The following is a 57,104-nucleotide window of genomic DNA, read 5'->3' as shown; positions in this document are numbered from 1 at the left end:
AGAAGTGAAACGCTTTGAAGAAGCAATTCATGTTTCAAAGCAAGAACTTGAAGCAATTAAAGAGCATGCGCTAAAAGAACTTGGCCAAGATAAAGCGGATATTTTTTCTGCACACCTTCTTGTGTTAAGTGATCCAGAGCTGCTCAACCCAGTGAAGGATAAAATCACATCGGATAAAGTAAATGCTGAATTTGCTTTAAAAGAAACAGCAACAATGTTTGTTACAATGTTTGAAGCAATGGACAATGAATACATGAAGGAGCGTGCAGCGGATATTCGCGACGTTACAAAACGTGTCACTGGTCATTTGCTAGGCGTTGACATTCCAAACCCAAGTATGATTTCTGAAGAAGTCATTATCATTGCTGAAGATTTAACACCTTCTGATACAGCTCAGCTGAACAGACAATTCGTCAAAGGTTTTGCGACAGATATCGGTGGTCGTACTTCTCACTCAGCGATTATGGCAAGATCAATGGAAATTCCAGCAGTTGTTGGGACAAAAGAAGCAACAAAAACGGTGAAAAACAATGATCTGATCATTGTTGATGGTATTAGCGGAGACGTCATCATTCAGCCTTCTGAAGATGAAGTGAAAGCGTATCAAAAAAAGCATGAAGACTACTTAGCTCAAAAAGCGGAATGGGCGAAACTTGTTGACCAGCCAACGGTCACAAAAGACGGCGTTCACGTAGAGTTAGCTGCGAATATTGGAACACCTGAAGATGTGAAAGGTGTACTTGAAAATGGCGGCGAAGCAGTTGGATTGTACCGTACAGAATTTTTATACATGGGCAGAGATCAGCTCCCAACAGAAGAAGAGCAGTTCGATGCGTATAAAACCGTTTTAGAGAAGATGGAAGGCAAAGCTGTGGTTGTCCGCACACTAGATATTGGTGGCGATAAAGAACTTCCTTACTTGCAGCTTCCAAAAGAAATGAACCCGTTCCTTGGCTATAGAGCGATCCGCCTTTGCCTTGAAGAGCAGGAGATTTTCAGAACACAGTTACGCGCGTTACTTCGTGCAAGTACATACGGAAACTTGAAAATCATGTTCCCTATGATCGCGACGTTATCAGAATTTAGAGAAGCAAAAGCTATTTTACTTGAAGAAAAAGAAGCATTGGTTGCTGCTGGTACAGAAGTATCTGATTCCATTGAAATCGGAATGATGGTAGAAATTCCATCAACAGCTGTTATCGCAGATCAATTTGCAAAAGAAGTAGATTTCTTCAGTATTGGAACAAATGATTTGATTCAATACACAATGGCTGCTGATCGAATGAACGAACGAGTGTCTTATCTTTACCAGCCATACAATCCAGCTATTTTACGCCTCATAACGCTTGTGATTGAAGCAGCGCATAAAGAAGGTAAATGGGTTGGCATGTGCGGTGAGATGGCAGGAGATGAAATCGCAATCCCGCTCCTACTTGGATTAGGATTAGATGAATTTTCAATGAGCGCAACATCGATTCTTCCAGCAAGAACGCAGTTAAGCAAGCTTTCTAAGGAAGAAGCTGCATCATTTAAAGAGCATATCTTATCACTGAGTACAACTGAAGAAGTGGTTGATTTCGTGAAAAAAACGTTTCAACATAACTAGGTGATGTAAACCAGACAGGTCAAACTGTCTGGTTTTTTTGTCGAATTTTATCATAATCAGTCATATCGCTTGCAGAGAAGGGCATCCTAACATAAAAAATGGAGGTGACCAGTTTGTCTTTCTCTGACTATAAGCCAGGTGATCAAGTATATGTCATTTATCGAAATCCACATGCAGCCAATGTTGCACAAATTAAAGAAGCGGAAATCGTTTCACACCCTTACAATGAACAAGAGCTTGCGCTATTTCTACTTGAAACATATCACCCATTAGCCCCTGATGATGCCGTATTTCCAACATACGAAGAAGCAGAAGCCCTTTATCAAGATCTATTTGAATAAGGGAGATTTTAGAAAGGATAGAAGCCATCCTGAGAGGTTAAAGTAACGGTATGAACCTATAAGGTAAGGATGTGCTAAATATGATCAAACCGTTCGTTCCCCAGCTTGTGTATATTGAACCTCGGGCGCTAGAGTACCCATTAGGACAAGAGCTGAAAGAAAAGTTTGAAGGTATGGGAATTGAAATTAGAGAAACAACCTCACACAACCAAGTGAGAAATATTCCGGGGAAAAATGATTTGCAAAAGTACCGTAATGCAAAGTCGACGCTCGTTATCGGCGTGAGAAAAACCTTAAAATTTGATACATCTAAACCATCTGCAGAGTATGCCATTCCGTTTGCGACAGGATGCATGGGGCATTGCCATTATTGCTACCTGCAAACGACGATGGGGAGTAAGCCGTATATTCGTACGTACGTCAATGTAGAAGAGATCTTAGATCAGGCTGAACAGTACATGAACGAGCGTGCACCTGATATCACGCGATTTGAAGCTTCATGTACATCCGATATCGTAGGAATTGACCATTTGACTCACACACTCAAACGAGCGATTGAATACTTTGGTCAAACCGATCTTGGCAAACTACGCTTTGTTACGAAATTTCATCATGTAGACCATTTGTTAGACGCAAAACACAATGGGCGAACAAGATTCCGCTTTAGTATCAATGCCGATTATGTCATTAAATATTTCGAACCCGGAACATCACCACTCGATCAGCGGATTGAAGCGGCTGTAAAGGTAGCAAAAGCAGGCTATCCACTTGGCTTTATTATTGCCCCTATTTACATTCATGAAGGGTGGCAAGAGGGCTATAAAGTCCTATTTGAAAAACTCGATGCAGCTCTCCCTGAAGAAGTGAGACAAGATATCACCTTTGAAATGATTCAGCACCGTTTTACAAAACCGGCGAAGCGTGTCATCCAAAAAAACTATCCGAAAACAAAACTAGAACTAGATGAAGAAAAGAGAAGATATAAGTGGGGTAGATATGGAATTGGAAAATATATCTATCAAAAAGATGAAGAACAAGAACTTAGACAGACATTAGAATCATATATCGAACAGTACTTTCCGTCTGCAAAAATTGAATATTTTACTTAAAACAAGTCATTATGGCTTGTTTTTTCTATTTAAATTTTCTTACAACTATTGAATGCGGTACCAATTTTGCCGATATACACATTAAGATGCGAAAGTAGGATGTAGGGGTGATGAGATGTTTAAGAAACTTCAAGTGAGAATAGCTGTTTTCATCTCAGTTATTTTAATTTTAACCGTTGTCGCAGTTCAAGTGGGTTCCAATTTAGTATTAAGACCATTGATTGAACGAGATGCGAAAACAACGACAGCAGCAACGGCAGAAAGCATGAGAGACATCATAGCACTAAAGCTTGAGAATTACGGTGATACGATTAACAAATTGGCAACAAGTACACTTACTGAAGATTTTGCACAGAAACAAACAAAGCAGACATTGGCATTTGAAAACGATGAATTAAAAGGATTGCAGGAGCAGGATGAACTCATCTCGCTTGCCTATATAGGAACAAGTGATGGTAAAATGTTCGCTTTCCCGGAGTCCGATTTTGGTGAAGGGTATGATCCGTCTAAACGAGACTGGTATATTCAAGCAGCTGAAAAGCCTGACGAAGTCCTATGGACAGATCCGTACATTGATAAAGCAACAAATGAAATGGTCGTTTCAGCCACGAAGGCGATCGTACGAAACGGGAAAGTAGTCGGTGTCGCTGGACTTGACTTGAAACTGGCTTCCATTCAGTCTTATATAAAAGAACAAAAGATTCCTTATATGGGAACGGCTTTCTTAGTTGACGGCACAGGGACCATTTTGGCACATCCAACAGAGCAAGGAAAAAATATCTCAAAAGTCGCTTCTGTGAAAAAAGCGATCGACAACTCGGGTATTGATGATGACAAACAGCTGACCGTCATCTCAAAAATTAAAGAGGCAAACTGGACGATCGGTGTGAGCTTCGAGAAAAAGAAACTTCTTTGGATCACTGAACAAATGAATCAGACAAGTATCATTATTTCTGTCATTGCCATTATACTTGCCATGATTCTAAGCTACTTATTGGCTAGAAGCATTACAACACCAATTAAACGCCTCATCGAGCATGTTCGTAAAGTGTCTGAAGGCGATTTAACCAGCTCGCTTGAGTCGAAGTCTCAGGATGAGATAGGTTTCCTGACGAAAAGCTTTAATCAAATGACTGAAGGCATCAGGGATTTAATTGAAAAAGTGAAAGAGTCTTCAGATCAGGTTGTGAAATCAACGGATGAAGTGACACAAATTTCAAACGAGACCTTGCTATCTAGTGAACAGATTGCAACGGCTATTCAAGAGGTCGCTGTAGGAGCGACGAAACAAGCATCAGAAGCGGAAACCATTAATGAAAAATCAGAGCATTTGTATGAAAAAGTTCGTCATATGGGTGAGCTTGCCACGCAAATGCAAACCAATTCAAAATCATCGGAAGATGCAAGCTATAGAGGACTTGATGCTCTTGGTCTGCTCGTCCAAAAATCAACACAAGCGAATGAAGAATCGAAGAAGGTAGAGCAAATGCTGCTTGACCTTGAGCATAAAACAAAAAATATTGAAAACGTCGTAACAGCGATTTCTGAAATCTCAGATCAAACGAATTTACTCGCACTGAATGCAAGTATTGAAGCAGCGAGAGCAGGAGAAAGCGGAAGAGGATTTGCTGTTGTTGCAGAAGAAGTCAGAAAGCTGGCTGAACAATCTGCGGAATCAACGAAACATATTAGTGAAACCGTAAAACTCATTCAAGATGAATCGAAAAAGGCAGCTGAAGCGATGACAGCAGCAAGCAAAATGAATGAAGAACAAGGTGATGCCATCAATTCAACAGGAGAGGCACTCAGCAGTATCACAATGGAAATGCAGGCACTTGTCGGCTCCATTGACAGCATTCATACACAAATCAATGAAATGACTGAAGAACAGCAGAAAATGAATGATTCCATTCAAAGTATTGCGGCCATTTCACAAGAATCCGCCGCTTCAGCTGAGGAAGTACATGCTTCCACAGACGAACAAGTACAAGCTTTAGAAAGAACGAAAACATCAACAGAAATGTTGAACGAATCAAGTCAGGCACTGCGTCAGGCAGTCAATCGGTTTAAACTATAATCTTGCAGAAAAGAACCTTGCCATGTGAGCAAGGTTCTTTTTGTATGATAAAATATGAACAGAGGAGGGTGCCAACATGCATGTTAATCTATCTGGCAAAAAAGCATTGGTCGCAGCAAGCAGTCAAGGTATCGGTAAAGCCATTGCCTTTCATCTTGCAAAAGAGGGAGCAGATGTGATGCTCTCGGGAAGACATGAGCAAACGCTGCAAGAAGCGGTCAAAGAATTATCCCCGCTTGTAAAAGGGAAGCTGACGTATCAAGTATGTGATGTATCTGACGCCGAGCAAATTAAAGCGCTTGTCGTCGCAGCAGCAGGTGATGAAAAACGTCTTGATATACTCGTGAACAATACAGGCGGTCCTCAAACAGGAACACTTGAAACCTTAACAGATGAAGATTGGATGGAATCATTTCAGCTTCATTTACTCAGCTATATTCGGTTATTAAAAGAAGCCTTGCCGTATTTAAAAAAACAAGGTGCACGCGTGTTAAATATTGCATCTATGTCGGTCAAAGAACCGATCCCAGGCTTGATGCTGTCGAATACATTTAGACCGGCCATTACCGGCTGGACAAAAACAGCTGCTCAGGAGCTTGCCAAAGATGGCATTTTGATCAATACCTTAGCCCCTGGGAAAATTGAAACAGAGCGCGTGAAACAGTTAGACAAACACCGTGCACAAGAGGAGCAACAATCGGTTGAAGAGATCAAAGCACAAGCTGAACGTATGATTCCGCTGGGCCGTTACGGGCAGCCAGAGGAATTTGCAGCATATGCGGCTTTTCTTTTATCTGAAGCCAATACATATATGACAGGTCAAACCCTCATCATTGATGGTGGATTGACAAAGTCTCTATAAGGAGGAATTCTTGATGGCACAAATCAAAACAGTTGGTTTTATTGGAATCGGTGTAATGGGGCGTAGTATGGCAGGGCATTTAATGAATGCTGGCTACGAAGTTCTCGTTTATACAAGAACAAAAGCAAAGGCAGACACATTGATTCAAAAAGGTGCTCTTTGGAAATCGACCGTAAAGGAGATCGCAAAGGAGGCAGATGCCGTCATCACAATGGTCGGGTATCCATCAGATGTAGAAGAAGTCTATTTAGGAGAAGATGGACTCGTGGCACATGCTGCGCCTGGTACACACCTCATTGATATGACCACATCGAAACCTCAGCTGGCAAAAGAAATTGAAGCGAAAGCGAAGGAAAAAGGACTATTTGCATTAGATGCGCCGGTCTCTGGCGGAGACGTTGGAGCCCAAAATGGCACGCTGGCCATTATGATTGGTGGAGAAAAAGCAGCCTATGAAGCGTGCCTGCCGCTATTTCAGCAAATGGGAGAAAATATACAATATCAAGGACCTGCAGGAAGTGGTCAGCATACAAAAATGTGTAACCAAATCGCTATCGCAGCAGGGATGGTAGGTGTGGCAGAGGCAATGGCTTATGCGGAAAAATCAGGACTTGATCCAGAGCAGGTACTTAAAAGCATCACAACAGGAGCAGCTGGCAGTTGGTCTTTGTCAAACCTTGCACCAAGAATGCTGAAAGGTGATTTCGAGCCAGGATTTTATGTGAAGCATTTTATTAAGGATATGGGCATTGCACTTGAAGAAGCAGAGCTGATGGGAGAAGAGATGCCAGGCCTTTCACTAGCGAAGTCATTATATGAAAAGCTCAGTGAACAGGGCGAAGAAAACAGCGGAACACAAAGCATCTATAAATTATGGGTGAAATAAAAAAACTGCCCCGCCTAGGTGGAACAGTTTGTAGCGTGTAAACAAGCCCTCACATGGCTGAAAAAAGAAAACAAACTAAAAACCTGTCCCGAAAAGAGACAGGTTTTTTTGATCTTATTTTCCGATGAATTGCTGCGTCCAGTAGTTACCAGATTTTACATAACCTACACCGATATGTGTATAGTTTTTGTTTAAAATGTTCGCTCTGTGACCTTCACTGTTCATCCAAGCTGTTACTACTTCTTGAGGTGATCTTTGACCTTGCGCAATGTTTTCACCTGCTGTTTTGTACGTGATACCAAATTGCTTCATTTGATCAAATGGAGATCCGTAAGTTGGGCTTGTATGAGAGAAATAGTTTTTATCTTTCATATCTTGTGATTTAGCGCGAGCAGATTTGCTTAATTTAGAATCAACAGAAAGAGCTTTTAAGCCTTGTTTTGCACGCTCTTTATTTGTCAGCTCAACCACTTCTTGTTCAAATGCATTTAAGCTGCTGTCTGCTTTTGTTGCAGTTGTGTCTTTTTGATCAGATTTTGAGCTGTTGTTCGTTGTGTTTTCTTTTGCTGGTGTGCTTGGTTTAGAAGTAGCTGGTTTTTTCACTGATTCTTGTTTTTGCTCATTTTTTGCTTTGTTTACTTCTTTCACCACTTTTGTACCAGTAACAGGTTGACCACTTTTGATCAGCTTGTTTAATAGAGCTTCGATCTCTTTTTGATTTGAAGTGCTTAGCTTGTTTACATCTGAAGAGATATGTAATTTTGCAGCTAATGTATGAAGATCAATGGCTTGATGCTGTACGTTTATGACTTGTTTCAGGTTAAGCTCTTTCGCATCAGCTGAATGCCCTCCAGTGAACGTGATCAATGCAGCAGCTGTCAGCGCTGAAAAAATGAATGATTTCTTTATCATTTTGTAACTCCTCCTAAAATCTTTGTTTTGTTTTCTCACAGAAAATCATAACATGGACTTTTTGTTATAAACGTACCAGCATCCTCCATTGACAACGCCCATTTGTCATTTTTGTTAAAGTCATAGAAAGAATCTCCTCATATCAATGAATGGAGAATCTTTCTATTTAAAGAAAACGACATAAACATACCAATATTTTAAAGTGTTAGTATATTTTTTTGCAGAATAGGGATTGACAGCTTTTTTTCACTTGTTTCGCTGTAACAACTATTACAAAAGTGTTACAATAATGAGTGGTAATTGTAAAAGATTGAAAGGATGAGAGGAGCTACATAAGTGGGAGAGAAACAGCATCAAGGTGCTGCCGAGCAGAAAAAAATGAAGCGCCGGAACGCATGGAGAATTAATCTCTTTTTCTTCGCTGTATTTAGTTTATTTGCTGGACTTGTCATCAAGCTCGGCGTGCTGCAAATCGTCAATGGTGAGGATTATAAAAAGCAAGCCAACCGAACTGAGGTCAAAACAGCATCATACCCGTCTCCAAGAGGAAAAATGTATGACGCGAGAGGAAGAGTCGTTGTTGATAACGAAAGTGTACCTGCCATCGTTTATACATCAGAAAGCGGTGTGAAAGCGGAGGATAAGATTAAAGTAGCAAGAAAACTTGCGACTTATATAAAAATGGATACAGATTTTTTGAGAGAGCGTGACATTCGAGATTTTTGGCTGGCAAGCCATCCGGAAGAAGCGGATAAGCTCATTTCAAAAACAGAGCAAAAGAATCTTAAATCAAAAGATGTCTATCCACTTCAAGTAGAGCGTGTGCCTAAGAAAGAAGTCAAGGCGATCGAAAAAGATGCAGAGGAAAAAGCAGTTGCAGCGATCTATCGCAGGTTTACAGGCGGATATGCCTTTGAACCTCAAATCGTGAAAGCGATGGACCCGAACGAAGAGAAAAAAGGGGACGAAAAAGTTGCGCTGCTTGATGAAACAAAAGAATCAAAACAGACATCATCCGTAAGTTTGACATACGAAGAGATCTCACTTGTATCAGAGCATCTTGATGAACTGCCTGGTGTAAATGTCATCAATGACTGGACAAGGAAATATCCGTATGAAAAAACCCTTTATAATGTTCTTGGCGGTGTCACCACCCCAGAGCAAGGCATTATAAAAGAGCGTGAAGATTACTATATGGCAAGAGGTTACTCGAGAAATGACCGAGTAGGAAAAAGTTATTTAGAATATCAATATGAGGATTTTCTCAATCCAGAAAAAGCAACTGTTCAATATACACAGGTCGGCGGAAAACTGCTTGATGAAATCAAGCGGACAGAAGGACGAAGAGGACTTGACCTTGCACTCACATTTGATATGGAGCTGCAAAAGGAAGTCGACAAAATCGTTGAATCAGAGCTAAGATCCGCTAGTGCAAGAAACTATATGATGGACCGTGCCTTTGTTGTGATGATGGACCCAAACACAGGTGATGTTCTCGCGATGTCAGGGAAGAAAATGGACGGCAGAGACGTCACAGATTATGCGATCGGAACATTTACGACACAGTATGAAATGGGCTCTGTTGTCAAAGGAGCTACTGTCCTCTCTGGTTATCAAGATGGCATGTCACACAACCAATCCTATACGGATACACCGCTGTATTTTGCGGGAAGTGGAAAACCGAAGAGGTCTTACAAAGATCTTGGATGGGTTAACGACCTTCAGGCACTCCAAAAAAGTTCCAACGTTTACATGTTCCAAGTGGCGATGAGAATGGCAGGAATCACCTACCAAAAGAATGGCCCGTTACCGGCAAGACCTGAACACTTACAAAAAATGAGAAACTACTATGCGCAATTCGGACTTGGCGTAAAAACAGGGATCGACTTGCCGCAGGAATCAAGCGGAATGCAGACGCATCCTAAGACAGTCGGCGGACTCTTGCTTGATGAAGCGATTGGCCAGTATGACACGTATACACCGCTTCAAGTCGCACAATACATGTCGACCATCGCAAATGGAGGTAACCGTATTCAGCCAAGAGTGGTGAAAAGTGTTCACTTTCCAACGAATAAGGAAGAAGTAGGCCCTGTTGTGAAGAAATATGAGCCAAAGGTGCTGAACACCATTAACAACTCGAAAGCAGATATCGACCGCGTCAAAATGGGACTAAAAATGGTCACATCAACAGGCGGGACTGCCGCTGGCCGGTTCGGTCAGCATGATGTCGCAGGGAAAACGGGTACAGCCCAAACCTTCTACTATGGTGCCAACCGGAGCTGGTGGGGGAATGCCACGTACAATTTAACCTTTGGAGGATATTATCCTTCTTCCAATCCGAAAGTGGCATTTAGTGTCGTCACACCGTATGTATCAGATAAAGATCCTGTCATTAAAACCATTCCAAGTAAAATTGTTGATAAGTACGTTGAATTACAAAAGAAATATGAAAAGCAATAAACAGCAGGGAGCACAGCAAGAGAAAGTGCTCCCTTTTTGCTGAAAATATGGACGTTTCACACGAGATTGGGAGGAAAATACGGTTTTTCTAGCGAATCCTTTTTATACATCAAACTAAGGACAACCCTAAAAAAATTAAAGGAGGGTCGGACGACGATGGAACAAAAAATGAAAGATTCGAATCAGCTGTACTCGAATATTGATTTACATGCCGTTCTTTCTTCTAATGGCCGCTTTCTCTACATTTCTTCCAATTGTAAGCAGCTTTTGCTCTATGAACAAAAGGATTTACTAGGGTGTTTTTTGAAAGACTTTGTTCATACCGAAGATCAATTTCTCGTCGAAAGTTATTTCTATAATCAGCACATGCTAGAGATTTGCCACTTTAGACTGCTTAGAAGTGATCTTACAGCTGTATGGGTAGAAGCAAGCATTGATTTTGTTGCTTGTGATGGGTTAGACAACGATTTGAGTAGAGAAATGATCCTGAAAATGAGGGTAATGAATACAGAGCCTCAAAAAGCAGTATTTCAACCAACAGAAGTGTCAGAACAGTCGTTAGGCAGTCTACCGGCTTTCCAAGATGTCAGTGAAGCTGAAAATCTGATTGCCATGCTGCCAAATCCGTTATGTATTACGGCACTTGGGAAAATTGTGTATGCCAACGATGCGATGCTGCAATTAATGGGTGTATGTACAAAAGATGAAATGATCGGCAAGTCTGCGTTTGATTTTATTGCCGAGGAGTACCATGACATTGTGAGAAGCCGAATCAAAAGACTGCAGCAAGGCCTTCCAGTCGGAATGATTGAACAAATATGGAAAAGGAAAGACGGGAGCATGATTCATATTGAAGTGAAGTCATCTCCGGCAATTTATCAAAATCAACGGGCAGAACTTTTACTATTAGTGGACATCTCTTCCCGTAAAAAATTTCAAACCGTTCTTCAAAAAAGTAGAGAGCGGTATCAGCTGCTTATCCAAAATTCCATTGATACCATCGCCGTCATCCACGATCATAAATGGGTATTTATGAATGAATCAGGTATTAAATTATTTGAAGCCGAACATTACGATAAATTAATCGGAAAAGATATCTTTCATCAAATCCATTCATGTGATCAGCAAAAAGTCAAAAAGAGCATATCACGTATTATCGAAAGAGCATCAGATTCTGAGATTGTGACGATGAGCTGCCATACGTTTAAACACCGGTTGATTTATACAGAAATGGTTTGTATCCCTACCACATTTTTTGGTGAAACAGCCGTTCAAATTATTTTAAGAGATATATCTGAACGAAAACAAACAGAAGAACTCATGCTGCGCTCTGAAAAATTATCAATCGCAGGTCAATTGGCAGCAGGCATTGCACATGAAATAAGGAATCCACTGACGGCGATTAAGGGCTTTTTACAGCTCATTAAACCAAAAACAAAAGACCGTGATCAATATTTTGAAATTGTCTTCTCTGAGCTGAGCCGGATTGAAATCATCTTAAGTGAGCTACTAATGCTTGCAAAGCCGCAGCAAACGGCATCCATGCAGACGCTTGATTTGAAAAAAATCATTAGCGAAGTCACCGCTCTGCTAGAAACACAGGCCAACTTAAATGGAATTTTGATGAACACAAGTGATATTGAGGAGGATCTCCTGATGAATGGGGATCAAAACCAGCTGAAGCAGGTGTTTATCAATTTAATCAAAAATGCCGTCGAATCCATGCCAGACGGAGGGAAGGTAGACATTACCGCCAAAGCCGAAAAAGAAGGGATACTTGTCACGATTAGAGATGAAGGAATTGGTATTCCTGAATCGGTCATGAAGCGGATCGGTGAACCTTTTTTAACGACAAAAGAAAAGGGAACAGGGCTTGGGCTCATGGTGACATTTAATATTTTAGAAAATCACAACGGAACCATCCGGGTAGATAGCCACCCAGAGAAAGGGACTGTGTTTCACATCATGTTTCCCGCAAAATAAAAACAACGGCAAGAGAGCCGTTGTTTCATCCGTCTGTTGATTGTATGGAACGCTTTTCAAGAACAAATTGTTCGAGACGGTCAAGTCCTTCTTTTAACGTTTCAAGTGAATATGCATAGGAAAGGCGCACATATCCTTCTCCGAGTGAAGAGAAAGCAGAACCAGGTACGACCGCAAGTTTTGTACTTTCTAACAACTCCATGCAAAAATCAAATGAACTCATCCCAAACGATTCAATGGAAGGGAAAATATAAAAAGCGCCGGAAGGCTTAATGACCGGAAGCCCCATAGAAATGAGTCGATCATATACATAGTCGAGTCTTTTCTTATATTGCTCTCTCATGATCAGTGCATCATCCACACCATTTGTCACTGCTTCAAGTGCCGCCTTTTGTGAGATAGCCGAGGCACAAGACACGTTATATTGATGTACTTTTAATACATGTTTAGCAATAGGAGCGGAAGCAAATAAAAAGCCGATTCTCCATCCGGTCATGCTATGAGATTTTGACAGTCCATTGATGACAATCGTCTGTTCCTTTAAGAAAGAAGCAATGGAATGATGTGGACGATCAAATGTCAGCTCACTATAAATTTCATCAGATAGAATAAAAATATCCTTTCCTTCAAGAAGCTGTGCAATTTCTTTCAATTCTTCTTCTAATAGCGTGACCCCAGTTGGATTTGAAGGGTATGGAAGGACAACACACTTTGTCTTTTCCGTTAATGCATCTTCAATCAGCTTGGCGTTTAATTTAAAACCGGCATTTGTTGTGTCAATATGCACGGGCACCGCACCGCACATCCGAATGATCGGTTCATAGCCAGGGTACACAGGGCCGGGCAGGATGACCTCATCGCCTTCAGTCAAAATGGTTCGAAACGCAGCATCAATTGCTTGACTCGCACCTGTTGTCACAATGATTTCTGTCTCTGCATCATAATCAAGATGGACTTTCTTTTTGATGTACTGCTGGATCGCTTGTCTTAGCTCTAAAAATCCAGCATTATGAGTATACGAGGTGAAATTCTCGTCAATGGCTGTTTTGGCAGCTGTTTTGACATGATGCGGCGTATAAAAATCGGGCTGACCTATGGTCAATGAAACGACATCCTCATATGAAGATACGAGATTTGAAAATGTTCGAATGCCTGAAATTTCAATATCCTTTACTCTTGGATTCAGCAAATGCTCCATTTCTCATCACCTTAAAAATTTATGTTTTTATCCTATTTTACCATTCACTGCATAAATGTCACCTGCGGAAAGGCTTCGGATATCGTTATATGTAGTCTATTCTCCTATCCATCACAGCATGAGTGATATATGAAGAAAGAGCAACATTTATTATAGCGTAACCTGCTCGGAAAATACAGCGCTGCTTAAGATGATTAGAATAAGGCAAAACGGTATAAACTGAAAGAACGAGAGAATCAAGTCATGGGAATTGCTTTCACAGGCATACGATCTCCAGAAGGAGGACGATAATAGATGGATCAATCAGCAAAGACATCGAAAATAGCCTTTTTATCCGTCATGAGTAATACGTTTGTTGTGGTCCTTAAAATCATTGTAGGGGTGTTAACTGGATCTGTTGCGGTTTTATCAGAAGCCATTCACTCTTTTCTCGATTTAATGGCCTCTTTTATTGCATTTATCTCTGTTCGTATTTCAAGAAAGCCGGCAGATTCAAAACATCCTTATGGACATGGGAAAGTTGAGAATATTTCTGGAACGATTGAAACTTTGTTGATTTTTGTTGCTGGGATTTGGATCATTTATGAATGTGTTCATAAATTAATGCATCCAGAGCCTGTTAAACTGCCGGTACTTGGTATTGTGGTCATGCTGATCGGCGCACTTATCAATTTTGTTGTGTCAAGAGTTGTGAACAAAGAGGCAGAGCGAGTACATTCTGTTGCCATGAAATCGAATGCACTGCATCTTTTAACAGATGTGTTTACGTCACTAGGGGTTGCCATTAGTTTATTGCTTGTTGCATTAACGGACTGGTATTTCCTCGATCCGATTATTGGAATGGTGCTAGCGCTCTATATTATGCGTGAAGCATTTAAACTCATGAAGGAAGCCTTCCCGCCGCTTGTCGACGCCCGGTTAACCCCGGAAGAAGAACAAGCGATAGAGGCCATCATTCAAACATTCAGCCAAGAATTCATTGAATATCATGACTTTCGAACAAGACGATCCGGTGCTGAAGAATATATTGATTTTCATTTGATTGTTCATGGAAAAACAACCATTGAAGATGTTCACCAATTATGTGATCGAATTGAAGAGAACATTCAGCAGGCGTTTCCGCATGCACAAATCTTTATTCATGTAGAACCTGAAAGTGAAAGAAGCACACAAACGTAAAAAGGCGATACCACCTCTTTGAAGGTTGTATCGCCTTTTTTTACGCTTCATCTATGAAATGAAATCAATATCCATAAGCAGTATCGTAATCTTCATACCAAGAGATATAAGCAGCATCTTCATTTGATAAACCATGTTTCATATCTAAAAAATCAGCTTCGCAAATATCTTCAATCACAGTCATTTCGTTGTTCTTTAATAGTACGACAGTTCCCATCATGAACACCTTTCTTTAAAAAATCCTTGACTATTGTACCATGTGAAACGTGATTGTCAACAGAAGAATCGAAATGAGAGGAAAATATCACAAAATGTTAAAAATCAGGCGTTGAAAGAACTAGATGTGCCATAATTTTCGTGAATTTTCAGTATTTATTCACATAAATCATCATTGAAAAATGATCTAAAATTCATGTAAAAATGTAAAGCTCCATTGATCTTGCGATATTCATAAGATATAATAACGAATGATTATAAGAAATTTATAGAAAACATACATAATAAAGGAGAAATAGGATGGAAACAAACATGTCAGAAGCACCTATTCAAGAAGAAAAACATCCTGAACTAGCTGGAGTAGGTTACCGTTTTCTTGCTCATCTTTTAGACGGTGTCATTATTAGTGTACCATTTTCAATCATTGTATTTATTCTCGCAACACTCTTTTTTGTCTCAAGCCCTGAGGCGGCATTTTTAATGTATGATGATAGCTATTACTATTCTTCAACGGTGATCACGGATGAAGAATGGGCAGTCATTGTGGGCCTTCTCTTTTTCTATGGCGTAACGACCTTAATCGGTATCGCGGTGACTTGGCTGTATTATGCGATCATGGAATCATCAAAGTTGCAAGGAACTCTTGGCAAGATGGCTCTTGGCATCAAAGTGACAAAAGTAACGGGTGGAAAAATAACATTCGGGCGCGCGACAGGCCGCTTTTTTGCAAAAGGCTTTTTGTCTCCAATCTTATTCATTGGCTACATCATTGCGTTTTTCACAGAAAAAAAACAAGCACTTCACGACTTGATTGCAAGTACCATTGTCGTAAAGAAATAATGAAAAGAAGCACCTCTGCTAAATAGTACGGGGTGCTTTTTGTATAGATTGCTTGTATGGAAGAGGGAAACGTCACATAAAGTAGAATGATAGTGAAAATAAAGCAGAGAAGGGAGTCAATCTATTGAAAAGAGGGAAAATGACCGTTCAGAAAAAAGGGGCAAGCTTCGGGCTCTTTTTCACCGCACCTGTTTTGGCCTGGGCATTGTATGATTTTGCAAATACGATATTTTCATCGAATATGATCACCATTTTCTTCCCATTTTACTTGCAGGAGACGATAGGCGACAGTGCGAGGATGGATCAAATCGCCAGCACATTTATTTCTTATGCGAACGCACTTGCAAGCTTTTTCCTCGTCATTTTTACGCCTTTATATGGTGTGCTGATTGATCGTACAGGGAAAAAGAAGCGGTATATCACAGTGTTTACCCTGATTTGTATTGCCTGTACCTTTATGATGGGGATCTTTGCTGGGATTGATTTCTCAAGCGAATGGTTTGGTCTTCCTGTCTCCTTATTGGTGGTGGTTACCTTGTTCGTCATCGCCAAATTTTTCTATCACTCTAGTCTTGTTTTTTATGACACCATTTTGCCCGATCTTGGGACAAAGGATGAAATCCCCCTCATTTCTGGATTCGGTATTGCTGTCGGCTATTTAGGTACACTTGTCGGCCTTTCTGTTTATTTACTTGTAGGAAATGACCAGTTTCATGAAGCATTCATTCCGACAGCCCTTTTATTCTTTCTCTTTTTTCTGCCCTTTCTCTTTATTATAAAAGATCCTCAACCTCTCCCGCAGCAAGAGAAAAAGGCGTCTTTTTTCAGCGGGTATAAAGAGATTATTCGTACATTTAAAGAGATGAAGCAGTACAAACCGGCCTTTATTTTTATGATCGCTTTCTTTTTTATGAATGATGCGTTGCAGACAGCGATTGCGATGATGGCTGTTTATGCAAAAATTATCATTGGTTTTACGGCAGGTCAATTTATTTTGCTTTATCTTGTGTCCACGATTTCAAGTATCATTGGCTCGTTTCTATTCGGATATGTCACAAAGGCCATCGGGGCAAAGCGCTCGATTACAGTCGTGTATGTCATTTTAATTGTGGCGCTCATTCTAGCTGTGACAGCGACAACGGAATGGGTCTTCTGGGTAGCAGGCAGTTTATTTGGAATTTCACTTGGCGCGAGCTGGGGATCATCACGAATCCTCATTATTGAGCTGACGCCTAAAGAAAAACGAGGACAATTTTTTGGTCTCTTTGCGTTTTCGGGAAAGGTGTCTTCAATCGTCGGTCCCATCATTTATGGCTCCGTCACACTTCTATTTGCAGCACATGGGAATCTCGCAAGCCGTCTTGCATTAGGGTCTTTGCTCATCCTTGCAGCCATAGGACTTGTGATTCATCAATTCGTGCGAGAGAAAGCGTAAAGAAACGTCAACTTTTTACCCATGCTGCCGATATAAAAAGTACAATCTTATATTGAAGAATAGAGGGATTTCCGTGGCTTTAAACAAACAAGAAATTTTACTTGACTCTGGTACTAATGAATTGGAAATTGTGAAGTTTGAAATTGGTTCAAATCAATTCGGCATTAACGTCATGAAAGTAAGAGAAATTATTCAGCCAGTTGAGGTGACAGTTGTACCGCACTCTCACCAAGATGTAGAAGGGATGATTAGTTTACGAGGCGAGATTTTACCAGTCATCAATCTATTTTCCTTTTTTAATGTCGAGTCAGATCAGTCAGAACAAGAGAAATACATTGTGACTGAATTCAACCAACGGAAATTTGTGTTCCATACAGGAACGGTATCACAAATTCACCGCGTCAGCTGGGAAGAGATTGAAAAACCAACTGCACTCAATCAAGGAATGGACCGTCATTTAACAGGGATCATCAAGCTTGACGAGAAAATGATTTTCCTTCCAGATTACGAAAAAATCATCTATGATATTGAATCCGCATCTGGTGTAGACACATATCATATGTTTGACGGTGAGAAAGACGAGAGAAGAACAGGGAAGAAGCTGTATGTTGTTGAAGATTCTCCGCTTCTTATGCGCTTATTAACAAATGAATTAACCGAGGCAGGCTATAAAAACATTGTGACCTTTGAAGATGGAAAACAAGCATATGACCATGTCATGGATCTTGTCAGTAAAGGCATTAGTGTGACAGAAGAAATTGATATGATTATTACAGATATAGAAATGCCAAAAATGGATGGACATCGATTAACAAAACTGCTGAAGGACAATCCTTTAACACAGTCCATTCCAATTCTCATTTTCTCTTCATTAATTACGGACGATCTGCGTCATAAAGGGGAAACCATCGGTGCAGATGATCAAATTAGTAAACCAGAAATTCATCAGTTGATTGAAAAAGTAGATCATTTTATTATCTAAAGAAAAAACCACTCGCTTTGAGTGGTTTTTCAGCGTGTAGACAAACCCTCGCATTCTTTGTCAGTCCTGCGCTCTGGTGCTCACGAATGCCAAATTCGCTCCGCACAAGTAGCTGTCCTTCCTAGACTGCAAAGGTTTTCTATCACGCTGAAAAGAAGACAAAGAGCTAAAATAAACAACATTTTAGCCCTTTGTCCATAATCTGAAAAACCACTCGCTTTGAGTGGTTTTTCTGTTTAAAAATAACTTTCTCCGAGCCGTTTGAAGACGGGTTTTGTATAATGTGATTTTTGTTTTGTGGCGGCAGGTTTTTCTTTTAAACCGACATACGTTTGAAGTATTTGTTTCGCTCGATTTAATGACATATTCGCTTTTGGATTGCGATATGATTGATTTAAATTTCCTAAGTGTGGCAAAAATTCGAAGTCTTCTTTAGTTGGTGGCAGATGAAAATAATAATCTCCAATTTCAATCAGCACGTCGGACTGTTGTTGACTATATCTGGGATTGTTAGAGAAATGTAGGCCCACTTTTCTTCCTTTACCTTCTTGCAATAGTTTTTGCAGCGCACGTTTTTTCAAAAGATAAAGAAACTTGGGATTTGGTGCGGTTTTAGCATGGCGGTTAACAGTATAAATGGCTTTTGCGATGTTTTCTGCTGTAGGTTCTATGTCTTTAGTATGAGCATAATCGTCCATTTTTTCTCTCCTTTGTCTTTCGTCTTCCTGTGCTTAGTATAAATTATACGTTTTTATTAGTAAATTGCAAATAGACTTATTGTAAAAACCATTAGATTTTCATCACTCTTATTTACAATAGCCATTCATGATGATTCTGAAACGTGAAGAAGAACAATGAATGAATCCTTCTTAGCAAGAGCACCATCATTTATCCGGTATCCTTTCCAACTAGGCGTTTCAGTTGGATGTAAACGACGCCTTTGATTTTCTATATGATAAAGGTGTTGTATTTTTTACTCTTTTAAAAATATTAATAAAATAGCTAGTGCTGCTGAATCCAACTTGGTAGGCGATTTCTGTTATGTTTAAGTCCGTCTTTTGAAGCAAAATGAGGCTTTGTTGAATTCGATATTCATTCACATAATGTATAGGAGATTTCTTTAAAATATCATTGAAATATCTACAGCATTCAGAGCGGCTTAATTGTCCTTCACGAGCGATATCTTGAAGAAGAACCTTTTCATGATAATGTTCATGAATCCAATTCAGCATATGTTTCATACGTTCATTTCTATCGTGCTTACGAGCATCATATGTCAGTTGAAAACGATTTTGTAAAAGGCATTTCCAAATCGTGATGAGCTGTATATTAAGTTCGAGTTCATAATATGCCGGAGTTTGTTCTATTAATCGTTGAATGATTTGTATACATTGATAGATTCGGTTTGGCCATCCGTCTTTTCGGTTGAATAAAATAAAAGGTGTTTGACTCGCATGCATATATGGATGAACGAACGTGGTGAATAACTCATTGGCTGTGATGAAGTGAGGTGAAACGTTTAAACAAATATAAGTACATGTCGTCCCATTTGCATCCTTTGCCATGTGTAAGCAGCCACTGTTGATGAATACACCATCTCCTTGCTGAATGTTCAATATCTTCTCGTTAATGTGAAACTCAGCCTCTCCCTCCAAAATAAAGACGAATTGAAATTCGTCGTGCCAATGAAGAGGGATATATCCGCTCATATGATCACGAATCTTTGTATGATATAGAGCAATAGGCCATGTGGTGGTAGAATGCTCCGTTAATTCTTTCAGATTGTTGTCAATAAGAAAATGATGATTGTGCATGGTTCTCCTCAATATTCTTTTATTTTTATGTTCAATTGATATATCAATATGTAAAAAATTGAACTACTATCAACTATATTATCATGATTTTTTTAGAATTGAGGAGAATAAAAATGAAGAGGAGAAAGGGAATCTTTCTTGTACTGATAGGAGCTATCTGTTGGGGAGTAGGAGGAACCGTTTCACAAAAATTGTTTCAGCAATATGGAATTGACGTCCATTGGCTGGTCACTGTCAGGCTGCTCATTTCAGGCGGGTTGCTTTTATTTGTTCATTACATGACGAAAGAACGCACGCAATTGATTGGCGTGTTGAAAATGAAGAGTACGGCCATTCAAGTGCTGATATTTGGACTAATGGGCATGTTAGCTGTTCAATATACTTATATGGTGTCCATTCATCATGGGAATGCTGCGGTAGCTACATTGCTACAGTATACAGCACCTGTCATGATTATCGTGTATCTAGTATTTCGCCGGCAATCCACTTTTACAAAAAGAGATATGTTGACGGTCGCATTGGCTTTGGTTGGCATGTTTCTCTTATTGACGAATGGTTCCGTTTCCACATTAACTGTTCCAGCTGTCGCGGTATTTTGGGGAATATTATCAGCCGTGGCATTGTCCTTTTATACGTTATATCCAATCAACCTGTTAAAACAATTCGATTCACTTGTTGTTGTTGGCTGGGCGATGCTTATAGGGGGAGCTGCCCTTAGCTTGGTCCATCCTCCATGGAAGGTGAATCTGTCTCAATTACCTTTTGAAGCGTATATCTATTTATTATTTGTCATTGTATTTGGAACGATGGTCGCTTTTTGGTTTTACATCGAAAGTTTGAAGTATTTATCTCCGAAGGACTCAAGCTTAATTGGAAGTGTCGAACCCCTTGCAGCAGTGATAACCACTGTTTTCTGGTTAAAAGAGCCATTTGGTCTTTTCCAGTGGATAGGGACAGCGTGTATTGTATACATGATATTATTCATGGCATTATACCAGCCTAAAATAAGAGGGGAAAAGAAGAAATTGGGTTCATTGGATAGATGATAAGGTAAATTGAATGTGTGAAATGTATATAAAGTGAACTATTAAACATAGATAACTACCTATTTTAAAATAAATGGGTAGTTGATGACTTATATGAGAACGGGATTGCCGGATAAAATCTACCATATGCAAGACAATCATGGTCGAACATATGGCTTAAGATCATGGACTATTTCGTATGGCTAGAATAAGCACAGTAAAAACAGCCGTTAAAATCAGTTTCACTCGTCATTTTTTTGGCTTCATCCATGGCGCTTTCACTGTTCATGTGTAGACCAATCAATGTACGACTTGCTGCATCACCTAAAAATGCGCAGTCTTCTGTATGTACAACGTATTGTCCTTGATCATTTTTTGTATGAATAAAATAATAGCTTTTTAGCATACCCCTCACCTCCAACCTGACTATCCTACTATAAAACTTCCAATAATGTAAAGGTTTTTTATTAAAATTGTTGCAATTTTATGCACATTCCTTTTATTTTATAAAAAGGAAAATATATTATAAAATATGAAGATCAAAGTCAATGAGGACAGAAAGGACGGTTTAGATTGAAAGATATTTTAACTCCTTTATTGGTCGCTTTTGTCGTTGGAGGCATTGTGTACGTGATAGATGATCGGCCGATTCATCCTTTTCTTCTTTTTCTCATCTTATTTATTAGCATTTATACAGTCGATAGAATCGTTCATTTTGCTTCGAATCATTTCCATGAGCAAAAAAAATAATCGTCGTTTATGTTACACCCATGAAAAAAGGACTTTCTATAGAAGAAAGTCCTTTCAGCATGTAGACAAACCCTGGCATTCTTTGTCAGTCCTGCGTGCTGGTGCTCACGAATGTGAAATTCGCTCCGCACCAGTACTCGTCCTTCCTAGACTGCAAAGGTTTTCTATCACACTGAAAAGAAGAAAAAGGGCTAAAATAAACATTATTTTAGCCCTTTTTGCTTCATCTATTGTACTCCCTGACCTTTTAATTCACGCTGTACATCTAAGTCGGCAGCTTCTCTGCTGAACTTTGGCAGTGTAATGAAGTAAAAAAGGAAGACGAGTAAAATAATAATACCCATTCCGTAATAAATGTAAGAAACATTGGTGATGAGCTTTGGAAATAATACGGCAATTAAACCTAGCGTCATTGATTGTGCAAACATGGTGAGCGGATCAACCCACCCTGATACGCGTCCCATCAGACGAGGGTGAACAATTCTTGGGAGCCAGCCTCCAATGACAATGTTGACTGGACCAATACATGTACCAATGACAAATGATGTGACATAAAATAACCATAATGTATGGGTAGAACCAAGGACAAAAATTAAAATACCTGCAACTAGAATTGGAATCGACATGAGATATTGCATCTTTACCTTTTTCGCAAGAATAGAGCCAAGTAAGCTTCCAACTAGAAGTCCGGCACCGATTGCGATCGTAAAAAAGGATGTATGCAGTTCAAAATGGTCCGGTGAAAGACCGTATTTCATTGTAAACATCGGAAGAACGGCAAATGCGCCATTCACAAGACCAAAAACAAAAAAGCCGAAAATTAAAGAAGCCAATAATTTATTTTTTAAAATATAGAGAATGCCTTCTTTAAAATCTTTTAGAGACGTCTTAACGGTCATGCCTTTCCAGCCTGCTTGTCCATTTGGCTGTCGTGCTTCAATTGGAATATTGCATGATCGAATGAGAATACCGGAAATAATAAAACTGACCAAATCAATGGTAATGGCACCGTGAAGTCCAATCGTTTTATACATAATGGCACCTATTCCAACACCAAATACCATAAACAAACTAAACAGCATCTGATTTAAACCAGCAGCTTTTGCATATTGATCTTTATTTAAAATGGCCTGAACGAGAGAGGCTTCAGCTGGATAGAAGAACTTCGTAATGGCGCTTCGTATAAACAAGATCAAGAAAATAAGCGGCAGTGAATTAAAATAAATGACGATAAATAAAACGATCGTCAGCCCAGCTCGTATCCAATCACAATTCTCTGCGACTTTTTTACGATCAAAACGGTCTGCGACCACACCGACCATAAAAAAGACAAAGATCGTAGGCAGTGAATACATTAGCTCTGCTAAAGTGGCGTAAGCGGGCTGATGACTAAAATGATCGAGCAAATAAAAGGCAAACGCCATATTGCCTACTGTTGTCCCCATTTGCGAGGCAAGTGCTGCAAAAAAGAGACGAACAAAATTTCTGTTTTTAAAAATATCCATAAATACGCTCCTTAACCTGAAGATCCCACTTTCTATCATATAAAATTTTAACCATTCGTACAATTGATTTCTCCTACTGGCTAATGGTCACAGGTGTTCCATTTGGAACTATTGAAGCAAGTTCGATGACATTCTGATTGTACATGCGAATGCACCCTCTAGACACAGCTTTACCAATTGAAGACGGGTTATTCGTTCCATGGATGCCGTAATGAACTTTTGAAAGGCTCAGCCAATAGGCGCCAAAGGGACCTCCTGGGTTTGGCTGTCTGTTGACAATATAATAAGAACCTGTCGGTGTCATGTTTAATATTCTGCCAGTTGCGATCGGGTATGAGCGCAAGAGCTGTGATCCAGAAAACAGTACGAGACGTTTCGCTGAAATTGACACAGATATGCGGTAAGGGATCGTGTTAGGATCCGGTAACCCAGGGATGATGATGACTTCATTTTGTTCTGGCTCGCGGGTTTGAAGTGACGGATTTGCAGCCTTTAAAGCACCTGTCGTTGTTCGAAAATCAAGTGCTATAGAAGCAAGTGTTTCTCCACTTTTTACCGTGTATCTCAGCACGAAAGCACACTCCTTTTACTCAAATAAAAGAAGCCATGATCCCCGCCTCACATATACTATATGGACGGGATCAGGCCCAATAAGGTTTCTCCTAACATTTGTCATGAGAATGATCTTTGTTTATACATATGCAGGAAAAGGTGATTTGGCTTCTCTTTACACGTGAGATGTTAAGGTGAAAAAAGTGATTTCAGGTTTGGCTAAAAACCGAAGCGGCAGTCTAGTTGTCCCAAGCCCGCGGTTGACATAGATACGGTGCTGATAGCTACCGTATAAGCCTTCGACATATGTACGCCCAAAAGGTGCTGTGAGAATCGGTCCATAGAAAGGAAGCTGTATTTGACCACCATGCGTATGCCCAGAAAGCTGTAAGTTAATAGGTGTTGTTTCAAGCTCTAGTGCGGCATCAGGCTCATGCACAAGCAATAACGTAAAGAGATCAGAAGAGACTTCTCGTTTGATGAAATGGTAATCAGGCATACTCATCATGAGATCATCCAGTGTAGCGATCTGTATGCGTCCGCCTTCTTTTTCTAAGTGAAACACTTCATTTTTACATAATGTAAAACCGCAAGCTTTCATCGTTTCCTCATATAGATCAATGCCAAATGGTCCGTAGTCATGATTTCCGCATATGGCAAACTTTCCAAACGGAGCATCAAGCTTAGACAAAGAGGCTTTGGCTTTTTCATGTTCTTCAATCGATGATTCAAAATCAACAAGATCACCTGTAAACACAATGAGATCGGGAGATGCAGCGTTGATCTTTTGGACAACAGTCTCTAAATCTTTTGCCGAAAATGTATCACTTAAATGAACATCACTAAATTGCGCAATTTTAAACTGGTCAAAAGAAGCCGGTAGCTGAGCATCATGAATGGTGAGTGATACGGTGTCGATCATGCGCGGCTCAATGTACCGAGCATAGCCATAACCGGATGTGGTCGCCAAAAGTCCGAGAATACTCGCACCAGCTGCTCCTTTTAAAAATTGCCTACGGGAAAGTTGCTTCATATAAGACTCCTTTAAAAATAAAATTAAGTATAGCATGATTTTTGATGAATCTCCCATATGGTGTATGGAGGGGAAATCATGATATGATAGATGGATAATGAATGAATAGTCATTCAAAACACGCAAAGGGGGAGAACAAATGACGAAGCAAACAGTGATTGTCACAGGGGGATCAAGCGGAATGGGAAAGGCGATGGCGACTCATTTGGCACTCGGGGGCTGGAATGTTGTGATTACTGGAAGAACAGAAGAGACCCTTGAAACAACGGCAAATGAAATCAAACAGCAAGGTGGTTCGATCGCTTATTTTCAAATGGACGTGCGACATCCAGAAGATGCTGATCAAATGGTGAAGTTTGCAGTAGATACATTTGGTGATGTGGATGCACTCATCAATAACGCAGCAGGCAACTTTTTAGTTCCAGCAGAAAAACTGTCTCCTAACGGCTGGAAAGCGGTCATTGATATTGTGCTAAATGGCACCTTTTTTTGCAGCCATGCAGTGGGCAACTATTGGATTCGTCAAAAGAAAAGCGGAAGTATGATCAACATGGTCGCCACATATGCATGGGGGGCTGGTGTTGGTGTAGCGCATTCAGCAGCCGCAAAAGCAGGCGTACTATCACTTACCCGAACGCTTGCAGTCGAATGGGGAAAGCAATATCGCATTCGCGTAAATGCCATTGCGCCGGGGCCCATTGAAAGAACAGGTGGTGCAGATAAACTGTGGGAATCTGAAGAGGCTGCCCAAAGAACATTAGATAGTGTTCCGCTCGGTAGACTTGGCACACCAGAAGAAATTGCAGAACTTGCGAGTTTCTTATTATCTGAGCATGCATCTTATATTAATGGAGATTGTATCACGATGGATGGGGGGCAATGGCTCAACCAATCACCATTTTGAATGACCGTGTAAGACCTGCTTTTGATATGGTATAATCACACAAAGAGAGAAGCAGGTGATGAAAATGGTCGATCCATTGGATATTTTAACGAATATTGAAGATGTTTTCCCGCACTATCAAGCGATCTTCAGTGCGGAGGAACAAAAAGTGATAGGCTATGAGATTCTTGGAAGAATGAAGCTTGAGTCGGGAACAGTTAGTCTAGGCTCCTTCTTTACGGATTCATCTATTCCTGACGAATATAAATTGGAAGTAGATCACAAAGTATTAAGTCAAGCGCTTGATCTCTTCACAACCGCAGATGAAGATTTGCTCATCTTTATTAATCATGATGCGAACGTCCTCATGCTTGATCATGGCGAAAGTTTTTTAGAACTTTTAAAAGAATATGAAGCAAAGGGTATTCACCTTAGCCGGTTTGTCATTGAAATTACTGAACATACGTTTAGCGGCGACATTGAACAGCTTTACCATACGTTAACGTATTATCGTACATATGGGATCAAAATCGCCGTATCTAATATAGGAAAAGAAAGCAGCAATCTTGACCGGATTGCTCTGCTTTCACCTGATCTATTAAAAATAGATCTACAGGCTTTAAGAGCTTCGTCTCCATCTCCTTCCTATGAATATGTGTTATACAGCATTTCACTTCTTGCAAGAAAAATAGGAGCGGCTTTAATCTATGAAGACATTGAAGCGAATTTTCAGCTGCAATATGCATGGAGAAATGGCGGAAGATATTTTCAAGGCTTCTACCTTCACGAGCCTGCGGCACAATTAATTGACCGGAACAAACGAAAAGAGCGGCTTAAAGAAGAATTTCAGCAATTCATTGCCCATGAGAAAAAGAAACTCCAAGCTGTCTATGAACATTCTGAAACCTTTTATAAGCGAATACATCAAGCCGTCAGTACGTTAAAAAAATCATGCAGCACAAATGATGAACTTATACAAAAACTGGCACATGAACTAACCGATTGCAGCTTTCGCATTTATATGTGTAATGAAGAAGGGTTTCAAATCACTGGGAATGTGTTTAAGAAAGAGAAAGAATGGCTGTTTCAGCCAGAGTATATAGAGAAAAACTGGAGCTGGCGCCCTTATTTTCTAGCGAATATTCTTCAAATGAGAATTAGCGGAAAAGGATTTTTCAGCGATATCTACAGTGATTTAGAAACTGGAGAACGAATACGTACGTTTTCTTATCCGTTAGAGGGAGACGTGTATTTGTTTGTAGATCTTCCGTATGCGTATCTATATGAGCAGGAAGGATTAATTTAAAAGCAGCCGTCATGGCTGTTTTTTTATTAGAAAAAAGATAGAAAAAATGGTTGACAATGAAACTGATAATCATTATCATTTAGTTATAGAGAGAAGCTACTCTCTGTTCCCCAACCCCTCTATCAGATCAAGATCCAAAAAACTTGGCGCTACCCCCGCCAAGTTTTTTTTGTGCGCCAATCATTCCCTTCATGCATAGGACATCCCAATTCATCCATACACCTTAAATGATGATAGTTAGACAGTAGGAGGGAAAAGTCATGATCAAACGTGACAAACGGCTGCTGATTGATTTACCAATGCCAGATCACCCAGATGCAAATGGTGCAGCGGCTGTGCAAGAATTACTCGGCGGAAAATTTGGTGAAATGTCCACATTAAATAACTACATGTTTCAATCGTTTAACTTTAGAGGGAAACGAAAGCTCAAACCATTTTATGATCTTGTATCAAGTATTACAGCTGAAGAATTCGGTCATGTAGAGCTTGTGACAACTGCAGTCAATCTCATGATTACGGGAACCACCCATGGGGGCGATCCAGATACGACCCCAATGAAAGCGGCTGTTGATAAACGAAATACGCAGCATTTTATCCAAACGGCACAAACAGGCTATCCGTTTGACTCCATGGCAAAGCCATGGACAGGTGAGAATGTGTTCTCAAGTGGTAATCTGATTCTGGATCTTCTTCATAACTTCTTCCTAGAGTGCGGAGCTCGTACGCATAAAATGCGCGTATATGAAATGACGGATCACCCTACGGCAAGAGAAATGATCGGTTATTTACTTGTCAGAGGCGGCGTTCATGTTGTGGCGTATGCAAAAGCCCTTGAGGTAGCGACAGGGGTAGATGTTGGGAAGATGCTGCCAATTCCAAATCTCGACAATAAATACTTTGACTCTGCAAGAAAGTTTGAAGATCAGAATATTCATACAAAACTGTATACATTTAGTGATACGGATTATAAGGATATCAATCAAATTTGGAAAGGAAACCATCCGATTGATGGAAAGCCGCTGACAGTTATTGAGGGCACGCCAAAAGGTGCACCCGTGCCAGATTATAGAGATTTGCCGGAAGAGTTTGCTCCAGGTATTTCAAAAGAAGATTTTGACGAAATTGCGAAACGCCTGATGAGATCGGCCGGTTTATAAAAAACAAGATGCATGAGAAAAGAAAAAAGACTCAAAATAAAAAAACAGATTCTTTTTCTTTTTTTGAATTCAAGAGGAAAAATATCATCTGAGAACACTTTATGGTATGATGCTTTGTAGGACTTGTGTATAATCAATACGGGTTCATCTTGAGTTGTTTTTTTGAAAGGAGTCTTTTTTTAGAATGTCACAATTAATGGGTATCATTACAAGGCTGCAAAGTCTTCAAGAGACAGCAGAAGCTGCAAACGAGCCGGCACAGCGTTATTTCGAAGTGAACGGTGAGAAAATCTGTAGTGTTAAGTATTTCGAAAAGAATCAAACGTTTGAATTGACTGTTTTTCAACAAGGGGATAAGCCAAACACTTTCCCATTTGACAACATTGATATGATTTCGATTGAGATTTTTGAGCTTCTACAATCCTAAGCTGAATCGTATGAAATGTTTTTTCTAAGAATTCCTTCGTTGATTGCGGAAGCATACACTTCATAAGTGATGAACAAATGGAAGATGATCATTCAGTGCAATATTCGGATAAGAGACCATTAAAAAGGAGTTCCTTTCTGTGAGTGATTCTTTTTTCTTTAATCTTTCTGAAGAGCATTTAGCGTTTTCTGATGTTGTCATGAGAATGAAAGACTTTATTCAGAAAGACCCGAGATCTGTTTATGTACTATCAATTGGTACGGACTCTCAGGTCAATCAGAATGTCACAAGATTTATGACTGCAATTCATCTTCACCGGATCGGCAAAGGAGCTTGGGGCTGTCTCACGCAGCAAGTGTTGAATCGGCCTGTACAAAGTCTTAGAGAAAAAATTTCATTAGAGACAGCGTTTAGCCAAAAGGTATGTGCAGACATCCTTGAGGGACCTTTAACAGAACTGATGGATTTGCTTCTTCCGTTTGCTGAGGAAGGGGCAGACCTTCGTTTTGAAGTCCATCTAGATATTGGCAAAAAAGGAAGTACAAAAGAGCTGATCCAGGAAATGACCGGAATGATCACAGCCATGGGAATTGAAGCAAAAATAAAACCCGACTCATACGCAGCATTTTGCTACGCCAATCGATACACAAAATAAATTCCGTCATTTTTCTCCAAACGTTGTCGAAACGTGCGGTTGACGATTCGATTCTAGTTCCTTATTCTAGCTGTATAGAGAGGAAGCAGACATTCAAACGCCTGCTAATCAATATAAAAGCATATATGAAACAGGGGGCCTGATGTTGAATGAGCGTCATCGAAAATCGTTTTAATGAAGAAGAGAAAAAGCTATTATTAAACGTATTACTGAATCAGGAATATGCTGTCGAATTACTAAGCAGTGAGATCAATGATATAGAATGTGGAACAAAAAATGTCGACGACAATACGTATAAGAAATTGATCACATTGTATGACAGAGTAAGGTTTGAGAATTAATATCGATTGAACATTCTATTAGATACTCTACGCTGAGTATCTTTTTTATGCAGAAAAAAAATCTTTCGACAAAATTCGTTTTAGTTTATGCTTAATGTTAAAGGGGAATGTATGATTGATGATTGAGAGAAAAGGGGTCGAAGAAACATGATAGAGATAGAACCGGCTCAATTACTTGAGTCAACAGTAGCTGAGCATATGATTGATGCAGATAAAGTGGCACACGTTCAAATTGGAAATAATCTTGAGCACGCCCTATTGGTCCTGACAAAAACAGGATATACAGCGATACCTGTTCTGGATGCTTCTTATCACCTTCATGGGTTAATTGGAACAAATATGATCATGGATAAAATCTTTGGCTTAGAACGAATTGAATTTGAAAAGCTCGACCAATTGAAGGTAGAAGAGGTCATGCTATCAGATATTCCAAGACTGAAAACGACGGATCCTGTTTTAAAAGGCGTTCACGCTGTGACGAATAATGGATTTGTTTGTGTGGAAAATGAAGAGCAAGTATTCGAAGGAATTTTCACTCGGCGTGTTGTATTAAAGCGCTTAAATGAAGTCATTCATTCCGCAAAAAAATGAGCTGCAGCCCAGCTTATTTTTTTTGCCTTCATAAGCTATTATTTATATAATGACTATATAAAATAAGAAAAACTTATCAAGAGAAGGAGGGCGTTCATGCAGCTTCAAGAGTTACATATGCTTGTTGTACTTAGTGAGGAATTGAATATGAGAAAGGCTTCAGAGCGGCTCTTTGTCTCTCAGCCTGCCTTATCTCAAAGACTGCAAACGATTGAAAAAGAGTGGGGAACCAAAATCTTTTTTCGTTCACAAAAAGGCTTGACAGTCACTTCAGCTGGCGAACAGATTATTCAATTCGCCAAAGAGGTCACGACTGAGCAGGATCGAGTGCGAGAGAGAATTGACGAGCTTGAAGGAGAAATTCACGGTACACTCAAGCTTGCAGTTGCGTCCATTATTGGTCAGCACTGGCTGCCAAAGGTGCTGAAGCGGTATGTCGAGAAATACCCAAATGCCAAAGTATCTCTTGTGACCGGCTGGAGCAGTGAGATGCTTAAAAGTCTGTATGAAGACCATGTCCACATTGGCATTATTCGCGGGAATCCTGATTGGAAGGGCACTAAGGAATACTTAATGACCGATCATTTATATTTAGTCGATTCTGTCATTAAGGATGTGGATGAGTTAATTGAGACAGAACGCCCGTTTATTCAATTTAAAAGTGATAGCACCTATTATCAAGAAATTCAGCACTGGTGGCATCAAAAGTTTAAAGTGTCGCCAAAACAGACGATTCTTGTGGACCAGATTGAGACATGTAAACAAATGGCCTATCACGGTATCGGCTACGCCATTTTGCCTTCGGTCACCTTATATGATCATGAGAAAAGCGTACACAAAACCCCGCTCGTAGACGCAAATGGAGAGCAAATCGGACGTGACACGTGGCTGTTAGGATATGAAGCCTCTTTTCAGTTAAAACAGGTTCAAGCATTTGTTGGTGTGGTAAAAGAAATGCTTGAAAGTGAGGCAGTGTAAGTACTTCTGGAAGAGGAGGTGCTTTTTAGGATAAGTGGTTTGATAGGTTTCTAATAGATTTATCTACTGAAAAAGCAGAAAGCTGGAAGAAATGATGAGAAATCAACAAAAAAAGAAGATGGATATACCGAAGTGGGGAACTTATTTACGCGAGAGATGGCGTGGACGTTTTGCAAGTCATCTTTCTTTAGAAGAACAAAAAGAGATTGGGATGGATGGCTTCCTATGGCACTTATGTAGCTGGGGAAAAGTTGAATGCCTTGAAAAAGAGGCAGCGATCAACGCCTTTCATCAGCAATCAAAGCATACATGTACGATTTTTTATCAATTTGCTCAAGAAGCGTATCTGTTTGAAAACGCCAAGGAACTGTCAGTGAAGGAATTGCCATATACAGACGGACACATGGACTATAGCGATCTGTATGTCATGGATTGGGAAGAAAATTGGACATTTGTGATGACGCACGAAACCGATTGCGGTCCATATTTTATTCAGAAATAAAAAAAGAGTAAATCACAAAGAGATAGAGTGATGATCAGTTAAAGCCGCCTTCCAATTGGAATGAGCGGTTTTTTGATGTACGTCATGTTTATTTTGAACAGCACCTTTTCATAAAACATTTGACAATGAAAATCATTATCATTTAAAGTGTACATATAATAATTGAAAATGATTATCATTTAGATGAGGTGACCAATAGATGAAAGCACTAATTGCATTTGCGAGTATGTCTGGCAATACGGAAGATATGGCAGCGATCTTAAAACAAACGCTTGAAGGAAAAGGGATAGAGACAGAGATGATGGAATTTGACGACACAAGCGCAGAAGATCTTTCTTCATACGATTATGTCATGATCGGCTCTTACACATGGGGTGACGGTGATTTACCTTATGAAGCTGAAGATTTTTATGACGAGGTCTCAGCACTTGAACTTAGTCACATCAAAGCGGCGGTATTTGGATCAGGCGATTACAGTTATCCGAAGTTTTGCGAGGCTGTTCATACCTTTCATGACATGCTGAAATCGACAGGTGCATCCGTATTTCCTGAAACATTGAAAATGGAACTTGCGCCAGATACAGATGAAGATGTGGCGTGCTGTGAGGAGTTTGCAACGAGCTTTTTAACGTGGGCATCATTGTCTGAGAAAAGAGTTGAAAATCATGTTTCATAAAGGTGCGACAGCTGTTGCTGCGTCTAAAAGTGGCGGCTATTTTGTTGCTGTCAAACGAGAAGGTATTTTCCATTACAGTGTGGAGGGCGGATGGCAGCAGCTTTTTAAGCTCAAGCATAAAATCCACGCTATCAGTTATATTGGTCCGTATTTGTTCGGAGTTGGTGAAAATGGAACTGTCATACGATCAGGAGATGAGGGCCATACGTGGGCGCTATCATCTTTTCCGACAAATGCAGTTGTTTGGTCTATTACAGGACGCAAAGATGGGTTTGTATGCGCACATGGAAAGCATAGTATTTATGTGTCAACCGATTTCGGAATTTCCTGGGAAATTATGAAGCCATTTGCTCATGTAAATCAGCCCCCTGTGATTCGCTCATTATGTGTAGCCGGTGATTATCTTTATATTGGAACACAGATTCATGAGGTGCATGGAGGAATATGGGTGTATGACTTGCAAAGTGAACAGATTTTTCTCCTAAACAGAGAAGAGCACCGAATGACTGCTTCTATGTTGCTTTGCGGGGAACACCTCCTTGTCTGTGCGATGGGCTCTAAAAAAGGGAAAAGAGGATCTGTTCAAATTTTAGACTTACATACAAATATGCTGCATGATATTCAATCACAAGCTTTTACGCGAGAGGAATCATTTTTGGATGTGTCAGAGGATAACGGCATTGTGTACGTGACCACCTCACAGGACGAGCATGGATTTTCTAAGGTGTATCAGCTTGATATAGAGCAAAAAGAGCTCAAGTGGTTTGATACGATCAAAGGGCATGGTTTTCGTGTCGCCAATCAAAAGGAGAATTTTTTCTGTGCGGGTTTATATGAAAGTAAGTTTGTCAGGCCTTATGAGGAACCTGCACTGATTCATTAATAAGGAGGAAGAAAAAGTGACGAAAAAAGTTTTATTGGTGTATGCCACAATGTCAGGAAATACAGAAGCAATGGCTGATTTAATCGAAAAAGGATTAAAGGAAGCTGGGGCTAGCGTGGATCGGCATGAAGCGATGGATATTGATGCTGAACTCCTTCATGATTACTCGCACATTCTGTTAGGTGCATATACTTGGGGAGATGGTGATCTTCCAGATGATTTTATTGATCTATATGAGGAAATGGAAGAGCTTGATTTGACGGGTAAAGCATTTGCTGTATTCGGTTCTGGAGATACATCTTATGAACATTTTTGCGGAGCTGTGGATTTAATTGAAGAAAAAGTGAAGGAGCTGGGCGGTGATATCGTCCTGCCATCCATCAAAATTGAGCTGAATCCAGAAGGAAACGAGGAAGAGGAATTGATTTCTTTTGGTAGACAATTTGTTCATCTTCACCAGCAAGAAGCGGGATAAAGAGGCCCGCTTGTTTTATTTGCCAAGGCGCAGACGATTCTTTCACTTGTCATTAAAACTCTCCTTTGGTACAGTAATGAAGTATAAATTAAGAGGAGGACATACATACATGAAACAAATGGACGCTAATGAAATTATTTCATTTATTCAAAATAGTACAAAATCAACACCTGTGAAAGTCTACATTAAAGGGGACTTAGAAGGTATTGAATTTGGTGAACATGCAAAAACATTTATCACAGGTAACACTGGTGTTGTCTTCGGTGAGTGGAGCGAAATTCAAGAAGCTCTAGCATCAAACAAAGACAAAATTGAAGATGTTGTCGTGGAAAATGACCGTCGTAACTCTGCGATTCCTATGTTGGATTTGAAAAACATCAAAGCACGTATTGAGCCAGGTGCAATCATTCGTGATCAAGTGGAAATTGGCGATAATGCAGTCATCATGATGGGTGCTTCTATTAATATCGGTTCAGTCATCGGTGAAGGTACGATGATTGATATGAACGTTGTTCTTGGCGGCCGTGCGACAGTAGGTAAGAACTGTCATATCGGTGCGGGATCTGTTCTTGCAGGTGTCATTGAGCCGCCTTCTGCTAAGCCAGTTGTAGTAGAAGATGATGTTGTCATTGGTGCAAACGCTGTTGTTTTAGAAGGTGTGACAATTGGAAAAGGTGCAGTTGTAGCAGCTGGAGCGATCGTTGTGAACGATGTCGAGCCTTACACGGTTGTAGCAGGTACACCTGCAAAGAAAATCAAAGACATTGATGAAAAAACAAAAGGTAAAACTGAAATCAAACAAGAACTGCGTCAGCTTTAATTGACACAATTCGCAGCTGAAGACATAGACGTGGATGATATATCCACGTCTTATTCGTATAGAGGAAAGGAAGCGAGTTCACTTGTTAAATCGTGAGCAATTAATATCCATTCGAAGAGATTTGCACCAAATTCCTGAGCTTGGTTTTAAGGAATTTAAAACACAAGCTTACCTCATCAAGCATCTCGAATCGTACCCAACAGATCGAATCGAGATGGAAACATGGCGGACTGGACTTTTTGTGAAAGTAAAAGGGACAAATCCTACGCGCGTCTTTGCGTATCGTGCAGATATGGACGGATTATCTATCCCTGAAGAAACGGGCTATCCATTTCAATCGGTACATGAAGGCCACATGCATGCATGTGGACATGATCTTCATATGACCATTGCTCTTGGTATCATTGATCATTTCGTGCATCAGCCAATCAAAGAAGATCTGCTATTTATTTTCCAACCGGCAGAAGAAGGGCCAGGCGGAGCTGAACCAATGCTTACAAGTGATGTTCTAAAAAAGTGGACGCCAGACTTTATTACAGCGCTGCATATTGCACCTGAATATCCAGTCGGCACGATTGCAACAAAGCCGGGCCTATTATTTGCTAATACGAGTGAGCTTGTGATCGATCTTGAAGGAAAAGGCGGGCATGCCGCATACCCTCATTTAGCAAATGATATGGTGGTGGCTGCAAGTGCACTAGTAGGGCAGCTGCAATCGGTGATTTCACGAAATGTGGACCCTCTTGATAGTGCCGTCATTACAGTTGGCACGATTACAGGTGGCACTGCTCAAAATATCATTGCGCAGCATGCAAAGCTTGATGGAACCATTCGCACGCTCTCGCCAGAGTCTATGGAAAAGGTGAGAAAACGAATTGAAGCACTTGCAAAGGGAATTGAAATTGGCTATGAATGCAAGGTGACAGTTCGATACCCTTCATCTTATTACGAAGTGGACAATTCAAAGGATTTGACAGAAGAATTTATGTCATATGTAGCCGAAGAAGGTCTTGCGAACGTCATTGAATGCAGAGAAGCGATGACAGGAGAAGATTTCGGCTACATGCTGAAAAAATACCCTGGGTTCATGTTTTGGCTAGGGGTAGATTCAGAATATGGTCTGCACCATGCAAAACTCACGCCTGACGAAAATGCGATTGAAACAGCTGTGAACGTCATGACGGCTTATTTTAAAAAGCAAGCAGGTGAATGAATAATCAAATGGTCTCCTGTACACCTTATGAACAGGAGGTGTTCTTGATTATGACAAGAATTGGTGTAGAACCATCTTTATCCGATGTAGAAGAGCTTTTGAAGCAAAAAGGGTATGATGTCGTACGTATTCAAAATGAACAGCAAATGGATCAGTGTGACTGCTATGTGGTCACAGGACTAGATTCAAATGTTCTTGGCATTTCAGACACAACGACAAAGGCATCTGTCATTACAGCGTCAGGTATGACGGCTGATGAAATTTGTCAAGAAGTAGAACAGCGTGTTCAATAAAACTAACAAAAAAGAACCAGGATATTATGATCCTGGTTCTTTTTGCTCTTTGGCTAGATCGAGTGCTTCTTTCATTTTTTTGCGCAGAATTCGTTCGACACGCCACTGCTCCATCGTTTCAGTTTTTGCAATGATACGAAGGACGAGGGATGAAGAGCCAAATGATTCCACTCCAACGACTTGAGGACCTTCGATGATTTGCGGCATGCTCTCACGAACTTCATCACAGGCTGCTTGCAAAGTGGTGATCATCTGATCCACATTTTCATCTGGGGATAATTCGATATCAACGAGTGCCTGCATCGTCCCTCGTGAATGATTGCTTACATTCAGTATACTTCGGTTCGGAATGAAATGAAGAGTGCCATCAAAGCTTCGAAGCTGTGTTGTTCTCAGTCCAATTTGTTCAACGATCCCATCGAAACCAGCAACCGTTATATACTCGCCGACATCAAATTGTTTTTCCAGCAGTATGAAGAAGCCTGTCACAATATCACTCACTAATCCCTGAGCCCCAAATCCAATGGCAAGTCCTACAACACCTGCGCCAGCCAATAAGGCGGTTGGGTTATAGTGAAATAAGTCGAGGATCATCACAACTAGAATAAAAATCAGCAAGTAGGCGAAAATATTTAAGGTAAGACTTTGCAGCGTTTGAGCTCGTGATAAAGAGACATCGTGCTTCTCAGAGAATGCTGAATAGGCACGCTTAATCATCTTGTTTCCAATCGCTCTGATGATAAAATAAATCACAAAAATAGCAATGAGTTTTAGAAAAATCATACTGATATTCATGATGATGGAAACCCAATCTACTTGTTCAAGTGCTTTCATGATCTTCAAAACCTTTCTATGTATGTGCGAAATGAGAAGCTAATCATTTGTTCCCTTATGCAAGTCATGTTAAACTTTTAATAGTTGGAGCGAGAGATTGTGACAAATCGTTAATTAAATTTATTATTAATTAATATTGACTAAAAATCGCTTAAGTATTATAATTATATTTGTGAAGTTATTAACTAAATGAGAATTCAACCTATTGATTCTCATTTTATATACAGCTAAGAAGTCTGTATAAAGATATTATTTTTGGAGGGATTTACATATGGCAGAGCGTTTTGTAGGAAAACAAGCTCCACGTTTTGAAATGGAAGCAGTACTTGCTAATAAGGAATTTGGTAAAGTGAGTTTAGAGGAAAACATCAAGAATGACAAATGGACAGTTCTTTTCTTCTATCCAATGGATTTCACTTTTGTTTGTCCAACTGAAATTACAGCAATGAGCGATCGTTATGATGAGTTTGAAGATTTAGATGCAGAAATCATTGGTGTATCTACTGATACAATCCATACGCATCTTGCTTGGATCAACACAGATCGTAAAGACAATGGTCTTGGTGAATTAAAATATCCACTAGCTGCTGACACAAACCACACAGTATCTAGAGAATACGGTGTTTTAATTGAAGAAGAAGGAATTGCACTTCGTGGTCTATTCATCATTAACCCAGAAGGCGAACTTCAATATCAAACAGTATTCCACAACAATATCGGTCGTGATGTAGATGAGACACTACGTGTTCTTCAAGCATTACAAACTGGTGGACTTTGCCCAGCGAACTGGAAACCTGGTCAAAAAACACTTTAATTGATAGTTGAAGAAACAGTCTAACGGGTGTTAGACCTTCAGATTGTTGACAAAGGGCTAAAATGAACTTGATTTTAGCCCTTTGTCTTCTTTTCAGCGTGATAGAAAACCTTTGAAGTCTAGGAAGAACGAGTACTGGCGCGAAGCGAATGTGACATTCCGTGAGCACCAGCACGCAGGACCGAAAAAGAATGAGAGGGTTTGTCTACATGCTGGGGTCTAACTGATGTTAGACTTTTTTGTTTCGAGACATACAATGGATGGAGGCGCTTCAAAATGAAATTACGTCAACCAATGCCAGAACTAACTGGTGCAAAAGAATGGTTAAATGGAGAAGTAACAAGAGAAGAATTAATTGGTGATAAACCAACATTGATCCACTTCTGGTCAGTTAGCTGTCACCTTTGTAAAGAGGCGATGCCGCAAGTGAACCAATTCCGTGATGAATACAAGGATCAACTAAACGTGATCGCAGTTCACATGCCACGTTCAGAGGATGACCTTGATCTAGAAAAAATCAAAGAGGTTGCAAATGAGCATGAAATCACACAGCCAATCTTTGTAGACAGCGACCATAAATTAACAGAAGCATTTGAGAACGAATATGTACCAGCTTACTATGTATTCGATAAAACAGGTGCTTTACGCCACTTCCAAGCTGGCGGAAGCGGTATGAAAATGCTTGAAAAACGTGTCAATCGAGTTCTTTCTGAGTCTGAAAAGGCTGCAGAATAGGCTTTCCCCCCATGAATGGGGGTTTTTTCATGGGGAAAAATAGGAGACATATTGCACTGGATGAATATCATTGTAGGTGGAATGCCTAAGAAAAGAGAAAATGAGGGATTTCATTAAAAAAATTTCCTAAAATAAAAAGGTATTATGACCTATTTACATTTTTATTTTGAAATGAAAATGTAAAGATTTTAACTTTTTACTATTCAGAACGTTTTTGCACAAAAGAAATTTCAGTTTGGTAAATAACTATATAAATCAAGTAGTATAAGCATTTATTCAAAATTTTTACAATATTTTAAAGGTGGTCAAAAGCCTATAGTGGCAATGAAATGGGTGCCGATTTTTCTTCTTTGGCAAAATTTTAGTTGGAAATACCTATCTGATAGCAAACTGTAAAATGATAAAAAAATAGTTGATAAAATTAGTTTTCTAATCTAATATTTACTATAGAATATTTTTTATATGATGAGGGGGAAATCCATTGTTTAATGAGAGGGAAGCGTTACGTTTACGATTGGAACAATTAAATGAAGCAGAAGTAAAGGTCATCCGTGAATATCAAATTGAACGAGATGCGATTTACGCAAAACTAAGAGAATTAGACCGTCAAGGTACAGGTCTCGTCACAGATACAAAAAAAGAAGTACGTACAGAGAGAAAAACAGATTCACTGCCTGTATTAGCTGAGCTGGCTGCACAAGAAATGAGAAGCTACAATCAGCCTGTGCAAACGCAGTCAAACGTTACATCATCTTTAGGAACAGGTCAGCTAAATGGTGCACCTGTAGGTATTCCTGAAGGATCTACAAGACGCAGAAGAGGCACAGCTAGACCTGGATCAAAGGCAGCTAAGCTTCGTGAAGCTGCAATCAAAACATTAAAGCGTCATAATGCGGCGATTAAAAGCTCTGAACTTCAAAAAGAGATTGAAAAAGAGAGCGGTCTTGAAATTCCAAATATGACAACGTTTATGCAAAGCTTAATTAAAATGTACCCAGAAGTGAAGAAACCTTATCGCGGACAGTATATTTTAGAAGGCGACATTCAAACAGAAGACGAATAAATAAAAAAGAAACTGCTGGGCGTAAATGCCAGCAGTTTTTTCTTGCGTACGTGATGAATGAATCACTTTTTTTGATCAACTGTATAGACAATCTTTCGTTCTTTGGGCATGTTGTCGCGCTGTTTTTTAAATCCATCGATCTTCACTGTCATGACCTCTCCACTCCGCTGCACCGCATCAACTTTTGCCTGGAGCGTTTCTACTTGTTCGTTTAGTTTCTTCAAAATCGGTCCTATTTCTTCGGTTGTTTGCAAAATAGGGTCTTGTGAGAACGGCTCGGCATTTGTTTGGGCTGACTGGTCGATATCAGCAAAATGAGAAGCGATCCATTCCTCGCTTTCGGCTAACTGTTTTTGGTAGCTTGTGAGCGTTTCATAAAAAATGGCTTCTTTTGCTTTTTCGATTTGCAGTAATTTTCCTTGTGTTTCATAAAAACGCTCCTGTAGATGCCGGACGCCTTCTTGTAATAAATGAAGCTCTGCGTTTTTATCGCCTAGAGTTTGCTGCAGTTTTTCAATCACAGCGGATAAAGTATTTCCTTTTTTCTCCTCTTTTGCAAGCTGTTTATCTTGGTCTAGTAATCGCTCCTGTAGTTGCTGAGACATTTCCTTATATTTTACAACCTTCAAATGCAATCGGTGCTTTTCCTCTGTTTCTTTTCGTCTATGATAGGTTTCCTTTTGCAGCATTTCATGAAGAAGGACGATTTTATGTAATAATTCCGATTTGCTATAAGAGAGATCTTGTATTTTAGATGATGCTTCGTCTTGGTCAATGGTCATTTCATCCAATTGTTGTTTTAATTGAGTGAAATCCTTTTTCATCTCATGATATTCTTGAGATAGCTTCTTGTTTTTAGCATAGGTATACGTGGACTGTAAATCTGAAATTATCTGTTGATATTTGGCCGTTTCAGCTTTTAAAAATAGATTTTCTTGAGACAGATCATGGAATAGGGGAGAAGCATGGCGCCGGTTCATAGGTAGACCCTCCTTATTCATGTTATCAATAAAGTATGCGAAATGAGTGCGATTAGAACAACCATATCAAAGGGGATGAGATGATGAGAATAGTGAATGTGATACTAGCCGGAGGTGCTTCTAGGCGTTTTGGAGAGCCAAAGGCAAGTCATGTCTATCAGGGGAAACCACTATATGAACATGTGAAAGAGCAACTTTTGAAAGGGGAAACCATCATCATCAGTCACCCGAAGCTTCTGCCTTTTTTCAAAGCAAGAGGGGAACAAGCTGTTTGGTTAGATGATGAACAGGTGCGTGGGTATGGCCCGCTTGCAGGTATATATACCGCTATGCAAAAGCAAGAAGCAGAGTGGTATTTAGTGACGGCATGTGATATGCCATTCATACGAAAAGAGACAGCCGTCGCTTTATCTTCTTATTGCCATGAGCATGTAGATGCTGTGGTCCCGATGGTGCAGGAAAGATTACAGCCGTTATTTGCGCTTTATCACCGCCGCAGTCTTCCGTTTATTTCTGCGTGCTTAAAAGAGAATCAATTAGCTATCAAAGATTTATTACAAAAACTTCACGTCCAGGTTGTTCCAGCCGACGAACTGAACGTGGCACCAAATGAATTTCACAATATCAATAAAAGAAGCGATTTACCTGAAAACGGTATGATATGATACATAAAAACGAGAAGGAGAGAACAATATTGAACGAGCGATATTCAAGGCAAATCTTGTTCCCTCCGGTAGGCGAAAAAGGGCAGTCTGCGCTTGCCGAAAGTCATGTCCTTATTGTTGGAGCTGGTGCACTTGGAACAGCATCTGCTGAAGGGCTTGTCCGATCTGGAATTGGTACTTTGACGATTGTAGATCGTGATTATGTCGAATTCTCAAATTTACAGCGGCAGCAGCTGTACACTGAACACGATGCAAAGATGCATGTGCCAAAAGCGGCAGCGGCGAAAAAACGTCTCCAAGAGATCAACCATGAAGTGACCATACACGCCATTATTGAAGATGCAGGAGTAGAGCTGTTAAGACCTTTATTCCGAAAAGCAAATATCGTCATTGATGCGACTGATAATTTTGAGACAAGAATGGTGATGAATGACTTATCCTTAGAAACAAATACGCCTTGGATTTACGGTGCCTGTGTGAGCAGTCAGGGAATGTATATGACCATTTTGCCGGGCAAAACACCTTGCTTATCATGTGTATTTACCTCAGTGCCTGTTGGGGGTTTGACATGTGATACAGCTGGTATTATTTCTCCGGCTGTCCAAATGGTGTCGGCTTATCAGCAAACAGAGGCATTAAAATATTTAACAGGGCATGAAGAGCAAATGGAGCGAAAGTTTGTCACGTTTGATTTGTGGCAGTCGTCTTCGTTTAAAATGGATGTATCTCGTACGAAGCAGGAGAGCTGTCCATCTTGCGGCATAAATAGAACGTATCCATATTTACAGGAACAGCGCAAAAAAACAGCGGTTCTTTGCGGACGTGACACCGTTCAAATCATATCGAAGGATTTAGAAAACCTTTCATTTCAGCATGTAAAAGAGCGTCTGTCCTCTATTTGTGAGGTGGAAGTGAACGATTTTTTAATTCATATACGCTATGAAAGACACCGTATCGTTTGTTTTAAAGGAGGACGTGTATTAATCCATGGGACAAATGATGAAAGAGTAGCCAATTCATTACTAGCAAGACTGCTAGGCATATAGGAGTGAGAAGTGATGGAAAGACGACAGCCAATTCCAGTAGAAGAGGCAGTAAAGAAAGTCCACCAATTTCAAAAACATGGACAAGTCGAATGGGTTCCTTTAAAGAACAGCCTTGGAAGATGGATTGCAGAGGATATTTTAGCAGACCATGATGTTCCTGCCTTTGATCGTTCTCCGTATGATGGTTTTGCACTTCGAGCAGAAGATACAAAGGAAGCATCGAGCGAGCATCCGATTGAATTTGAGGTCATTGATCATATAGGGGCAGGTATTGTTTCTGCAAAAACGATCGGTCCTTTTCAAGCGATTCGCATCATGACAGGAGCGAAGATTCCAAAAGGAGCAAATGTTGTGATCATGCTCGAATTGACGAAAACGTTTGAAAAAGACGGTAAATCAATGATGTCACTTAAAAGACCGCTGAAAAAGGGGGACAATATTTCTCGGCAAGGAGAAGAGACCCTCAAAGGGAACGTCATGATCAAAAAAGGCTCAAAAGTTACCCCAGGCGTGACGGCGATATTGGCAACGTTCGGGTATGCGGTTGTGCCAGTCGTCAAAAAACCGGTGATCGGTATCATCTCAACAGGTACCGAGCTCCTACAAGTAAGTGATGCCATGGTGGACGGTAAAATTAGAAATAGTAACCTAAGCATGGTATACGCTCAGGTTCTTGAAGCTGGAGGAGAACCGCTTGATTTAGGCGGTGTATCCGATGATTTTGATCAAAGCTATGAAGCCGTAAAATCAGCCTTAAGCAAAGTTGATATGCTCATCACAACAGGTGGTGTATCGGTAGGTGATTTTGACTTTTTACCTGCTATTTATGAAAAACTAGGTGCAGAGGTGTTGTTTAATAAAGTCGCCATGAGACCTGGAAGTGTGACGACCGTTGCTGCGTTGTCAAATGGTCAATTGCTTTATGGGCTGTCAGGAAATCCGGCTGCCTGTTTTGTTGGCTTTGAACTATTTGTCAAACCGATCATTTATAAATGGTGTTTGAAAGAAAATCCATTTCCCGTTTTTGCTGAGGCGAAGCTGACACATGATTTTCCAAAAGCCAATCCATTCACACGATTTGTTAGAGCATCACTTGATTTCGCTGGCAGCCAGCTTAGTGTGACGCCAACAGGTCTTGATAAATCTAGTGCGGTGACATCTATTGCTCATGCTGATTGTTTCATTGTTTTGCCTGGAGGAACAAGAGGGTTTAGTGCAGGTGACCAGGTCAGCGTTCTGCTATTTCACCACGAAGGCGGTGCTCCATGTTGGATGACAAATTAAACATTCTACAAGTCGTGGGCTATCAAAATAGTGGTAAAACGACGCTGATCGAAAAATTATGTCAGCTGGCGGATGAAGAAGAAATGCAGCTAGGCTGCTTCAAACATCACGGACATGGCGGAAAACCAGACCGTCTGTTCAAACAAAAAGATACGGATCGATATGTTCAAGCGGGTGCATTTGCCGCAGGTGTGGAGGGAGAAGGTGAATGTCACTTTTTCATACGGCACATGACATTCACACAACTAATCAACATGTGTCAGCATCTTCCTTTAGATGCCGTCTTGATCGAAGGATACAAACAGGCGCCTTACCGCAAAATCCTGTGTGTCAAAGACGAACAGGAACTCATTGATCTTTCGACACTTTCTCATATACAAGCAGCCATTTATTTCAATAAAGAAATACAATTCACTGAGAAATACCCGTTTCCTGTGTTTTCAGCATTTGACAGGCGCGGGATCACATTTGCTTTTAATTTATTGAAGGGGGAAGCCTCGTATGAATGAACTTTTTAAGATCACAAAAGAGCCAATTGATGTGAATGAATTGATTCAGCATGTCACAAGGCGCAAAGCGGGAGCCATTACGACATTCATAGGCACGGTAAGAGAATGGACAAATGGCAAAAAAACGCTGCGTTTAACATATGAAGCATACATACCAATGGCGGAAAATATGTTGAGTCAAATTGGACAAGAAATTAAAAAACGCTGGCCCGATACAGAAGCTGCTATTGTGCATCGTATTGGCACTCTTGAGATATGTGACATTGCAGTGGCAATAGCTGTTTCATCACCTCATCGGAAAGCTGCATACGAAGCCAATGAATATGCGATTGAACGAATAAAGGAAATAGTTCCTATATGGAAAAAGGAATACTGGGAAGATGGAGAGGCTTGGATAGGTGATCAGCTTGAAACCGTTTCATACCCGGAAGGAAAACCTAGTACTCTCCAACTTAACGAGAAAGAAGGGAAGCGGCATGATTAGCGTATTATTGTTCGCCGGCCTTGCTGAGAAGGCCGGTAAACAACAAATCATCATTCAAAAAGATCAAACAACGGTTGATGAAATTAAAATAGAATTACAGGAGGTATATGGAGTTGATACTGCACAAAACGTGATGGTTGCAGTCAACGAAATATATACGAGGGGAAATGCTGAAGTGCGTAGCGGGGACACTGTTGCACTCATTCCTCCTGTAAGTGGTGGATAATAGATATTAGAGGATTTGGTTATGGCCAGCGGCTGTAACCAATTTTTTTATGTGTGAAAAGATTGTAGAGGTACTTGGGTATGATCTTCGTAAATAAAACATCCCCGGCGTGCTTTAGAAATGTGAGGATCGAGCTGTTGAATGAGATCATACAATTCGCTGATTCGTCTCACATTGAAATCTGTTTGAGCTTGAAGCTGTTCTTTTAGTTCTTTTGTGCTCACGATGCTTCCCTTTTTTTCTTTAATAATATCTACACACCTTGCTGCGTAGTATATTTTGTCATTAGAAGGTCTGCTCTCTTTCATATCAAGTAATTTGAGCTCATGATAAATCAGTTCTCTTTCCTTTCTAAAGTATTGCCATGCTTCTTGTTCCTTTTCATAAAGTAAAATCAATTGCATTTTCAATTTTTCTCTTAACATTCACTTGACTCCATTTCCACTATCATTTAACCTACCTCTATTTTACATTATATGAAAAAATAACATTTGATCAAGTAAAATCCTTTTATTTTTATTTTTTTAATATGAAAGTATTGATACTAAAGGCTCATCTGTTCTATAAAAGGCGCTAAACATAGTCCTATAAAGCCGGGATTCATTGAAATTACTAGGAATATTTTAACAAAAAATTGTTGTGTCTAACTGAGACCATCTGAATCCAAAGGAAAAGGATATTTATTCCGAAAGACATGTTGTTTACTTCATAAACTGTTTTTCAGTCAGTAAAATCATGATTTTTTCATATGAATATGGTCGGATCAAGGTATCATTTGAAGGATGTCGTTCATGAAAATAGAATAATAGATTCAATCCTATCACTATGAAAATAAGAAAATCAAATGATCTATCACTTATTGGCAATCTTTTGATAAAATAGAAACAACAAGAGTATGAAAAAACGTTTCGATACTTACAGCACATGGAGAGGATGACATTTGATGAAAGAAACAACGCCAAAACCCACAATGATTGGAGTAAGCACAAGACCATCAGAGCATTTAAAAAGAGTGTGGGAGCAGCCATTCGTTTGGTGGCCTTTATCATGTGTGCTTGTATTAACAGTTGTTGTCACTTATTTGTCTCAGCTAGTGAATGAAGGATTGTGGGCAGATTTAATTTTGCCAATCCCTTTCGTTTATGTGATCACGCTCATTGGTCTGGTCATTGGAATTGTCATTAATACTGCCGTATACAAGTTCATCGTCTTTTTAGCAAAAGGTGATGCAACATTTCATCAGCTGTTTTCAGGTGTACTGTATATCACGCCTATTACGATCATTGGTACGATTATTTCTCATTTGGCGATCATTTTTTTCATGTGCCAAAAGATATCACGGTTACCTCATTAAACGCATTCATTCGAATGTCTGGTCCATGGCATGCCGTGTTAGCAAATATCGATCTTTTTGTGATCTGGAATCTTGTTTTAACAGGCTTTTTATTGATCAAAGTCGGCCGCACTTCGCCAAAAATATCTTGGATCATTGTAGCTGTCTTTTATGTGCTATCTTTAATTTTTCAATATGTAGGAACCACAATCACCATTAACATGTCATTAAGCTGGGGGTAGAATGTTTTTATGAGAAAGAAAATCATCATCGGATCCATTATCATTATTGTGATTGGTCTATTTATTGGATTTAATATTGCAAAAAACCAATCAAAGCCTGCCTCTACGGCATCATTTAAAACAGTCCAACTTGCATCAAAAGAAATAACTTCTACGGTGATGACGCCTGGAACACTTTCATTCTCGGAGGAGCAATTCATTTATACAGAAGAGGAGAAGGGAAGCCTGAATCATATCGCTGTGAAAGAAGGAGAAAAGGTGAAAGTTGGAACACCGCTCCTGACATATGAAAATAAGGAACTGGAGCTTGAAGAACAGCAGCAAGCACTTGCGGCTGAATCAAGTACACTAAAGCTTGAACAATTACAAAATAGACTCAATACATTAGATGAAAATCAGGGAAAAAAGGTGGGCTCTGATTCGAAAAACGAGCGAGATCAGCTTGAACTCGAACTCAAAGCCGCTGAATTAGAGCAAAAACAAGCGGAGCTTAACCAAGAAAAAATAAAGGCACAAATAGAAGATTTAACGATACATAGCAAAATTGAAGGAACAGTCATCTCCATCGAGCAAGATGCTGGCGCAGGGAAGCTAGAAGAGAGACAGCCGGTGATCCATATTGGCAATGAGAAAAAAATGATCGTACGAGGCTTAATCACTGAGTATGACGCTATGAAAGTCAAAAAGAAACAAAAAGTAAAGGTAACGTCTGATGTCATTCGCGGAAAGAGCTGGCAAGGAGTGGTGAAAAAAGTGGGCGCTGTGCCTGCCCAGTCAACAGCAGAAACAGCTGCAAGTGATCAAACGGTACAATATCCAGTCGAAATTGAAATAAAAGGGAAAAAGCCGGATGCAAAACCAGGCTTTAAAATGATCATGGAAATTGAAACGGACAAGCGTCAAGTGCTCACAATTCCTGAAACAGCCGTGAAAAAAGAGAAAGATGGTTCATACGTTTATGTTGTTGAAAAGAATGCATTGAAGAAAGTAAGAGTGACATTAGGTGAAACGTCAGGTCATGATCTTGAAGTGACGAAAGGTTTAACAAAAGAAGATCAAATCATTGCAGAGCCATCAGATGAAATGTATGACGGAATGGAAGTGAATGCTGAATGATTCAGCTTTCAAACGTGACAAAAAGCTACGAAGTCGCTGAGGAGACATTTGATGTATTAAGTGATGTGGACCTTGTCATTGGTAAAGGCGAGTATATGTCCATTATGGGCCCGTCCGGCTCTGGAAAATCAACGTTAATGAATATCATTGGCTGTTTGGACCACCCGACCTCCGGACAGTACCATTTTCAAGGTATGGAGCTGTCGGCAGCAAAGGATCAAGAACTGGCAGTGATTCGAAATCGATCCATTGGTTTTGTTTTTCAACAATTTTATTTACTGCCTAGATTAAATGCGAGGCGAAATGTTGAACTTCCGATGATTTATGCTGGTATCAGTCAAAAGGAAAGAAAAGAACGTGCGGAAATGGCACTTGAAAAGGTTGGTTTGGCAGATCGAATGAAGCATATGCCAAACGAGTTGTCAGGGGGTCAAAAGCAAAGAGTAGCCATCGCACGTGCGATTGTCAATGAGCCGAAGCTCATCTTGGCAGATGAACCAACAGGCGCTCTTGATTCAAAAACGAGCGGCTCGATTATGGAACAGTTTACGAAGCTCAATGAGGAAGGAACAACGGTTGTGCTAGTTACTCATGAAGAAGAAATAGCTGCGTATACAAACCGGATAGTCGTTGTAAGAGATGGACGCCTCGTTCAAGATAGATTGATACAAGGAGACGCAATGAATGAAACTCTTTGAAAATATCAAAATAGCGCTGAATTCTGTCCTAGCTCATAAATTGCGTTCTATTTTAACAATGCTTGGAATTATTATTGGGGTTGGATCAGTGATTGCAGTCGTTGCCATCGGTCAAGGCGGAGAGCAAATGCTGAAAGAATCAATTTCAGGGCCAAACAATACCATTGATATGACCTATACACCCTCTGATGAGGAGTTAAATGCGAATCCTAATGCGTTATTTGAAGCCACATTTACTGAAGAAGACATTCAAAGTGTTCAAGCATTGAATGGGGTTAAACAGGTTGCCTCCTCCACTGCACAAGGCATGCAATTAAGATTCCAAGATACAACAATAGATGCAACGGTCAATGGGATTAATGAAGGCTACACGAATGTACACTCATTACATATAGCAGAAGGACAGGACTTACGTGAAATCGATTTTAGGAGCGGAAGAAGGGCAGCTGTTATTTCAGAAGGGATACAAAAAGAATTGTTTAATGGAGAGAAGGCAGTAGGCGAGTTGATTTGGATGAATGGACAGCCGGTTGAGGTGATCGGAGTTTTAGCAAAACAGGAAGGGCTGTTTTCATTTGATATGAATGAAATATATGTCCCTTTTGCAATGCTGACAACTGCATTTGGTGTGAAAGAATATGATAAGTTGTCTATTCAAGTCGCACATGCTGATCAAATGAAAGAAGTGGGAAAGAGTGCGGCTGCACGCTTAAATGAAAATCACCATACAGAAGATGCTTACGAAATGATCAATCTGGAAGAGATTGCAGCAGGCATTGGTCAGATTACGTCTGTTATGACAACAATCATTGGCTCAATTGCTGGTATCTCATTACTTGTCGGCGGCATTGGTGTCATGAATATTATGCTCGTATCTGTCACAGAAAGAACAAGAGAAATCGGAATTCGAAAGGCACTTGGGGCAACTAGGGCTCAAATACTCGTTCAGTTTTTAATTGAGTCTGTCGTCCTTACACTGATCGGTGGGTTACTTGGAATCGCGCTTGGCTTCGGAGGTGCTTCACTTGTGTCACTGTTTGCAGGGTGGCCTTCTCTTGTATCGTGGCAAATCGTATGTGGAGGCGTCCTATTTAGTATGCTCATTGGTATTATTTTTGGACTGATTCCTGCCAATAAAGCAGCGAGGCTCGATCCGATTGAATCACTTAGATATGAATAATCCTAAAGTTAACGTACGAGGTGCTGACAAGAAGGTAGAACGAGATATATTGCCTGCTGCTCCCCACCTGAAGCTTTTATGCAAAACGCATAAAGGCTTTTTTTCGTTCAATTGAATGAAATGAAAAATGATAGAAATGCTAATATCATGACTTTCTTCTCAATGTCACATATTTTTCAGTTTACAAATGGTACATATAAAGGTAAGATGACCATTGTGAAAGATTTTGATAGTTATTGAATGTATTTGATTGTTTTGTATTGATAATGTTGAAAAAAGCGATTACAATAAAGGTGCGCGCAAAATGAATACGTTTTCAAAAGGGGGTGTTTTCAATGCTAACACCAGAAAGACATCAACTCATTATCGACTATTTAGAAGAAAACGATGTCATCAAAATACAGGACTTAATGATTATGACGGATGCGTCTGAATCTACAATTAGAAGAGATTTATCAGCCCTCGAAGAAAAAGGCTTTCTTAAAAGAGTTCACGGAGGAGCTGCTAAAATATCTAGTATTCGTCTTGAACCAGATGTGTTTGAGAAATCTGCCAAAAACCTTCATGAAAAGTCATTGATTGCAGAGGCAGCTGCGTCACTTTTAAAACAAGGCGATTGTATTTACTTAGATGCTGGTACGACAACACAGCAAATGATTGACTTTATCGATCCAGATCAAGATATCGTGGTGGTGACAAATGGTGTCATGCACATTGAAGCACTCATGAGAAAAGGCATTTCTTTTTACCTGATAGGCGGATCAGTGAAACATCGAACAGGAGCCATGGTGGGAGCCGCAGCTTTGACAGCTATGGAAAATTACCGTTTTGACAAGAGCTTTGTTGGGACGAACGGCATTCATCCCGAGGCAGGGTTTACAACACCTGATCCAGAAGAAGCGCTCATTAAAAAAAGAGCCATGAAGCAGGCGAAAAAAACCTACATCTTAACAGATGCCTCAAAGTTTGGCGAAATATCGTTTTCAACCTTTGCTAGTTTACAGGAAGCCACCATTATCACAAACGACGCAAAAGAGGATTCATTCGATAATTACCATGAAAAAACGGTTATAAAGGTAGTGAAAACATGATTTATACAGTTACTTTAAACCCATCAGTTGATTACATCGTGCACGTGGAGGATTTTGCGGTCGGCGGTTTAAATCGTTCAACCTATGACAAAAAATATCCAGGTGGTAAAGGAATCAATGTCTCAAGGCTTTTAAAACGGCACGGTGTTGAATCAAAAGCACTTGGATTCATTGGCGGTTTTACAGGCAAATATATTCAAGACTTTTTACAAAACGAACAATTACAAACAGCCTTTCATGAGGTGCCAGAAGATACACGTATCAATGTGAAACTAAAAACAGGCGAAGAAACGGAAATCAACGGGCTCGGTCCAAGTATTACTGAAGCACAGTTCGATTCGTTTTTATCCCAATTCACTTCATTAACAGAAGGCGATGTCGTTGTATTAGCAGGCAGCATTCCTTCTTCACTGCCTCATAACACATATGAGCGCATTGCTGAAGTATGTGCGAAGCAAGGGGTAAGAGTAGTACTTGATATTTCTGGAGAAGCCTTAAAAAAAGCAGCAGATCTGAAACCATTCTTAATGAAACCAAACCATCATGAGTTAGGTGAAATGTTTGAAACCAGTATTTCATCTGCAGAAGAAGCCATTCCTTATGGGAAAAAGCTGTTGGAACAAGGTGCTGAACATGTCATTGTATCTATGGCTGGAGACGGCGCTCTCTTATTCAGTAAGGAAGGAATCTTTCAATCTAATGTTCCAACAGGCAAGCTGATCAACTCAGTTGGTGCAGGGGATTCAGTCGTTGCAGGATTCTTAGCTGGCGTTTCTAAAGGCCTTTCCATAGAAGAATCATTTAAGCTTGGCGTCACATCAGGAAGTGCTACAGCATTTTCTGAGGAACTTGGAACAAAAGAGCTTGTCGATACATTATTGCCACAAGTAAAAGTCACACGCATTTAAAGGAGGAGTCATCATGAAAATTACAGAACTACTCACGAAGCATACGATTAAGCTTCAATTAGACAGCCAGCAAAAAGAAGCCGTTATTGAAGAACTGGTCACTGTATTAGATACAGCTGGTAAATTAAATGATAAAGAAGGCTACAAAGCAGCTGTTGTTAATCGTGAAAAACAAAGCTCTACGGGAATCGGAGAAGGAATTGCGATTCCTCATGCGAAAACAGCAAGTGTGAAAGAACCTGCTATTGCATTTGGTCGTTCAACAGCTGGTGTAGATTATGAATCATTAGACGGACAGCCAAGTCATCTTGTCTTTATGATTGCAGCAACTGAAGGCGCAAACAACACGCATTTAGAAGCACTTTCTCGTTTATCCACACTTCTCATGCGTGAAGAGATCCGAAAGCAGCTTCTTGAAGCGGCTACTGAAGATGAAATCATTGAAATTATCAATACACATGATAAAGACGATGAAGAAGAAGAGGAAGTCAAAGAGGAACCGGCTGCACCGGGAAAACCTGCTAAAATTTTAGCGGTGACAGCTTGTCCAACAGGCATCGCGCATACATTTATGGCCGCAGATGCTTTGAAAGAAAAAGCAAAAGAAATGGGCGTTGACATTAAAGTTGAGACAAATGGCTCTAGTGGAATTAAACATGCCCTGACAGCAAAAGAAATTGAAGAAGCGCCAGCTATTATTGTGGCAGCTGATAAACAAGTTGAAATGGAACGCTTTAAAGGCAAACATGTCATTGAAGTACCTGTGACAGCTGGAATTCGCCGTCCGCAAGAATTGATCGAAAAAGCCATCAATCAAGATGCGCCGATTTATAAAGGTTCAGGCGGCAGTTCTTCAAAAGATGAAAATGAATCATCAGGCAAGGGAAGAAGTGGATTCTATAAGCACTTAATGAGCGGTGTAAGCAACATGCTTCCGTTTGTTGTTGGGGGCGGTATCCTCGTTGCGATTTCATTCTTCTGGGGAATTAACTCAGCTGACCCTAAAGACCCTTCTTTCAATTCATTTGCAGCTGTATTAAAAGGGATTGGCGGAGATAATGCACTTGCCTTAATCGTTGCTGTATTAGCTGGATTTATCGCAATGAGTATTGCAGACCGTCCAGGTTTTGCACCAGGTATGGTTGGCGGATTCATGGCCTCTGCAGCAGGAGCTGGATTCTTAGGCGGATTGATTGCTGGTTTCCTTGCTGGTTACATTGTGGTGCTGCTCAAAAAAGTATTCACTTTTGTACCACAGTCGCTCGATGGTATTAAACCAGTTCTGCTCTATCCATTGTTCGGTATTTTCTTTACAGGGATTATCATGCATTACATCGTCAACACACCTGTTAAAATGGTCATGGACGGATTAACACACTGGCTTGAATCACTTGGTACTGGAAACCTTGTATTAATGGGGATTATTTTAGCTGGTATGATGGCCATTGATATGGGTGGTCCGATTAACAAAGCGGCCTACACTTTTGGTCTTGCGATGATTGCTGCTGGCAACTATGCACCGCATGCTGCGATTATGGCAGGTGGAATGGTGCCGCCTCTAGGAATTGCCCTAGCGACAACGATCTTTAGAAACAAATTCTCTAAACGTGACCGCGAGGCAGGTATTACATGTTACTTCATGGGAGCTGCGTTCATTACGGAAGGGGCGATCCCGTTTGCAGCGGCAGATCCTCTGCGCGTCATTCCTTCGGCTGTGATTGGTGCAGCAGTTGCAGGTGGATTAACAGAATTCTTTAGAGTGACGCTTCCTGCACCGCACGGCGGACTATTCGTTTTCTGGGTAACAAATCATCCAGTTCTTTACATCATCAGCATCTTAATCGGTGCCATTGTTACAGCGCTACTTCTCGGAATTCTAAAAAAACCAGTCCGACAAGAAGCTTAATTTGAAAAGAAGCATCGTGAAGAGCGGTGCTTCTTTTTGTTTAATCATTAGCAAATTAGGAAAAAATATCTAATTGAATGGTTGTCTTGTGAATTTTTAAATGACATGTGATAAAGTAAAGTTATTCAATTCACGTTTCAAGTCTTTTAGCAGAAAGTCTTAGGAGGAAGCAGTATTTTGAACGAAGAAAACAAACAAAACGAAAATGACATTCAATCTGATGAGAAACAAGCCAAAAAAGAGAAGAAAAGTTCTCTGTTTGAATGGATCAAAGCCATTTTAATTGCACTTGCCCTCGTCCTCATCATCCGTACGTTTATTTTTGAGCCGTATGTGGTGGAAGGAGAGTCAATGGAACCAACCCTTCATGATGGAGAAAAGCTGTTTGTCAACAAAACCATCAACTATCTCGGTGGAGTCAAACGTGGTGACATCGTGATTATTAATGGAAAAGACGGTCAGAAAATTCATTATGTCAAACGATTGATCGGCCTTCCAGGCGACACGATTGAAATGAAGGATGATACGCTTTACATTAATGGTAAAAAAGTAGATGAGCCTTATTTAAAAGAGAACAAGGCGCATGCCAAAGAGTATGAGGTACATTTAACAGGAGATTTTGGTCCAGTGAAAGTACCGAAAAACGATTACTTTGTTATGGGTGACAACAGACTGAATTCTATGGACAGTCGAAATGGACTCGGACTCATTGAAAAGGATCGTATTGTTGGCACATCAGAATTTGTTTTCTTCCCATTTGGCGATATTCGACAAACACAATAAATACACCTTTCTCAATGCGTAAGAAAGGTGCTTGAATGGACGACCCTTCATGTAGGGTCGTTTTTAATTTAGTGTGAGCATCGTGACAATGATGACAATGGCCAAAACAGAAGCGAAAACGGACCCGGTAATCGCCAAAACAGAACGGAATAATCCAATTTTCACATTGTCTTTTCCGCGCTTTTGTAAAAAGCGTTTTGAAAAGATGTGGACCAGTGTGTAAATGAGGACAAGCCCAATATAAAGGCCAAAGTCTCTTGCATTAAAGCCTGTCGCCGATAAATAAATGCCCATAAAGAAAATCAATAAACAGTATTCCATGAGTGTGAGTAATCTCAAATCGCCCGAACTCCTTCAATAAAAACATTCCCACTTATTATACCATATTGGACAAAAAGCCTTTGTTCTTAGCGAGAGACGTTTCTATCAATCGTTATTCATGTTATACTTCATATTGATGAATGAGTGATGGAGGATTAATAAATGATTGCAGTGAATAATGTTAGTTTGCGATTTGCTGATCGTAAATTATTTGAAGAAGTAAATATTAAGTTCACTCCTGGCAACTGCTACGGACTAATTGGTGCCAATGGAGCTGGTAAATCAACGTTCTTAAAGATTCTTTCTGGAGAAATTGAAGCTCAAACGGGCGATGTTCATATGAGTCCAGGTGAACGTTTAGCGATTTTAAAACAGAACCACTTTGAATACGAAGAGTTTGAAGTGTTAAAAGTCGTCATCATGGGTCACAAACGTCTATATGATGTGATGCAGGAAAAAGATGCGATTTATATGAAACCTGATTTCTCAGATGAAGACGGGATTCGTGCAGCAGAGCTTGAAGGTGAGTTTGCTGAGTTAAACGGATGGGAAGCGGAAAGTGAAGCTGCGATCCTATTAAAAGGTCTTGGCATTCCAGAGAGCCTGCAATCGAAGAAAATGTCTGAGCTTGGCGGATCTGAAAAGGTAAAAGTGCTTTTAGCACAAGCTTTATTCGGTAAACCTGACGTTCTACTTCTCGATGAGCCAACGAACCACTTGGACTTACAAGCCATTCAGTGGTTAGAAGAGTTCCTCATTAACTTTGAAAATACCGTCATCGTCGTATCGCATGATCGTCATTTCTTAAACAAAGTATGTACGCATATTGCAGACCTTGACTTTGGAAAAATTCAAGTGTATGTCGGAAACTATGATTTCTGGTATGAATCAAGCCAGCTGGCATTAAAACTCAGCCAGGATGCCAACAAGAAAAAAGAAGAACAAATTAAGCAGCTTCAAGAATTCGTTGCTCGGTTCAGTGCGAACGCATCTAAATCGAAGCAAGCGACATCAAGAAAGAAATTGCTTGATAAGATTTCGCTAGATGACATTAAACCATCTTCTCGTAAATATCCTTATGTTCATTTTGCGCCAGAGCGTGAAATCGGAAATGATGTCCTTCAAGTAGAAGGTCTATCAAAAACGATTGACGGTGTAAAAGTACTGGATAACGTCAGCTTTATTATGAATCGTGAGGATAAAATTGCGTTCTTAAGCCGTAATGAACTTGCTGTCTCTACTTTATTTAAAATCCTTGCTGGTGAAATGGAGCCAGACAGCGGGACATTTAAATGGGGCGTGACAACATCTCAAGCATTCTTCCCTAAAGACAACAGTGAATATTTTGAAGGAAGCGATTTAGATCTTGTTGATTGGCTTCGTCAATATTCTCCTAATGATCAAAGTGAAAGCTTCCTGCGTGGTTTCTTAGGCCGTATGCTTTTCTCTGGGGAAGAAGTGAAGAAAAAAGCAAGCGTCTTATCAGGTGGAGAAAAGGTTCGTTGTATGTTATCAAAAATGATGCTGTCTGGAGCGAATATTTTGCTGTTAGACGAGCCGACGAACCATTTAGACCTAGAGTCCATCACAGCGCTGAATAACGGTCTAATGAGCTTTAAAGGGGCTATGCTCTTCTCATCTCATGACCATCAGTTTGTTGAAACAGTTGCAAACCGGATTATCGAAGTGACGCCAAATGGCATCGTTGATAAACAAACAACTTATGATGAGTTCTTATCAGATCAAGAGATTCAAAAAAGACTACAAGAGCTGTATGCATAAACATAAAGAAAAGACATCCACATGTGGATGTCTTTTTTCTTTAAAAAGCCCAATTTCCATTTCGGAAAATCGGTTCACGTTTACCATCTTTTGTGATCCCATCAATATTCATTTCCTTTGAACCAATCATGAAATCGACGTGTGTAATACTGCTGTTCACACCAGCTGCGTCTAGTTCCTCACGTTTCATCTCTTTACCGCCTTCGATATTAAATGCATAACCGCTGCCGATGGCAAGGTGATTGGATGCATTTTCATCGTAAAGTGTATTGTAATAGAGGATATTTGAGTTAGAAATTGGTGAATCATCTGGTACAAGGGCAACCTCACCTAGATAATGTGAGCCTTCATCTGTTTCAACGAGAGAGGTTAAAATGTCTTCGCCCTCTTTGGCTTTCACATCTACAATACGCCCATTTTCAAAGGTTAACGTAAATTCATCGATAATGTTTCCTGCATAACTAAGTGGCTTAGTGCTAGAGACAGTCCCGTTTACACCATCTTTTTTAGGTACGGTAAAGACCTCTTCTGTCGGCATATTGGCCATGAATGATACGCCGCGTTCACTCACGCTGCCAGCACCTACCCAAATATGCTGTTCTGGAAGTTCAATCGTTAAATCTGTACCTGGTGCTTCATAGTGCAGCTTGTGGTAGTGACGTTCATTTAATACTTTTACTTTTTCATTTAGTGATTCATCATGCTTTTTCCACGCTTCAACAGGATCTGGCTGATCAGCGCGGGCGACTTTAAAGATTTGGTCCCATAATAATGCAACAGCTTCTTCATCTGCATGCTCAGGGAAAATCTTTTTCGCCCAATCTTTTGATGCAGCACCGACGACTGTCCATGCAACTTTGTCAGATTGAACGTATTGACGATATGTATGAAGTGCTGAACCTGCAGCTTTTTGCTGTGAAGCAATTTTTTTCGAGTCAATGCCACTTAGAAGATCAGGGCTTTCTGACAAGATCGTAATAAAAGCACCGCCACGTTTTGCGATGGTTTCCATCATCTGTGCTTCCCATTCTGGAAATTGCTCAAACACATCTTGTGGGGCATGTTCATATTTTAAACGGGTCAGAACACCATCACTCCAGCGGATATGTACGTTTTTCGCTCCGCGCTCATATGCGTGT

62 protein-coding genes and 1 pseudogene (2 of these 63 only partly in view) are annotated in these 57,104 nt (G+C 40.1%); 49 read left to right on the top strand and 14 right to left on the bottom strand.

Annotation, left to right across the window (positions count from 1 at the left end):
* The 7 genes and pseudogenes from ptsP to EBQ12_RS02600 form a co-directional block, all read left to right on the top strand.
* On the top strand, nt 1-1,606 hold the 3' portion of the coding sequence (ptsP, locus tag EBQ12_RS02625) for a phosphoenolpyruvate--protein phosphotransferase (RefSeq protein WP_008348058.1). Its footprint begins 113 nt before the window's first position; the window shows 1,606 of its 1,719 coding nt (coding positions 114-1,719); its start codon lies off the left edge, out of view; the stop codon is at nt 1,604-1,606.
* Nucleotides 1,607-1,719: 113 nt separating this feature from the next.
* Entirely contained in the window at nt 1,720-1,947 is a 228-nt protein-coding gene (locus EBQ12_RS02620; RefSeq protein ID WP_008348056.1) for a transcriptional regulator SplA domain-containing protein, read from the top strand.
* Nucleotides 1,948-2,027: 80 nt separating this feature from the next.
* Nucleotides 2,028-3,056 (top strand): spore photoproduct lyase, encoded by a 1,029-nt coding sequence (gene splB / locus EBQ12_RS02615; protein WP_007498710.1) that lies wholly within the window; start codon nt 2,028-2,030, stop codon nt 3,054-3,056.
* Between the two features lie 115 nt (nt 3,057-3,171).
* Nucleotides 3,172-4,194, top strand: a pseudogene (locus EBQ12_RS19665) (cache domain-containing protein); the annotation flags it as partial.
* The gene (locus EBQ12_RS19660; RefSeq protein ID WP_370529227.1) at nt 4,186-5,133 is read left to right on the top strand and encodes a methyl-accepting chemotaxis protein; all 948 of its coding nucleotides are present in this window, start codon (nt 4,186-4,188) and stop codon (nt 5,131-5,133) included. The pseudogene EBQ12_RS19665 and the gene EBQ12_RS19660, both read left to right, overlap by 9 nt.
* 76 nt (nt 5,134-5,209) lie before the next feature.
* Entirely contained in the window at nt 5,210-5,995 is a 786-nt protein-coding gene (locus EBQ12_RS02605; protein ID WP_007498705.1) for an SDR family oxidoreductase, read from the top strand.
* 13 nt (nt 5,996-6,008) lie between these two features.
* Nucleotides 6,009-6,881, top strand: coding sequence for an NAD(P)-dependent oxidoreductase (locus EBQ12_RS02600; RefSeq protein WP_008348050.1), 873 nt, complete (start codon nt 6,009-6,011; stop codon nt 6,879-6,881).
* 114 nt (nt 6,882-6,995) lie between these two features.
* Here the strand turns inward: EBQ12_RS02600 and EBQ12_RS02595 are convergent, their stop codons facing one another.
* On the bottom strand, nt 6,996-7,793 hold the full coding sequence (locus EBQ12_RS02595; RefSeq protein WP_125588963.1) for a CAP domain-containing protein: 798 nt from the start codon (nt 7,791-7,793) through the stop codon (nt 6,996-6,998).
* Nucleotides 7,794-8,129: 336 nt separating this feature from the next.
* Here EBQ12_RS02595 and EBQ12_RS02590 point away from each other — a divergent pair, with 336 nt between their 5' ends.
* Together EBQ12_RS02590 and EBQ12_RS02585 are read left to right on the top strand one after the other, a co-directional pair.
* Nucleotides 8,130-10,253 (top strand): peptidoglycan D,D-transpeptidase FtsI family protein, encoded by a 2,124-nt coding sequence (locus EBQ12_RS02590; protein WP_019743912.1) that lies wholly within the window; start codon nt 8,130-8,132, stop codon nt 10,251-10,253.
* A 156-nt stretch (nt 10,254-10,409) separates the two neighbouring features.
* Entirely contained in the window at nt 10,410-12,236 is a 1,827-nt protein-coding gene (locus EBQ12_RS02585; protein WP_019743911.1) for a PAS domain-containing sensor histidine kinase, read from the top strand.
* Between the two features lie 25 nt (nt 12,237-12,261).
* On the opposite strand, the gene EBQ12_RS02580 is transcribed toward EBQ12_RS02585, so the two are convergent.
* On the bottom strand, nt 12,262-13,434 hold the full coding sequence (locus EBQ12_RS02580) for an aminotransferase A (RefSeq protein WP_019743910.1): 1,173 nt from the start codon (nt 13,432-13,434) through the stop codon (nt 12,262-12,264).
* Nucleotides 13,435-13,728: 294 nt separating this feature from the next.
* Here EBQ12_RS02580 and EBQ12_RS02575 point away from each other — a divergent pair, with 294 nt between their 5' ends.
* A complete protein-coding gene (locus EBQ12_RS02575) occupies nt 13,729-14,613 on the top strand; it encodes a cation diffusion facilitator family transporter (protein WP_017359428.1) in 885 nt (294 codons plus the stop codon).
* A 64-nt stretch (nt 14,614-14,677) separates the two neighbouring features.
* Here EBQ12_RS02575 and EBQ12_RS19290 read toward each other — a convergent pair whose 3' ends face one another.
* Nucleotides 14,678-14,830, bottom strand: coding sequence for a hypothetical protein (locus EBQ12_RS19290; RefSeq protein WP_017367142.1), 153 nt, complete (start codon nt 14,828-14,830; stop codon nt 14,678-14,680).
* Nucleotides 14,831-15,129: 299 nt separating this feature from the next.
* Here EBQ12_RS19290 and EBQ12_RS02570 point away from each other — a divergent pair, with 299 nt between their 5' ends.
* From EBQ12_RS02570 to EBQ12_RS02560, 3 genes are all read left to right on the top strand, one after another.
* A complete protein-coding gene (locus EBQ12_RS02570) occupies nt 15,130-15,669 on the top strand; it encodes an RDD family protein (protein WP_007498690.1) in 540 nt (179 codons plus the stop codon).
* Between the two features lie 124 nt (nt 15,670-15,793).
* The gene (locus EBQ12_RS02565; protein ID WP_007498688.1) at nt 15,794-17,104 is read left to right on the top strand and encodes an MFS transporter; all 1,311 of its coding nucleotides are present in this window, start codon (nt 15,794-15,796) and stop codon (nt 17,102-17,104) included.
* A gap of 73 nt (nt 17,105-17,177) precedes the next feature.
* On the top strand, nt 17,178-18,086 hold the full coding sequence (locus EBQ12_RS02560) for a chemotaxis protein (RefSeq protein ID WP_008348035.1): 909 nt from the start codon (nt 17,178-17,180) through the stop codon (nt 18,084-18,086).
* Between the two features lie 236 nt (nt 18,087-18,322).
* Here EBQ12_RS02560 and EBQ12_RS02555 read toward each other — a convergent pair whose 3' ends face one another.
* Together EBQ12_RS02555 and EBQ12_RS02550 are read right to left on the bottom strand one after the other, a co-directional pair.
* Nucleotides 18,323-18,784 (bottom strand): YkyB family protein, encoded by a 462-nt coding sequence (locus tag EBQ12_RS02555; protein WP_007498684.1) that lies wholly within the window; start codon nt 18,782-18,784, stop codon nt 18,323-18,325.
* Between the two features lie 219 nt (nt 18,785-19,003).
* Nucleotides 19,004-19,900: a helix-turn-helix domain-containing protein gene (locus tag EBQ12_RS02550; protein ID WP_125588961.1), complete on the bottom strand. Its 897-nt coding sequence runs from the start codon at nt 19,898-19,900 to the stop codon at nt 19,004-19,006.
* A gap of 113 nt (nt 19,901-20,013) precedes the next feature.
* Here EBQ12_RS02550 and EBQ12_RS02545 point away from each other — a divergent pair, with 113 nt between their 5' ends.
* Complete coding sequence (locus EBQ12_RS02545) at nt 20,014-20,946, top strand: DMT family transporter (protein WP_008348018.1); 933 nt, start codon at nt 20,014-20,016, stop codon at nt 20,944-20,946.
* 169 nt (nt 20,947-21,115) lie between these two features.
* On the opposite strand, the gene EBQ12_RS02540 is transcribed toward EBQ12_RS02545, so the two are convergent.
* On the bottom strand, nt 21,116-21,331 hold the full coding sequence (locus EBQ12_RS02540; protein WP_008348016.1) for a hypothetical protein: 216 nt from the start codon (nt 21,329-21,331) through the stop codon (nt 21,116-21,118).
* Between the two features lie 167 nt (nt 21,332-21,498).
* Here EBQ12_RS02540 and EBQ12_RS19285 point away from each other — a divergent pair, with 167 nt between their 5' ends.
* Nucleotides 21,499-21,675 (top strand): hypothetical protein, encoded by a 177-nt coding sequence (locus EBQ12_RS19285; protein WP_008348014.1) that lies wholly within the window; start codon nt 21,499-21,501, stop codon nt 21,673-21,675.
* A gap of 227 nt (nt 21,676-21,902) precedes the next feature.
* Here the strand turns inward: EBQ12_RS19285 and EBQ12_RS02530 are convergent, their stop codons facing one another.
* The 3 genes from EBQ12_RS02530 to EBQ12_RS02520 form a co-directional block, all read right to left on the bottom strand.
* Entirely contained in the window at nt 21,903-23,180 is a 1,278-nt protein-coding gene (locus tag EBQ12_RS02530) for an MFS transporter (protein WP_008348012.1), read from the bottom strand.
* Nucleotides 23,181-23,253: 73 nt separating this feature from the next.
* Entirely contained in the window at nt 23,254-23,751 is a 498-nt protein-coding gene (locus tag EBQ12_RS02525) for a L,D-transpeptidase family protein (RefSeq protein ID WP_125588957.1), read from the bottom strand.
* A gap of 156 nt (nt 23,752-23,907) precedes the next feature.
* The gene (locus tag EBQ12_RS02520; RefSeq protein WP_039963342.1) at nt 23,908-24,765 is read right to left on the bottom strand and encodes a metallophosphoesterase; all 858 of its coding nucleotides are present in this window, start codon (nt 24,763-24,765) and stop codon (nt 23,908-23,910) included.
* A gap of 139 nt (nt 24,766-24,904) precedes the next feature.
* Here EBQ12_RS02520 and fadH point away from each other — a divergent pair, with 139 nt between their 5' ends.
* From fadH to EBQ12_RS02445, 15 genes are all read left to right on the top strand, one after another.
* The gene (gene fadH, locus EBQ12_RS02515) at nt 24,905-25,669 is read left to right on the top strand and encodes a 2,4-dienoyl-CoA reductase (RefSeq protein ID WP_019743904.1); all 765 of its coding nucleotides are present in this window, start codon (nt 24,905-24,907) and stop codon (nt 25,667-25,669) included.
* Between the two features lie 64 nt (nt 25,670-25,733).
* A complete protein-coding gene (locus EBQ12_RS02510) occupies nt 25,734-26,954 on the top strand; it encodes an EAL domain-containing protein (RefSeq protein WP_125589219.1) in 1,221 nt (406 codons plus the stop codon).
* A gap of 260 nt (nt 26,955-27,214) precedes the next feature.
* On the top strand, nt 27,215-28,111 hold the full coding sequence (locus tag EBQ12_RS02505) for a manganese catalase family protein (RefSeq protein ID WP_019743902.1): 897 nt from the start codon (nt 27,215-27,217) through the stop codon (nt 28,109-28,111).
* Nucleotides 28,112-28,295: 184 nt separating this feature from the next.
* The gene (locus tag EBQ12_RS02500) at nt 28,296-28,538 is read left to right on the top strand and encodes a YkuJ family protein (protein WP_003212254.1); all 243 of its coding nucleotides are present in this window, start codon (nt 28,296-28,298) and stop codon (nt 28,536-28,538) included.
* Between the two features lie 139 nt (nt 28,539-28,677).
* Nucleotides 28,678-29,193 (top strand): ribonuclease H-like YkuK family protein, encoded by a 516-nt coding sequence (locus EBQ12_RS02495; protein WP_024719568.1) that lies wholly within the window; start codon nt 28,678-28,680, stop codon nt 29,191-29,193.
* A gap of 149 nt (nt 29,194-29,342) precedes the next feature.
* Nucleotides 29,343-29,534: an antirepressor AbbA gene (gene abbA, locus EBQ12_RS02490; protein ID WP_008347999.1), complete on the top strand. Its 192-nt coding sequence runs from the start codon at nt 29,343-29,345 to the stop codon at nt 29,532-29,534.
* A 147-nt stretch (nt 29,535-29,681) separates the two neighbouring features.
* Nucleotides 29,682-30,125: a cyclic-di-AMP-binding protein CbpB gene (cbpB, locus tag EBQ12_RS02485; RefSeq protein WP_007498671.1), complete on the top strand. Its 444-nt coding sequence runs from the start codon at nt 29,682-29,684 to the stop codon at nt 30,123-30,125.
* 96 nt (nt 30,126-30,221) lie between these two features.
* Nucleotides 30,222-31,103 carry a LysR family transcriptional regulator gene (locus EBQ12_RS02480; protein ID WP_039168691.1) on the top strand — a complete coding sequence of 294 codons (882 nt, stop codon included), beginning with the start codon at nt 30,222-30,224 and terminating at the stop codon, nt 31,101-31,103.
* Nucleotides 31,104-31,197: 94 nt separating this feature from the next.
* Nucleotides 31,198-31,605 (top strand): DUF4275 family protein, encoded by a 408-nt coding sequence (locus tag EBQ12_RS02475; RefSeq protein ID WP_057079609.1) that lies wholly within the window; start codon nt 31,198-31,200, stop codon nt 31,603-31,605.
* Nucleotides 31,606-31,804: 199 nt separating this feature from the next.
* A complete protein-coding gene (locus EBQ12_RS02470) occupies nt 31,805-32,281 on the top strand; it encodes a flavodoxin (RefSeq protein WP_017359419.1) in 477 nt (158 codons plus the stop codon).
* A complete protein-coding gene (locus EBQ12_RS02465) occupies nt 32,271-33,164 on the top strand; it encodes a WD40/YVTN/BNR-like repeat-containing protein (protein WP_125588955.1) in 894 nt (297 codons plus the stop codon). Before EBQ12_RS02470 ends, EBQ12_RS02465 begins: the two co-directional genes overlap by 11 nt.
* Before the next feature lie 16 nt (nt 33,165-33,180).
* On the top strand, nt 33,181-33,639 hold the full coding sequence (locus tag EBQ12_RS02460) for a flavodoxin (protein WP_008347989.1): 459 nt from the start codon (nt 33,181-33,183) through the stop codon (nt 33,637-33,639).
* A 109-nt stretch (nt 33,640-33,748) separates the two neighbouring features.
* Entirely contained in the window at nt 33,749-34,459 is a 711-nt protein-coding gene (gene dapD, locus EBQ12_RS02455; RefSeq protein WP_008347987.1) for a 2,3,4,5-tetrahydropyridine-2,6-dicarboxylate N-acetyltransferase, read from the top strand.
* 34 nt (nt 34,460-34,493) lie between these two features.
* Nucleotides 34,494-35,672: an N-acetyldiaminopimelate deacetylase gene (locus EBQ12_RS02450; RefSeq protein ID WP_125588953.1), complete on the top strand. Its 1,179-nt coding sequence runs from the start codon at nt 34,494-34,496 to the stop codon at nt 35,670-35,672.
* Between the two features lie 50 nt (nt 35,673-35,722).
* Nucleotides 35,723-35,965 carry a YkuS family protein gene (locus EBQ12_RS02445; RefSeq protein WP_003211408.1) on the top strand — a complete coding sequence of 81 codons (243 nt, stop codon included), beginning with the start codon at nt 35,723-35,725 and terminating at the stop codon, nt 35,963-35,965.
* Nucleotides 35,966-35,989: 24 nt separating this feature from the next.
* Here the strand turns inward: EBQ12_RS02445 and EBQ12_RS02440 are convergent, their stop codons facing one another.
* Complete coding sequence (locus tag EBQ12_RS02440; protein ID WP_039963326.1) at nt 35,990-36,799, bottom strand: mechanosensitive ion channel family protein; 810 nt, start codon at nt 36,797-36,799, stop codon at nt 35,990-35,992.
* A 271-nt stretch (nt 36,800-37,070) separates the two neighbouring features.
* Here EBQ12_RS02440 and ahpA point away from each other — a divergent pair, with 271 nt between their 5' ends.
* From ahpA to EBQ12_RS02425, 3 genes are all read left to right on the top strand, one after another.
* On the top strand, nt 37,071-37,613 hold the full coding sequence (ahpA, locus tag EBQ12_RS02435; protein WP_007498654.1) for a biofilm-specific peroxidase AhpA: 543 nt from the start codon (nt 37,071-37,073) through the stop codon (nt 37,611-37,613).
* Between the two features lie 276 nt (nt 37,614-37,889).
* Nucleotides 37,890-38,348: a TlpA disulfide reductase family protein gene (locus EBQ12_RS02430; protein ID WP_008345174.1), complete on the top strand. Its 459-nt coding sequence runs from the start codon at nt 37,890-37,892 to the stop codon at nt 38,346-38,348.
* Between the two features lie 481 nt (nt 38,349-38,829).
* Nucleotides 38,830-39,411 (top strand): Rok-like winged helix domain-containing protein, encoded by a 582-nt coding sequence (locus EBQ12_RS02425; RefSeq protein WP_125588951.1) that lies wholly within the window; start codon nt 38,830-38,832, stop codon nt 39,409-39,411.
* A gap of 62 nt (nt 39,412-39,473) precedes the next feature.
* Here the strand turns inward: EBQ12_RS02425 and EBQ12_RS02420 are convergent, their stop codons facing one another.
* Complete coding sequence (locus EBQ12_RS02420; RefSeq protein WP_019743806.1) at nt 39,474-40,391, bottom strand: coiled-coil domain-containing protein; 918 nt, start codon at nt 40,389-40,391, stop codon at nt 39,474-39,476.
* 83 nt (nt 40,392-40,474) lie between these two features.
* Between EBQ12_RS02420 and EBQ12_RS02415 the strand changes: the two genes are divergently transcribed.
* Genes EBQ12_RS02415 through moaD form a run of 6 tightly spaced genes read left to right on the top strand, consistent with a single transcriptional unit; the run spans nt 40,475 to nt 44,605 of the window.
* Nucleotides 40,475-41,056 carry a molybdenum cofactor guanylyltransferase gene (locus EBQ12_RS02415; RefSeq protein WP_019743805.1) on the top strand — a complete coding sequence of 194 codons (582 nt, stop codon included), beginning with the start codon at nt 40,475-40,477 and terminating at the stop codon, nt 41,054-41,056.
* A gap of 29 nt (nt 41,057-41,085) precedes the next feature.
* Complete coding sequence (locus EBQ12_RS02410) at nt 41,086-42,102, top strand: MoeB/ThiF family adenylyltransferase (RefSeq protein WP_019743804.1); 1,017 nt, start codon at nt 41,086-41,088, stop codon at nt 42,100-42,102.
* A 9-nt stretch (nt 42,103-42,111) separates the two neighbouring features.
* Nucleotides 42,112-43,386 (top strand): molybdopterin molybdotransferase MoeA, encoded by a 1,275-nt coding sequence (locus tag EBQ12_RS02405; RefSeq protein WP_029575455.1) that lies wholly within the window; start codon nt 42,112-42,114, stop codon nt 43,384-43,386.
* A complete protein-coding gene (mobB, locus tag EBQ12_RS02400; RefSeq protein ID WP_019743802.1) occupies nt 43,368-43,895 on the top strand; it encodes a molybdopterin-guanine dinucleotide biosynthesis protein B in 528 nt (175 codons plus the stop codon). Before EBQ12_RS02405 ends, mobB begins: the two co-directional genes overlap by 19 nt.
* Entirely contained in the window at nt 43,888-44,379 is a 492-nt protein-coding gene (locus EBQ12_RS02395) for a molybdenum cofactor biosynthesis protein MoaE (protein ID WP_008345161.1), read from the top strand. The genes mobB and EBQ12_RS02395 overlap by 8 nt, the downstream gene beginning before the upstream one ends.
* The gene (gene moaD, locus EBQ12_RS02390) at nt 44,372-44,605 is read left to right on the top strand and encodes a molybdopterin converting factor subunit 1 (protein ID WP_008345159.1); all 234 of its coding nucleotides are present in this window, start codon (nt 44,372-44,374) and stop codon (nt 44,603-44,605) included. The genes EBQ12_RS02395 and moaD overlap by 8 nt, the downstream gene beginning before the upstream one ends.
* Nucleotides 44,606-44,652: 47 nt before the next feature.
* Here moaD and EBQ12_RS02385 read toward each other — a convergent pair whose 3' ends face one another.
* Nucleotides 44,653-45,030, bottom strand: coding sequence for a Rok-like winged helix domain-containing protein (locus EBQ12_RS02385; RefSeq protein ID WP_008345156.1), 378 nt, complete (start codon nt 45,028-45,030; stop codon nt 44,653-44,655).
* A 518-nt stretch (nt 45,031-45,548) separates the two neighbouring features.
* On the opposite strand from EBQ12_RS02385, the gene EBQ12_RS02380 reads away from it, so the two are divergent.
* The 9 genes from EBQ12_RS02380 to lepB all read left to right on the top strand — a co-directional run bounded on the left by EBQ12_RS02380 (nt 45,549) and on the right by lepB (nt 53,862).
* Nucleotides 45,549-45,959 (top strand): YIP1 family protein, encoded by a 411-nt coding sequence (locus EBQ12_RS02380; RefSeq protein WP_241215617.1) that lies wholly within the window; start codon nt 45,549-45,551, stop codon nt 45,957-45,959.
* The gene (locus EBQ12_RS19480) at nt 45,929-46,180 is read left to right on the top strand and encodes a hypothetical protein (protein ID WP_241215620.1); all 252 of its coding nucleotides are present in this window, start codon (nt 45,929-45,931) and stop codon (nt 46,178-46,180) included. The genes EBQ12_RS02380 and EBQ12_RS19480 overlap by 31 nt, the downstream gene beginning before the upstream one ends.
* A 9-nt stretch (nt 46,181-46,189) precedes the next feature.
* The gene (locus tag EBQ12_RS02375; RefSeq protein WP_057079603.1) at nt 46,190-47,296 is read left to right on the top strand and encodes an efflux RND transporter periplasmic adaptor subunit; all 1,107 of its coding nucleotides are present in this window, start codon (nt 46,190-46,192) and stop codon (nt 47,294-47,296) included.
* Entirely contained in the window at nt 47,293-47,994 is a 702-nt protein-coding gene (locus EBQ12_RS02370; RefSeq protein WP_017367165.1) for an ABC transporter ATP-binding protein, read from the top strand. Before EBQ12_RS02375 ends, EBQ12_RS02370 begins: the two co-directional genes overlap by 4 nt.
* Nucleotides 47,981-49,174: an ABC transporter permease gene (locus EBQ12_RS02365; protein ID WP_035392183.1), complete on the top strand. Its 1,194-nt coding sequence runs from the start codon at nt 47,981-47,983 to the stop codon at nt 49,172-49,174. The genes EBQ12_RS02370 and EBQ12_RS02365 overlap by 14 nt, the downstream gene beginning before the upstream one ends.
* Before the next feature lie 335 nt (nt 49,175-49,509).
* The gene (locus EBQ12_RS02360) at nt 49,510-50,265 is read left to right on the top strand and encodes a DeoR/GlpR family DNA-binding transcription regulator (RefSeq protein WP_060781032.1); all 756 of its coding nucleotides are present in this window, start codon (nt 49,510-49,512) and stop codon (nt 50,263-50,265) included.
* Nucleotides 50,262-51,173: a 1-phosphofructokinase gene (gene pfkB / locus EBQ12_RS02355; RefSeq protein ID WP_125588949.1), complete on the top strand. Its 912-nt coding sequence runs from the start codon at nt 50,262-50,264 to the stop codon at nt 51,171-51,173. Before EBQ12_RS02360 ends, pfkB begins: the two co-directional genes overlap by 4 nt.
* A 13-nt stretch (nt 51,174-51,186) precedes the next feature.
* Complete coding sequence (locus EBQ12_RS02350) at nt 51,187-53,079, top strand: PTS fructose transporter subunit IIABC (protein WP_008345139.1); 1,893 nt, start codon at nt 51,187-51,189, stop codon at nt 53,077-53,079.
* Nucleotides 53,080-53,289: 210 nt separating this feature from the next.
* Nucleotides 53,290-53,862, top strand: a complete 573-nt coding sequence (lepB, locus tag EBQ12_RS02345) for a signal peptidase I (RefSeq protein ID WP_035392647.1) — start codon at nt 53,290-53,292, stop codon at nt 53,860-53,862.
* A 63-nt stretch (nt 53,863-53,925) separates the two neighbouring features.
* Here the strand turns inward: lepB and EBQ12_RS02340 are convergent, their stop codons facing one another.
* A complete protein-coding gene (locus EBQ12_RS02340) occupies nt 53,926-54,201 on the bottom strand; it encodes a hypothetical protein (RefSeq protein ID WP_125588947.1) in 276 nt (91 codons plus the stop codon).
* Between the two features lie 144 nt (nt 54,202-54,345).
* Here EBQ12_RS02340 and EBQ12_RS02335 point away from each other — a divergent pair, with 144 nt between their 5' ends.
* On the top strand, nt 54,346-55,965 hold the full coding sequence (locus EBQ12_RS02335; RefSeq protein ID WP_007498620.1) for an ABC-F family ATP-binding cassette domain-containing protein: 1,620 nt from the start codon (nt 54,346-54,348) through the stop codon (nt 55,963-55,965).
* 40 nt (nt 55,966-56,005) lie between these two features.
* Here the strand turns inward: EBQ12_RS02335 and EBQ12_RS02330 are convergent, their stop codons facing one another.
* Nucleotides 56,006-57,104, bottom strand: partial view of an aminopeptidase gene (locus EBQ12_RS02330; protein ID WP_125588945.1) — the 3' portion only. The gene runs 134 nt beyond the window's last position; only the last 1,099 of its 1,233 coding nucleotides appear in the window; its start codon lies off the right edge, out of view; the stop codon is at nt 56,006-56,008.

The sequence above is a fragment of the Bacillus sp. 2B09 genome (genome assembly GCF_003946835.1).
GTDB classification, from domain to species: Bacteria; Bacillota; Bacilli; order Bacillales; family Bacillaceae; genus Bacillus; species Bacillus altitudinis.
This window is presented reverse-complemented; position numbering and strand designations above follow the sequence as displayed.

Coding starts and splice junctions, on each gene's coding strand:
- EBQ12_RS02550 (WP_125588961.1), bottom strand. CDS start 19,900: ATGCACAATCATCATTTTCTTATTGACAACAATCTGAAAGAATTAACG.
- EBQ12_RS02545 (WP_008348018.1), top strand. CDS start 20,014: ATGAAGAGGAGAAAGGGAATCTTTCTTGTACTGATAGGAGCTATCTGT.
- ahpA (WP_007498654.1), top strand. CDS start 37,071: ATGGCAGAGCGTTTTGTAGGAAAACAAGCTCCACGTTTTGAAATGGAA.
- EBQ12_RS02445 (WP_003211408.1), top strand. CDS start 35,723: ATGACAAGAATTGGTGTAGAACCATCTTTATCCGATGTAGAAGAGCTT.
- EBQ12_RS02580 (WP_019743910.1), bottom strand. CDS start 13,434: ATGGAGCATTTGCTGAATCCAAGAGTAAAGGATATTGAAATTTCAGGC.
- EBQ12_RS02585 (WP_019743911.1), top strand. CDS start 10,410: ATGGAACAAAAAATGAAAGATTCGAATCAGCTGTACTCGAATATTGAT.
- EBQ12_RS02375 (WP_057079603.1), top strand. CDS start 46,190: ATGAGAAAGAAAATCATCATCGGATCCATTATCATTATTGTGATTGGT.
- EBQ12_RS19290 (WP_017367142.1), bottom strand. CDS start 14,830: ATGGGAACTGTCGTACTATTAAAGAACAACGAAATGACTGTGATTGAA.
- EBQ12_RS02605 (WP_007498705.1), top strand. CDS start 5,210: ATGCATGTTAATCTATCTGGCAAAAAAGCATTGGTCGCAGCAAGCAGT.
- pfkB (WP_125588949.1), top strand. CDS start 50,262: ATGATTTATACAGTTACTTTAAACCCATCAGTTGATTACATCGTGCAC.
- EBQ12_RS02360 (WP_060781032.1), top strand. CDS start 49,510: ATGCTAACACCAGAAAGACATCAACTCATTATCGACTATTTAGAAGAA.
- EBQ12_RS02365 (WP_035392183.1), top strand. CDS start 47,981: ATGAAACTCTTTGAAAATATCAAAATAGCGCTGAATTCTGTCCTAGCT.
- EBQ12_RS02450 (WP_125588953.1), top strand. CDS start 34,494: ATGATATATCCACGTCTTATTCGTATAGAGGAAAGGAAGCGAGTTCAC.
- cbpB (WP_007498671.1), top strand. CDS start 29,682: ATGATAGAGATAGAACCGGCTCAATTACTTGAGTCAACAGTAGCTGAG.
- dapD (WP_008347987.1), top strand. CDS start 33,749: ATGAAACAAATGGACGCTAATGAAATTATTTCATTTATTCAAAATAGT.
- EBQ12_RS02475 (WP_057079609.1), top strand. CDS start 31,198: ATGAGAAATCAACAAAAAAAGAAGATGGATATACCGAAGTGGGGAACT.
- mobB (WP_019743802.1), top strand. CDS start 43,368: ATGTTGGATGACAAATTAAACATTCTACAAGTCGTGGGCTATCAAAAT.
- abbA (WP_008347999.1), top strand. CDS start 29,343: ATGAGCGTCATCGAAAATCGTTTTAATGAAGAAGAGAAAAAGCTATTA.
- EBQ12_RS02570 (WP_007498690.1), top strand. CDS start 15,130: ATGGAAACAAACATGTCAGAAGCACCTATTCAAGAAGAAAAACATCCT.
- EBQ12_RS02505 (WP_019743902.1), top strand. CDS start 27,215: ATGATCAAACGTGACAAACGGCTGCTGATTGATTTACCAATGCCAGAT.
- EBQ12_RS02600 (WP_008348050.1), top strand. CDS start 6,009: ATGGCACAAATCAAAACAGTTGGTTTTATTGGAATCGGTGTAATGGGG.
- EBQ12_RS02465 (WP_125588955.1), top strand. CDS start 32,271: ATGTTTCATAAAGGTGCGACAGCTGTTGCTGCGTCTAAAAGTGGCGGC.
- EBQ12_RS02380 (WP_241215617.1), top strand. CDS start 45,549: ATGAAAGAAACAACGCCAAAACCCACAATGATTGGAGTAAGCACAAGA.
- EBQ12_RS02555 (WP_007498684.1), bottom strand. CDS start 18,784: ATGGACGATTATGCTCATACTAAAGACATAGAACCTACAGCAGAAAAC.
- EBQ12_RS02335 (WP_007498620.1), top strand. CDS start 54,346: ATGATTGCAGTGAATAATGTTAGTTTGCGATTTGCTGATCGTAAATTA.
- EBQ12_RS02370 (WP_017367165.1), top strand. CDS start 47,293: ATGATTCAGCTTTCAAACGTGACAAAAAGCTACGAAGTCGCTGAGGAG.
- EBQ12_RS02395 (WP_008345161.1), top strand. CDS start 43,888: ATGAATGAACTTTTTAAGATCACAAAAGAGCCAATTGATGTGAATGAA.
- splB (WP_007498710.1), top strand. CDS start 2,028: ATGATCAAACCGTTCGTTCCCCAGCTTGTGTATATTGAACCTCGGGCG.
- EBQ12_RS02540 (WP_008348016.1), bottom strand. CDS start 21,331: ATGCTAAAAAGCTATTATTTTATTCATACAAAAAATGATCAAGGACAA.
- EBQ12_RS02575 (WP_017359428.1), top strand. CDS start 13,729: ATGGATCAATCAGCAAAGACATCGAAAATAGCCTTTTTATCCGTCATG.
- fadH (WP_019743904.1), top strand. CDS start 24,905: ATGACGAAGCAAACAGTGATTGTCACAGGGGGATCAAGCGGAATGGGA.
- moaD (WP_008345159.1), top strand. CDS start 44,372: ATGATTAGCGTATTATTGTTCGCCGGCCTTGCTGAGAAGGCCGGTAAA.
- EBQ12_RS02595 (WP_125588963.1), bottom strand. CDS start 7,793: ATGATAAAGAAATCATTCATTTTTTCAGCGCTGACAGCTGCTGCATTG.
- EBQ12_RS02385 (WP_008345156.1), bottom strand. CDS start 45,030: ATGTTAAGAGAAAAATTGAAAATGCAATTGATTTTACTTTATGAAAAG.
- EBQ12_RS02415 (WP_019743805.1), top strand. CDS start 40,475: ATGAGAATAGTGAATGTGATACTAGCCGGAGGTGCTTCTAGGCGTTTT.
- EBQ12_RS02420 (WP_019743806.1), bottom strand. CDS start 40,391: ATGAACCGGCGCCATGCTTCTCCCCTATTCCATGATCTGTCTCAAGAA.
- EBQ12_RS02520 (WP_039963342.1), bottom strand. CDS start 24,765: ATGAAGCAACTTTCCCGTAGGCAATTTTTAAAAGGAGCAGCTGGTGCG.
- EBQ12_RS02470 (WP_017359419.1), top strand. CDS start 31,805: ATGAAAGCACTAATTGCATTTGCGAGTATGTCTGGCAATACGGAAGAT.
- EBQ12_RS02510 (WP_125589219.1), top strand. CDS start 25,734: ATGGTCGATCCATTGGATATTTTAACGAATATTGAAGATGTTTTCCCG.
- EBQ12_RS02430 (WP_008345174.1), top strand. CDS start 37,890: ATGAAATTACGTCAACCAATGCCAGAACTAACTGGTGCAAAAGAATGG.
- EBQ12_RS19660 (WP_370529227.1), top strand. CDS start 4,186: ATGACTGAAGGCATCAGGGATTTAATTGAAAAAGTGAAAGAGTCTTCA.
- EBQ12_RS02350 (WP_008345139.1), top strand. CDS start 51,187: ATGAAAATTACAGAACTACTCACGAAGCATACGATTAAGCTTCAATTA.
- EBQ12_RS02440 (WP_039963326.1), bottom strand. CDS start 36,799: ATGAAAGCACTTGAACAAGTAGATTGGGTTTCCATCATCATGAATATC.
- EBQ12_RS02500 (WP_003212254.1), top strand. CDS start 28,296: ATGTCACAATTAATGGGTATCATTACAAGGCTGCAAAGTCTTCAAGAG.
- EBQ12_RS02530 (WP_008348012.1), bottom strand. CDS start 23,180: ATGGATATTTTTAAAAACAGAAATTTTGTTCGTCTCTTTTTTGCAGCA.
- EBQ12_RS02480 (WP_039168691.1), top strand. CDS start 30,222: ATGCAGCTTCAAGAGTTACATATGCTTGTTGTACTTAGTGAGGAATTG.